The organism is Streptomyces sp. NPDC127092 (assembly GCF_042722475.1).
In the GTDB taxonomy this organism is placed as follows: Bacteria; Actinomycetota; Actinomycetes; order Streptomycetales; family Streptomycetaceae; genus Streptomyces.
On the sequence record NZ_JBHXFE010000015.1, the window covers coordinates 110,589 to 164,507 of the forward strand.

The window sequence follows — 53,919 nt, forward strand, 5'->3', positions numbered from 1 at the left end:
GAGTCGCTGACCGCCCGGCTGGTCCCCGAGGACGCCTACGCCCTGGGAGCGCTGGCCCGGCAGGCCGCGGACTCCGGCGGTCCCGCGGCGCGCCGGATCCGGCTGAAGGGCCCGGACGGCGGTCTGCACCTGCTGGAGGTGACCGCCCGGCCCCTCGCCGACGGCCGGAACGGTCACGTCCTGACCGGGTCCCTGGTCGACCTGGGGACCGGGCTCGTCGGCTCGGACGCCACGGACCGGCTGCCCCGGGCGATCCTGGCGATCGACCGGCTCGGGAGGATCACGTACGTCAACGAGCGCACCGAGGCCCTGCTGGGCGTGGCGCGCGGCGCCCTGGCCGGCCGGCCGCTGTGGGAGGCGGTGCCGTGGTTCGCGCATCCGTACCACGAGGAGCAGCTGCGCGGCTCCCTGCTGTCGGACCAGCCGATCCATTTCCTGGCGCATCCGGGGCACGGGTCATGGCTGTCGGTCTCGCTCTATCCGGGGCGGGACGGGGTCACCCTGGTGCTGGTCCCGGAGGGCGACCTGGCCGCGGGCGACCCGGCCGAGGGCGGGCCACGGAGCGCTCCGGCCGGTGCCGACGAGGGTGACGGTCTCTCCCCGCCCGAGGGGCGGGCGGCGGCCCTGTACCGTCCGGTGGCCCTCGCCATCGCGCTCTCCGAGGCGGTGACGGCCCGTCAGGTGTCGGCGGTGGTCACCGAGGAGCTCCTGCCGGCCTTCGGCGGACGGCAGCTGGCGATCTATCTGCTGAGCGAGCGGCATCTCTATCTCGCGTGGGAGACCGGCTTCCCGACGGGCTTCCTCGAGCCCTTCGACGGGGTCGGTCTCGACGCCCGGGTGCCGGGCGTCGAGACGCTGACGACGGGACGGCCGCTGTTCTTCGAGTCGATGGACCAGCTGGGCGCGGCCTATCCGGGGATGCCGCTGGACGCGCACACGGGTGCGCGGGCCTTCCTGCCGCTGATCGCCTCGGGCCGGCCGGTGGGCTCGTGCATCCTCGGCTTCGACAAGCCGCGCGGCTTCACCGCCGAGGAGCGGACGGTGCTCACGGCGCTCGCCGGCCTGATCGCCCAGGCCCTCGAGCGGGCGCAGCGCTACGACTCCGAGTCGGCGCTGGCCCGGGGGCTGCAGGACGCGCTGCTGCCGCACCGGCTGCCGGTGTACGAGGGCGTGGACACGGTCGGCCGGTACCTGCCGGGCACGCAGGGCATGGACGTGGGCGGCGACTGGTACGACGTGGTGGCGACGGGTCCGGGCCGGCTGGCCCTGGTCATCGGCGACGTGCAGGGCCACGGGGTGGCCGCGGCGGCCACGATGGGTCAGCTGCGCAGCGCGGTAAGGGCGTTCGCGCTCAGCGGGCACCCGCCGCAGGAGGTGGTGCGGGCCACCAACCGGCTGCTCATCGACCTGGATCCGGGCCAGTTCGCGAGCTGCTGCTACGTCGTCCTCGACCCGCGCACCGGCGAGGCGGAGGCGGCGCGGGCCGGGCATCCGCAGCCGCTGCTGCGCCGGGCGGGCGGCGGCACGGAGGTGGTGGAACTCGCGGGCGGCGTGGTGCTCGGCGTGGACGGCGCGGCCGGCTATCCGGTGACGCGGCTGCGGCTCGAACCCGGCGACGTGCTGGCGCTGTTCACGGACGGTCTGGTGGAGCGGCCCGGCACGGACATCGACGAGGGCGTGGAGCGGCTGCGCCGCACCCTCGCGGCCACCGGCACGGCTCCGCTCGCCGACACCGCCGACCGGCTGATCCGGGAGGCTCGGCAGGCCCCCGACCGGCCCGACGACATCGCCCTGCTCCTGGCGGCCCGCTGGGGTTCCCACCCGTCCGGGTGACGCCCGGTCGGTCGTACGGCGCTGGTTGTCCGGGCGCTGCCCGGAGACGCTGGGCGGAGCGGGGGACGTGCGGTGCCGGCCCCCTTCACCACGTCCGAGGAGGACATGTGCAGCAGGACAAGCAGCCGGAGTACCGGCCCGTGGTGTTCCGCGACCGGGCGGCCGGGTTCGCCTTCCTGACCCGGTCCACGGCGAGCAGCGACCAGACCATCGAGTGGGACGACGGCGAGACGTATCCGGTGGTCGACGTCGAGATCTCGTCCGAGAGCCACCCGTTCTACACGGGCAAGGCGCGGACCGTGGACACGGAGGGACGGGTCGCCAGGTTCCAGCGCCGCTACGGCGAGGACGAGGCCTGATCCGCCGTGCCGGCGAGGGCCGCGGTCGTGCGACCGCCCCCGGCCGGACCCGGCGCGGGGGCGGTGGTCGACGGCCGGGGCGGCCGTGCGGTCGGGCCGGTGTCGTGCGAGGCCGGCCTCCGGATGATCAGGCCTCGACGACGCCGGACTTGGCGACGCGGACCTCGGCCTTGGTGCGGCCGGAGGGAGTGCCCAGGGCCTCGACCTTCTTGACGACGTCCTGGCCCTCGACGACCTCGCCGAAGACGACGTGCTTGCCGTCGAGCCAGTCGGTGACGATGGTGGTGATGAAGAACTGCGAGCCGTTGGTGTTCTTGCCCGCGTTCGCCATCGAGAGCAGGAACGGGCGGTCGTGCTTGAGGTCGAAGTTCTCGTCGGCGAACTTCTCGCCGTAGATGCTCTTGCCGCCGGTGCCGTTCTCGTTGGTGAAGTCACCGCCCTGGAGCATGAACTGCGGGATGACGCGGTGGAACGGGGAGCCGGCGTAGCCGAAGCCGTGCTCGCCGGTGGCCAGCTCACGGAAGTTGCGGGCGGTCTTCGGGACGACGTCGTCGAAGAGCTTGAAGACGATGCGGCCGGCCGGCTCGTCGTTGATGGTGATGTCGAAGAAAACGTTGTTGCTCATGGGGACATCCTGTCATTCCTCAGCCACCGCGCGCGCACGGGCCTGCCCCTCTCGGGTGTCGGCGGGGGATGAGGACAGGCGGGAGCGGCGCACACGCGGGTGCCCCGTACCCCCTTCACGGGTGGTACGGGGCACGGGAACGTCGGACGGTCCACGAGGTACGTGGCGTACGCGTGCGCGCAGCGCGTGGAGCACGTCAGCCGGTGAGCCGCGGGGACTCCATGGTCAGAGGAGACCGCCGGTCGTGGGTGCCTCCGGCACCTGCGGGGCCTGGACGTCGCCGGCGCCCTCGACGGTGTCGCCCAGGAGGGAACCGACACCCTGGTCCTCCTGGAGCAGGCCGGTGACGCCGCCGACCGCACCGCCGGAGTCCGCGGCGGAGGCGTTCGGGGGCGGGGTGACGAGGGCCGTGACGACGCCTGCGGCGAGGGAGGCGATGGCGAGCATGCTGCGCTTCTTCATGCCCGGGTCAACTGCGCACGGCCGTCGAGGTTACGGGTGCCGCCCGCACCGATTCCGTACGCCGTCATCCGGCCGGCCCGATGCGGCGCATAATGCATGACAGTAGGAAATTTCACCATTCCGGCGGAACCATCCTTTCGTGATGGATGTCTTCCCCAGTGACACCACTGTCCCCATCGCACGAGGAACCCGGGGGACGCCATGCTTCACCGTCAGAGCCTCGCGGCCGCTGCCGCGGGCATCCTCCTCACCGCCGGGATCGGCGCCACGATCCCCGCAGGTGCCACGGCCGCCCCGACCCGCACCACGGCCCCGCCGGCCATGGCCCAGGTCGTGAACGTCCGCTGGGGCGGCCACCCCACCTTCGACCGGCTGGTCATCGACGTCCGGGGCACGATGCCCCCGGTGAGCGTCACTCCGGTGAAGGTGCTGCGCTACGACGGCTCGGGCCAGAAGGTGCCGCTCGCCGGGAAGTACTTCCTGGAGATCAAGCTCTCGCCCGCCGCCGCCCACAACGATGCCGGCCAGTCCGTCTACAAGGGACCCCGGCTGCTGAAGATCCATCTTCCCGCCCTCAAGGGTGTCGCCCTGACCGGCGACTTCGAGGGCGTGGTCACCGTCGGAGCCGCCTTCCACGTCAAGCCCTTCTACAAGACCTTCGTCCTGCACTCCCCCGAGCGCTTCGTGCTGGACGTCGCCCATCCCGCACCCGTGTGCCGCGGCTGAGCCGCGACCGCCACGGGCGGTGGCCGGTCCGGGGCCGGCCACCGCCCCCTCTCCGGAACGGGACCGGGTCAGGAAGGGTCCGTGGTCTCCAGGTAGACGGTCTCGCCGGTCCGGCGGGCCCGGTCGATCGCGGCCAGCCGCCGGAAGGTCGGCGGGGTCATCTCCCGCTCCCACTCGGCGAGCGAGCGGACCTGGTAGGCACTGTGCTCCTCCGGGTCGAGGACGACGGCGTCGATCTGCTCGTCGGTCAGCTCCCCGCCGTCGAAGATGAAGCCGATGTGGTTGGCCGGCCAGTCCTCGCCTCGGTCGCAGGTGAAGTGGGTGCCGAGGAGCCGTGGTTCGCCGGCGAAGACCAGGCCGGTCTCCTCGCGGCACTCCCTCAGGGCCGTCTCCCACGGGGTCTCGCCCGGATCCATGTTCCCGCCGGGCCACTGCCAGTGCTCGGACGCCTGGGTGGCGAGGAGCTGGAACGGGCGCCCGCGCGTGTCCGTGAAGTAGAGGCAGGCGTACGCGGTCGCTCTCGGCAGCGTCGCGATGTACTCGGCGGGCGGCAGCCAGGCGTGGGTCATGGGGCGGCTCTCTCTCGTCGAGGGCGGCAGAACGATCACCACCATCCAAGCGGTCGGACCGGCCCCGTCGGGCCCCCCGCACGGGCGTCACCGGATCGTGTGATCACCTCGGCCCAGGACGCCGGCAGCCGGCCGGCGCCGGGACCTGTGCCGGTCAGCGGTCGCCGGGGTCCGGGAGTTCGCGGAGCAGCCGGCGCTCCACCAGCCGTTCGTGCACGAGCCGTCCGACGAGGGCGCCTCCGTACACGACGAAGCCGACGCCGACGAGCCATGACTGCAGGACGAGGACCGTGCCGAACTGGCCGTAGGTCACGGCGTTGGAGGCGATGAGGGGCGAGAAGACCAGCTGGGAGAAGACGCGCAGGCCGAGCAGGCCGAGGGCGGTGAGGACGGCTCCCGGGACGAGGGCGCGCCAGCGGATGCGGCCGCACAGCAGGAAGCGCTGCGACCACCAGAAGAAGAGGAAGGTGCCGACGACGTCGCCGACGGCGACGAGGATGGTGACGGCTGCCGACGCGTGTTCGGGTACCGGGCCGGCGACGAAGAGGAGGAGTGCCGCGACGAGGACGGCGAGCCAGACCACGTGGCGCCACATGGTGTGCCAGCGGGCGGTGGGCAGGTCCCAGACCCGTTCGTATCCGGTCTGCACGGCCGATCCGAAGGTGACGCCGAACGCGGCGAGGGCGGCGAGACCGAAGGCGGTGGTGCGCTGCAGGGCCTGTCCCGGCTGGCCGAAGAGCCGCTCGACCTCCTCCTGGGAGACCTCGGAGACGCCGAGTCCCTGGACGAGCCAGCGGGCGAAGCCCTGGCCGCTGGCGAGGTCGGCGGCGGCGACCACGATGAGGAGGGGCACGAGGGTGAGGAGGCTGAGCGCGGCGAACCCCATGGCGCGGTGCATCAGTTCCACCTCGCGGCCGCGGTTCCAGACGAGGCCGACCGGTGACGCGAGGACGCGGACGTGGAGCCGGTGGAACCAGTGGCCGTGCTCGGCGGGGGCACCGTCGCGCGGCGCACCGGAAGTGGGGGGCATGCCTCGTCGAGTACCCCGCCGGCCGGCGGAACCCGTCCGGCATGCGGCCGAACGGGTGCACCCGCCGCCGGAGGCTCAGTGCCGGACGGGGCGGGCGGCGGGGCCGGGGCGGACGGTGACCTCGAAGGGAGTGAGCGGCTTGTGCTCCTCGCCGGTGCAGACGACCTCGACGCGGACGGGCGCGCCGCAGTCGGAGTGGCGGATGTCCAGCGGGGTGCCGGCCGGGTCGGCGGCGTGGGTGTCGCCCCACTGCTTGAGGGCGAGCAGGACGGGCCACAGGTCGCGGCCCCTGGAGGTGAGGCGGTACTGGGAGCGGGTGCGGGCGCCGGGTTCGCGATAGGGCTCGACGCGCAGGATGCCGGCGGCGACGAGTTTGCGCAGCCGGTCGGCGAGGACCGCCTCGGAGAGTCCGAGGTGGCGGCGGAAGTCGTCGTAGCGGCGCACTCCGTTGAAGGCGTCCCGCAGGATCAGCAGGGACCACTTCTCTCCCACCAGGTCCAGCGCGCGGCGGACCGGGCAGTTCTCGGTGTCGATCTCCAGCCACTCCATCGTCCCACTCTAACGAGCTGACTGCGGCGTTGACAGTCAGCCGGCCGAACATCTAGCTTCGATCTTCGAAGTCAGATGGCGGGCGCGCGCCCCCCGGCGGAGGGAAGAGTGATGGAGCGGACACGAACGGTGCGCTGGGAGGACGCGGCGGCCACCGCCGCGGCCGCCGGCACGATGGCGGGTCTGGACTTCCTCCGTGCGATCGCCGAGGGCCGCCTTCCCGCCGCGCCGCTCGGCGCGCTGCTCGGCTTCGCCCTGGACGAGGTCGAGGACGGCCGGGCGGTCTTCTCCTTCGAGCCGGGCGAGGAGCACTACAACCCGATCGGGAGCGTGCACGGAGGCGTCTACGCGACCCTGCTCGACTCGGCGGCGGGCTGCGCCGTGCACTCCACGCTGCCGCAGGGCATGGGGTACACCTCGCTCGACCTGTCGACCCGCTTCCTGCGCCCGATCACGCGGGACACCGGCAAGGTGCGGGCGATCGGCACGGTGCTGAGCCGGGGCCGCCGAACGGCGCTGGCCGAGGCGGGGCTTTACGACGGACAGGACCGGCTGCTCGGGCACGCGACCAGCACGTGCATGCTGTTCCCCATGGCCTGAGCCGGACCGGTCCGGCCCGGGTCAGGAGCAGACGAACGGGCGTCCGGTGCGGGTGCAGTGGTCGGGAGCGAGGTCGTCGGCGGGATAGGGGGCGCCGGTGGCCTGGAGCGCGGCACTGACCAGGGTGGCGAGCAGGTCGATGTCCGAGCCCGCGTCCAGACGGACCGTCACCCAGCCGGAACCGGCGCGCAGTCGCAGCGCGCTCGATCCGAGGAGGGCCGGCCGCAGCCGGGCGATCATGGCGCGGGTGAGGTGGACGTCGGCTTCGTGCTCGCCGTGGAAGTGCACGATCTCCTGCGTGGCGGTGCGCAGTCCGAGCTCGGCGCCGCACGGCGCGCGGTCGGCGATCAGCGAGGGCCAGCTCATCAGGCGTTCACTGGCGTGCCTGGCTGTGTTCATACGAGGAGCGTGCCGCGCCGGACGGGGCGGCACAAGCGTCCGGCGGAAATAATCCGGCCCGTGCGTGAAACCCGTCGACTCGCGTCACACCGTGGTGCGTTCACGTCACGCCCTGGTGCTTCCGCGTCACTCCTGAGGGCGTTCGCGGCGTCGCGCGGCGAGCACCGCGACGTCGTCCTCGGCCGTGTGCGCGTCGAGTCGGCGCAGCACCTCGTCGACCACTTGCTCCGGCCCTGAGCCCGGCGGCAGCCGCAGCGCGGCGAGCCGGTCGAGCGAGACGTCGATGTCCTCGCCGCGCCGTTCGACGAGGCCGTCGGTGAACAGCAGCAGGGTGTCGGCCGGGGCGAGCGCGCGCACAGCCGGCTCGTAACCGCCGAGTCCGGTGCCGAGCGGCGGCCCGACGGGCAGCTCGACGAGTTCGGCCGAGCCGTCGGCGGCGAAGACGACCGGCGGGAGGTGCCCCGCGCTGGCGAAGGTCGCGGTGGAGCGCGCCGGGTCGACCTGGATCAGCAGACAGGTCGCCGGCCGCCGCCCCTCGTCCTCGGCCACGACGGCGTCCAGCTGGCGCAGGACCCGGTGCGGCGGCAGGTCGGACGCGGCGACCTCGCGCAGTGCGCTCCGGTAGGCGTTCATGTCCACGGCGGCGTCGAGGCCGTGGCCCATGACGTCGCCGACGACCAGGAGGCTGCGGCCGAAGTGGAGCCGTACCGTCTCGAACCAGTCGCCGCCGACGAGGGTGCGCGGGCCGGCGGGGAGATAGCGGCCCGCGATCTCCAGGTTGGGGTGCGGCCGGCCCGGCTCCGCGACCAGGGCGCGCTGCAGGTGCAGCGCGGTGGCCTCGGTGGCGGTCAGCCGGCGCGCGTGCCCGAGGTGGACGGCGGCGAGCCGTGCCGCGTGGGCGACCACGGCCGTCTCGTGCGCGGAGAAGCCGCCGGCGGCCCGGGCCACGCGGACCTGGCCCATGTCCTCGCCCTGCGGCGTGCGCAGCGGCAGCACCAGGACGGCGCCGGTGCGCTCCTCGTCGTCCCCGGGGCCGGCGGGGGGCCGGTCGAGCAGGGCGCCCTTCCCGGCGGTGACGGCGAGGCCGGTGGCGGACCCGCCCTCCTCCTGCGGCTGCGGCTGGAAATCGACGGCGGCGGCGTCGGCGACCCGGCGCACCAGGAACTCGGCGAGTTCGGCGCAGATGGCCCCTTCCTCGGGCCTGGTGCCTATCTCGGCAGCGGCGTGCTCCAGTGCGTCGAGCCGGGCCAGGACGGCCTCGTACTCCCCCGCCGGCAAGGACCGCTCCCCCGCTCGTCCGGACACCGCACCTCCACACCCGTTCACGTCCCTCCATTCCATCAGCGGCCCGTCCACCCCGCGCGCGGCACCCCCCGGATCAGCGCCGGGTCACCCTCGGTGAGGCCGTGGCCCGGTCCGTGCGGGCCCTTGCTGTTCCTCGTGCCGGGTGGACGTTCCGAGCGCTAGGCTGCGGCTACCAGCGAGTAACCCAGGGCACACCGGGGGGAACAGTCATGACGACCGGGTACTTCAGCTCCGTCGACGACGTCGCCGAGCGCCTCGCCGCGACCGGCTATCTGGCCTCGCCCGCCGTCGCCACCACCGTCTTCCTCGCGGACCGGCTGGGAAAGCCGCTGCTCGTCGAGGGGCCCGCCGGTGTGGGCAAGACGGAGCTGGCGAAGGCGGTCGCCGCGGTCGCGGGGGCGCGCCTGGTCAGGCTCCAGTGCTACGAGGGCGTGGACGAGGCGCGCGCCCTGTACGAGTGGAACCACGCCAAGCAGCTGCTGCGGATCACCGCGGGCCGTGACGAGAGCTGGGACGAGACCCGCACGGACATCTTCGGCGAGGAGTTCCTGCTGTCCCGGCCGCTGCTCACCGCCATCCGCTCCGACGGGCCGACCGTGCTGCTCGTCGACGAGACCGACAAGGCCGACGTCGAGGTCGAGGGACTGCTCCTGGAGGTCCTCAGCGACTTCCAGGTGACCGTGCCGGAACTCGGCACCATCACCGCCACCCGCCGGCCCTTCGTCGTCCTCACCTCCAACGCCAGCCGGGAGCTTTCCGAGGCACTGCGCCGTCGCTGCCTGTTCCTGCACATCGACTTCCCCGAGGAGGAGCTGGAGCGGCGGATCGTCCGGAGCAAGGTGCCCGGCATAAACGAGGCGCTCACGGCGTCCGTCGTGCGGGTCGTCGGCGCCCTGCGCGCGATGGACCTGCGCAAGGCCCCGTCGGTGGCCGAGACCGTCGACTGGGCCCGCACCCTGCTCGCGCTGGGCGCGGACACGCTCTCCGAGGACGTCGTGCGGGACAGCCTGGGGGTGATCCTCAAGCACCAGGAGGACATCCGGAAGGCGGCCGCGAAGCTGGACCTGGACACGATGTGAACGCCGTTCTCCCGAACGACCGGCCGGACCCGGCGGACGCACCGGCTTCCCGTGGCCCGGGCGACCGGGTCACCGGCCTGGTGCGGGCGCTGCGGGCGCACGGCCTCGGCATCGGAACGGGCGAGACGGTCGACGCGGGGCTCGCCCTCGCGGCGGTGGGCTTCGACGACCGGGAACGGATGCGGGAGGCGCTCGCCGCGACGCTGCTCCACGGAGCGGCACAGCGAAGGCTTTTCGACCACGTCTTCGACCTGTACTTCCCGGCGGTCGAGGGACGGGCCGAGGAGGACGAGCCGGGAGCGCCGGCCGGCGACGGCTCCGCGGGCGAGCCGACCTCCGGACCGGCACGGCTGCGCGACCGGCTGGCCGCCGCCCTCGCGGCAGGCGACGACACGGCGCTGAACGCACTGGCCGCAGAGGCCGTCGGGGCGCTCGGCGGGTACGGCACGGCACCCGGCTCGGACGGCTGGTCCTCGTACCAGACGCTCTCCCGGCTCCGCCCCGAGACGCTGCTGGCCCGGATCCGGGCGATGCTCGCGAGCGGGGAGGGCGGCGGGAGCCCCGGGGACGTGCCGGAGTTCGCCGACCGGCTGACCGACGACGAGATCCGGCGGCGCATCGAGGACTTCCGGGAGCGGGTGCGGACGGAAGCCCGCCGCCGGGTGGCGCTGCGACAGGGCCGGGACCGGGTGGCCCGGCGGGCGGTGGCGGCCACGGCGGACCGGGTCGACTTCCTGCTCGCCGGCCGGGACCAGCTGGACGAGCTCCGGCGGACCGTACGGCCGCTCGCCCGGAAGCTCGCCACCCGGCTCGCCGCGCGCCGGCGCCGGGCCGCGCGCGGCGAGATCGATCTGCGGCGCACCCTGCGGCGTTCCCTGTCGACCGGCGGGGTGCCGGTGCGGCCGGTGCTGCGGCGACGGCGGCCGGGGCGGCCGGAGCTGGTGCTGCTGTGTGACATGTCGGGCTCAGTGGCGGGCTTCGCGCACTTCACGATGCTGCTGGTCCAGGCGCTGCACGACCAGTTCAGCCGGGTCCGGGTGTTCGCGTTCGTCAACCGGGTCGACGAGGTGACGGACCTGGTGGCGAGGGGCCGCGCGGACCCGGCCGGGCTGGGCGAGCGGATCCTCGCCGAGGCGACGCTGACCGGCTGGCACGGCCAGAGCGACTACGGGACGGCGCTCGGCGAGTTCGCCGAGCGCTACCTCGACGCCCTGGGGCCGCGCACCGTGGTCTTCGTGCTCGGCGACGCCCGCACCAACCGCAGCGACCCGAATCTCGCGGCCCTGAAGCTCGTCGCGGACCGGGCCCGCCGGATGTACTGGCTCAACCCGGAGCAGCCCGCCCTCTGGTCCACCGGCGACTCCGTCGCGCACGCCTACGCGGAGCTGGTCGAGATGCGCCCCTGCCGCAACGCCGGGCAGCTCGCCGAGCTGATCGGACGGCTGCTCCCGGTCTGACCGAGGAGCAGGGCGGGCGGCCCGAGCAGGGCGGGCGGCCCGAGCAGGGCGGGCGGCCCGAGCAGGGCGGATCGTGGCGTGCGCGGTAGCGTGGCCCGCATGGAACTCATCGGTGAGATCACGGCCGGCCGTCCCCTGCTCGTCCTCGCGGTCAAGGAGGAGGCCCAGCACCTCGACACCGACCTGCCGGTGCTGCTGACGGGCATGGGCAAGGTCAACGCGGCGACGGCGCTCGCCACGGTCCTGGCGCGCGGGCCGCGTCCCTCCGAGGTCGTCAACCTCGGCACGGCGGGCGCGCTGCGCGCGGGCTTCACCGGTACCCATGTCGTCGGCACGGTCATCCAGCACGACCTCGACGGCGAACTGCTCGCGACGCTCACCGGCGAGACCTACGGGGCGCCGATCACCCTGCCCGCCGGCGGTGACGTGGTGCTGGCGACCGGCGACGCCTTCATCTCCGACGAGGCGGCGCGGGAGCGGCTCGCGCTGCGCGCCGCGCTGGTGGACATGGAGGGCTACGCGCTCGCGACGGCCGCCGTCGGCGCCGGGGTGCCGCTGCGGCTGGTGAAGCACGTGAGCGACGAGGCGGGCGAGGGCGCGGCCCGCAGCTGGCGCGAGTCGGTCGCCGAGTGCGCGAGGGCGCTGGCCGACTGGGCGGAGGCCAACACCCCGTACCGCGTCTGAGGCACCGTCCCCAGAGGCACGGCGACGGCCGGCACGGCGGCCCGAAAGCCCTGACCGCCGGCCGGTCCGGCGCTGCCTGACACGGCGCACGAGGGGCCGGGCGGTCCGCCCCGGCCCCTCGCCGCGCCGCCGCTCAGCCCAGCGGCAGTTCGAGCACCGCCGGGGCGCCCTCGGTCGCGGAGACCGTGGTCTGCGTCCAGACCGCCGCCACCTCTTCCGAGACGTCCGCGTACAGCGGGTCCTTGCTGTCGATCACCAGCATCAGCCGGTGTCCTTCGGGGATGTCGTACGCGGCGGCCTGCAGCTTCCAGCGGACCTCACGGCCCTGTCCGGGCGTCAGGTCCTCGACGTTCAGCGGTTCGTGGGTGATGATCCGGGCCGTCCCGTCCTCGGCCAGGTCGAAGAGGTGCGCGACCAGGGTCGCCGCGCCGACCGTGGACCGGACGGTCAGCCGCAGTTCGGGAACGCCGCGCACCCGGCGGCCCGCGTTGCCGCCGGCCGGTCCCGTCAGCGGCTCCGTCGTCCACACCAGGGCGTGGGTGCGGTCGATCTTCCGCGTGTCGTAGATCTTCGGGTTGCCGGACCACTCCGCCCTGCCGGTCTCCATGATCTTGTCCATCGCGGTGGCCTCGGTGTCCACGCCCGCGATGAACGACCGCTCCCAGACGGTCTCCGCGTCGGCGCCGGGCGGCGCGTCGGCCGGGACGAGTCCGCCGTCCGTACCGCCCGCGCCGCCGCCCGTCAGGGCGAGCAGCTCGGTGCGGGTGGTGACCTCGGACCAGTCGGCGTGGGTCTCGCGTTGGGCCTCTTCGACGATCTCGTTCTCCCCCGTCGGCTGCCCGGTCTCGGGGTCGCGCACCGGCACGGTGGTGTACGTGAACATGACCTGGTTCCTGACGGCCGGCCAGTCCTCCACGCCGTTGCGCTCGCCCTTGAGGTGGTGGTCGAGCCACTGGTACGCCTCGAGCATCGGGACGTTGACGTCGCCGGGCGTGGCGGGCGGCGCGACCAGGCCGCGCCCCTCGGGCACGGCGTGGTCGCCGATCCACATGTTGAGCCGCTTGGGCACGGTCAGGGCGTTGAAGGTCTCCAGGACCTGGTTGACCGCGAACAGGCCCTCGTGCCAGGTGTTGGAGAAGAAGGTCGGCGTGCCCTTCTCGTTGGTCTCGGCGAGGTACGACTGGGGCGCGCGCCGGGTGCCCCACGCGACCACCTCCGCCATGTCGCGGCCGGCCAGGAACTTCTCCAGGATCGCGCGGGTGGGCTCGTCGAACTTGTCCTCGACCTTGCCGCCGGTGACCCTGAGCAGCGTCCTGACGGCCTCGACGTGGCGCACGCCGTTGTCGTACAGGCTCGTGGCGAGGTTGCCCCAGGTGCTGAGGGCCACGACCGCCTGGACCCGGTCGTCGTGGGCGGCGACCAGCTGGCTGATGCCGGAGCCGTAGGACTCGCCGAGGAAGCCGATCGCGCTGGGGCCGAAGTTCTCGACCGCGTAGTCGACGACGGCCGAGCCGTCCGCCCAGTCGCGTGGCCCGGCGACGTCGATGTGGCCCGGCGAGGTGGAGGGCAGACCCTCGATGCCGAGGCCGCGGGGCGTGTAGGCGACGACGTGGTAGCCCTTGGCGGCCAGGGTCAGATACGCGTAGATGAACAGCGCCCAGCCCAGGGGCTGCCAGCCGGCCGGCATGACGACCAGCGGGTGGGGGCCGGGCGCGAGCTGGCGGAGGGTGAAGGCGGAGAGCCGGATGCCGTCCTCGGTCTCGATGCGCGGGAAGCCGGGCAGGGCGAGCCCGCGCACCCGGTCGACCAGTTCGGCGAGTTCGGCGGGCAGCAGGTCCGTCCTGGTCCCGTCCTCCAGCGCGGCGGCCAGCGTCTGGCCGAGCCTGGCGGCGTCGGGGTCGAGGGTGCCGTCGGCGGCCCACGGGCCGCGGGCGGCGATCCGTGCGACATCGGCCTCGGTCACGGCTTCGCTGATGATCGAGCTGAAGGTGTTGTCCTCGGGCACGTGCACCCGTTCCTCTCGTCCGGTCCGGAGGTTCCGTGCGCCGGTCCACGGCCACCGGTCACCCGGACGCGGTGTGTCCGCAATGCGGACGGCGGCGCACGGTCAGCAAGCCTGGCCCATTGCGGACAGAGCCACCAGAGAGCGCATGAAGGGCGCGTGAGACATCCAACCGGGGCAGGGACGACACCAGCTGCCCGGTTTCGTACGTTTGGAACGGGCCCGGCCCGCTACCGCACGGCTCCGGGGGCGGCGGGCGCGGGCGCCGCGGCCGGTTCCGGCGGTCGTACGACGAGCAGCGCGGCCACGTCGTCGTCGAGCCCCGCGGCGCCGTACGCGGCGAGGTCGCGGTGGAGGAGCGACAGGACCCGCTCCGCGGGCTCCCCCGCCCAGGTGGCGAGGCGTTCCTGGAGCGGATAGAAGTCGCCGTCCCGGTCGCGGGTCTCGCTCACGCCGTCGGTGAAGAGCAGCAGCCGGTCCCCCGGCCCGAACGGCACCTCCTCGACGCGGTGCCGGGAGGCGTACAGGCCGGCCAGGTTGACCGGCAGGGAGGGGTCGGCGAGGGTGACCGGCCGCACCCGGTCGCCGTGCTGGAGCAGCGGGGCGGGATGCCCGCAGCTGAGGAGGCGCACGACGTCCTCGTCGTCGGGCAGTTCGAGCAGCAGCACGGTGGCGAAGCGTTCGGCGGCGTCGGAGTCGGGGTCCCAGGCCCCGTACTGCTGCAGGCCCTCTTCGAGCCGGTCGGCGAGGCCGGCCAGGTCGCGCGCCTCGGTCACCGAGGCGCGGTAGGACCCGAGCAGCACCGAGGCGGTCTCGACCGCGCCGAGGCCCTTGCCCTGGACGTCGCCGAGCATGACGCGGACGGCGCCGGGGACCCGTACCGCCTCGTAGAAGTCGCCGCCGATCCGGGCCTTGGCGGCGGCGGAGACGTACAGCAGGTGCAGTTCGACCCGGCCGAGCCGGGGTGCCAGCGGGCGCAGCAGCACCCGCTGGACGACCTCGGCGACGGCGGTCACCTCGCTCAGGTCGCGCTCGTAGCGCGTGCGGACCTGGCTCACCCAGACGGCGGCGGCGATGACGGCGCCGAGGACCAGTTCGGCGCCGATGACGTCGGTGGCGGCGTCGCCCTGCACGAGGCCGAGGACCAGCCGCAGCACCATGGCGAGCACGCCGATGACGAGGGTGCCGCGCACGCCCCAGGTGATGGCGGCGAGTGCGGGGCCGATGACGAGGAGGCGGTCGAAGTGCTGGCCCTGCGAGGTGATGAGGTCGGCGAGGACCACGAGGGCGAGGGCCAGCAGGGGCAGCGCGAGACCCAGGGTGAACTGGGTGCGCGTTCCCGTCGTGGCGGGAACGCGGTGACCAGCGGAGGGCATTTCAGGATCGTACGTTCGGGGCCGGGGCGGACCCCGGCGTTACGGCCTCACGGGCGTGTCCGGCCTTCCGGTCCGCGCGGGGCAGGGACAGCGTGGCCGGGATCGCGAGCGCCGCGACGGCGGCGAGGGCGGGCAGTGCGGTGCCGGAGGCGAGGAGCAGGCTCGCCAGGGCCACGCCGAGGACGGGGCCGGTGTTCATCGCGGTCTGCTGGAGGCCGCCCGCGACTCCCGCGTGCTCCTCGGGGGCGCGGTGGACGACGACGGAGGTCGCCGTGACCATGACGGCCCCGAAGCCGGCGCCGATCAGCGCGGCGGCGGAGCCCGTCGCGAACCCGGAGCCGGTGACCTCCGGCCGGGCGAGCAGCAGCACGCCGGCGGCCAGCAGCACGGCTCCGCCGGTGGCGGTGGTCCGCGCGCCGACACGTTTGGCGAGGACGGCGCTGAGGGGCGCGCAGACGATCATCAGCAGTGCGAGCGGCACCATCCGCAGGGCGGTCGGCAGCGGGTCCAGTCCGAGGGAGTCCTGGAAGAGGAACGTGGCCGTGAACACCGTGCCGGAGAGGGCGGCGGAGACGGCGAGCAGGGCGCCGAGACCGGCGGCGACCGGACCGGGGCGCAGCATCTCCGGCGGCAGCAGGGGCTGCGGGGCGCGCCGCTCGTGCCGCAGGAAGGCGGTGGCGGCGACCGTGGCGACGGCGAGGGCGGGCAGGGTTCCGGCGGCCGGCCCGTGGGCGAGCCCCTGGACGAGGGCGGCGAGCGCGAGGGCGAGCAGAGCGGCGCCGGACAGGTCGAGCGAGCGCAGCGCGGCCCGGACGGACGGGACACGTGCGGTTTCCCCGCGCGCCGTACGTGCGCCTCCGCGCTCGTCCCTCCGCACGCCGTCCGACACGCCGCTGTCCGGCATCCGGTCCTGCGTCCCCTTGCCCGCGGTCCGCGTCCCCGCCGTCCGGCCGGGCTCGGGGACGGCGAGGCAGAGCAGGGCGACGGCCAGGGTGGGCACGACGCCGATGAGGAAGACCGCGCGCCAGCCGTACGCGTCGACGAGCACGCCGCCCGCCAGCGGCCCGGCCGCGGCGGCGAGCCCGATGGCGCTCGTGCGCACGGCGACGGGCATGCCGAGCCGCTCCGGCGGATAGGCGCCGCGCAGCATCCCCAGCGTGGCGGGCTGGAGCAGCGCGCCGCTCACGCCCTGGACCACGCGCAGGGCGACGACCCAGCCGATCCCGGGCGCGGCGGCGATGCCGGCGGACGCGAGCGCGAATCCGAGGCAGCCGAGGGCGAAGACCCGCCGGTGGCCGTAGCGGTCGCCGAGCCGTCCGGCGAAGACCAGCAGGCCGGCGACCGCCACGAGGTATCCCGTGCTGGTCCACTGCACCTGGCCGGTGTCCGCCCCGAGGTCCCGCTGGAGCACGGGCTGGGCGATGGTCAGCACGGTGCCGTCGAGGGCGACGACGGAGGCGCCGACGACGCTGCAGGTGAGGGCCACGCGGCGGCCGAGGCGGCCGGTCACCGGCGGACCTCCGCGGTTCCGAGGTGGGCGTCGAGCGTGGCGGCGAGGACCGGCGTGACGTCGTCCGTGCCGGTCGCGAGCCGGAGGCTGCCCCAGCGCCGGAGCTGGGCGATGCCGTGGAGGTTGGCCCAGAGGGCGCCGGCGGTGACGGCGGGCTCGGCGGTGCCGGGACGGGCCCGGGCGACCAGCTCGGCGAGGTGGCCGAAGAGCGGGAGGCTCGTGTCGCGCAGGCCGAGCCGGCCGCTCTCCAGGAGGTCGTGGCGGAACATCAGCTCGTACATCCCACCGCGGCCGTCCGCGAAGTCGAGGTAGACGCGGGCCAGCGCCTCGATCCGGGCGCGGGGTTCGTCCTCGGTCACCGCGGCCACCCGCGCGCCGAGCTCGCGGAAGCCCTCACGGGCGATGGCGGAGAGCAGGTCGAGGTGGGTGGGGAAGTGGCGGCGGGGCGCGCCGTGGGACACACCGGCGCGGCGGGCGATCTCGCGGAGCGAGAGGGCCTGGACGCCTTCGGCGTCGACGAGCTCGACGCCGGTGCGGACGAGCCGTTCGCGCAGGCCTTCCTCGGGTGCGCGCCCGGGTTCTTCGGAGCGGGTCTCTTCAGGCATGGATTCTGTCTACATGATCTTCGTAGACACTGTCTACCAACTGTGACCAGCCCCGTAGACATCGTCTACGAAGTTCGCCCCCACCGTCCGCTACACTGGGCGGCAGCGAAGGGGAGTAGCCCTGCGAACCGGTCGTCGACACACTGGAGCCCTCGGGTTCCCGGTGACCGGGTCCGCGTGAAGCGCGGGCGGGCGAGACCTTCGGCCAGGCAGTACCGCCACGTCCGCGTTCCGTGGGCGTGGTCCGTCATGCCGGGCCGAGTGGTCCTCCCGTCGCCCACCGAGGCGCCGTGTCGGTCCCGGGCCCGGTCCGAGCAGAGAGCCTCCCGGTTATGCATCTCGACCCCTTGGCGATCGTCACCGCCTTCGGGCTGATCTTCCTCGCCGAGCTTCCCGACAAGACGATGTTCGCGTCCCTGGCCATGGGCACGCGCATGCGTCCGCTGTACGTGTGGTTCGGCACCGCGACGGCCTTCGTCGTGCACGTGGCCATCGCGGTCGGCGCCGGCAGCCTGCTCGGCCTGCTGCCCGGCTGGACCGTCAAGCTCGTCTCGGCCCTCATGTTCGGCTTCGGCGCCTTCGTGCTGCTGCGCGGCGGCGGGGACGACGAGAACGAGGAGGACGCCGGCGGCAGGACCGTGACCGGCTTCTGGCCCGTCTGGTCCACCGCCTTCATGGCCGTGTTCATCAGCGAGTGGGGCGACCTGACCCAGATCACCACGGCCAACCTGGCCGCCACCAACGGCACCTGGTCGACCGCCGTCGGCTCCGCCGCCGCCCTGATGACCGTCTCGGCCCTCGCGCTGGTCGCGGGCCGGTTCATCGCGAAGAAGGTGCCGCTGAAGACGGTGCAGCGGATCGGCGGCGTGTGCATGGCCGCGCTCGCCGTGTGGTCGCTCGCCGAGATCTTCACCGGCTGACTCGCGGCCGGCCCCGCGCGGCCCTTCGTGCTTCCGCCGCGGCGGAAGCCGGCCGTCACCTCCCGGGGAAGCGGTGGGCGATCCCTTGCTGAAGGTGTGAATCACTGCTTCACTCCTTCCATGCCCTACCGACGCACGCCCGCGGTCCAGGCCCGTCTCGACGCACAGCGCAGCGCTGTCGTCGAGGCGGGCCTCGGCCTGCTGGCCGAGCACGGCTACGCCGGCTGCACCGTGGCCGCCGTCGCCGCGCGGGCGGGAATCGCCACCGGAAGCGTCTACCGCCACTTCCCCAGCAAGGCGGAGCTCTCCGTCGAGCTGTTCCGGACGGTCGTCCGGCGTGAGGTGGCCGCCGTCTCCGAGGCCGCCGCGCTCGACACGCACCGGACGGCCGCCGACCGGGTCGTGGCGGTCATCGAGACCTTCGCCGGCCGCGCCCTCAAGGCGCCGCGCCTCGCCTACGCGCTGCTCGCCGAGCCGGTCGACCCGGCCGTCGACGCCGAACGGCTCGTCTTCCGCCGCGCGTTCCGCGACGTCTTCGCCGAGCGGATCGCGGCCGGCGTGCGGGACGGCGAACTGCCTCCCCAGGACGCCGTCCTGACCGCCTCCGCACTCGTCGGCGCGGGCGCGGAGGCGCTGATCGGCCCTCTGACGGTCGGGTCCCCGGGGCCCGGCACCGTCCCCGCACTGGTCACCTTCACCCTGCGAGCTCTGGGAGTTCCCGATGCCGACCACGCATGAGGTCACCAACCAGGTTCCGCCGCTCACCGGCTACGACGTCTCGGCCGACCCGGCGCTCCTCGAGGCGCTGCGCCGCGAGGGCGCCGGCTGGGCGGAGGACGACGTCCGCGAGCTGGGGGTGCGGGCCGGGAACGCCGAGGCCCAGGAGTGGGGGCGGCTCGCCGAGCGCCACTCCCCCGTGCTGCACACCCACGACCGGTACGGCCACCGGATCGACGAGGTCGAGTTCCACCCGTACTGGCACGAGCTGATGGGCGTCGCCGTCCGGCACGGCCTGCATGCGGCGCCGTGGGCCGACGGGCGGCCGGGTGCCCATGTGGCGCGCGCCGCGAAGGTGTTCGTGTGGGGTCAGGCCGACGCGGGCCACCTGTGCCCGGTCTCGATGACGTACGCGGCCGTTCCGGCGCTGCGCGCCGAGCCGGAGCTGGCCGCCGTGTACGAGCCGCTGCTGACCTCTCCCGACTACGACTTCGGACTGCGGGTCCCGACGGAGAAGCGCGGGATCATCGCCGGGATGTCGATGACCGAGAAGCAGGGCGGTTCGGACGTCCGGGCCAACACGACGCGCGCGGTTCCCACGGGCGAGCCCGGCACGTACGCGCTGACCGGGCACAAGTGGTTCACCTCGGCACCCATGTCGGACGTCTTCCTGACCCTCGCGCAGGCACCCGGCGGGCTCTCCTGCTTCCTGGTGCCGCGCGTGCTGCCCGACGGCTCGCGCAACGCCATCCGGCTCCAGCGCCTGAAGGACAAGCTGGGGAACAGGTCCAACGCCTCCAGCGAGATCGAGTACGAGGGCGCCCTCGGCCGGCTCGTCGGCGAGGAGGGCCGGGGCGTCGCCACCATCATCCGCATGGTGAACATGACCCGGCTGGACTGCGCGATCAGCTCCGCGTCCGGGATGCGCCTCGGCCTGGTGCAGGCCGTCCACCACGCGACCCACCGCAGCGCCTTCGGCGCCCGGCTCGTCGACCAGCCGCTGATGACCAACGTCCTCGCCGACCTGGCCGTCGAGGCGGAGGCCGCGACGGTCGCCGCGATGCGCCTCGCCGGCGCCGTGGACCGGGCGGCCGCCGGTGACCCCGAGGAGGAGCAGCTGCGCCGCCTGGGCCTTGCCGTCACCAAGTACTGGGTGTGCAAGCGGGCTCCCGCCCACGCCGCCGAGGCCCTGGAGTGCCTGGGCGGCAACGGCTACGTCGAGGACTCGGGGCTGCCCCGGCTCTACCGGGAGTCGCCGCTGCCGTCCATCTGGGAGGGCTCGGGAAACGTGGCCGCGCTCGACGTGCTGCGCGCGATGGCGAAGCAGCCCGCCGCCGTGGAGGCCTTCTTCGCCGAGGTGGACCGGGCGGCCGGCGCCGACCGCAGGCTGGACGCGGCCGTCGCCCGGCTGCGCAAGGAACTCGCCGGCCTGGGCGACCCGACGGCCCTTCAGTACCGGGCCCGCCGGCTGGTCGAGCACCTCGCGCTGGTCCTCCAGGGCTCCCTGCTCGTCCGCCACGGCCACCCGGCGGTCGCCGACGCCTTCTGCGCCTCGCGGCTGGACGGCGACTGGGGCATCGCCTTCGGCACCCTGCCGGCCGGCGTGGACACGGCGTCGATCATCGAGCGCGGCGCGCCCCTGACGACCGGCGCGTAGTCACGACGGTCCGACCGTTCGTCCGGCGAGGAACCGCCTCGTCGTGCGAGCCTGGAGCCTGACGCATCGCTCGAAGCAGGACCGAGACGGAGGCCCGGGTGAACGCGGAAGCCACGCACGACGAGGTCCGGGAGGCGCTGGAGCGGGGCGCGGAGAAGGTCGCGCCGCAGGTGATCGCCTGGCGGCGGCACCTGCACCGGCACCCGGAGCTGTCCAACCGGGAGGAACGGACGGCGGCCTTCGTCGCGGAGCACCTGCGCTCCCTCGGTCTCGACGAGGTCCGCACGGGCATCGCCGGCCACGGAGTGGTGGGCGTGCTCAGGGGCGGACGGCCGGGGCCGCGGACGGTCGCCCTGCGGGCGGACACCGACGCCCTCCCGGTCAAGGACCTCTGCGGGACCGACTTCGCGTCGGAGACGGTGGACGCCGGCTACCCGGGCGGGCCGTTCCCCGTCTCCCACGCGTGCGGGCACGACTGCCACACCGCGATGCTGATGGGCGCGGCGACCGTGCTCGCCGGGGCGCGCGAACGGCTGCCCGGAAGCGTCCTGTTCGTGTTCCAGCCGGCCGAGGAGGGCCCGCCGGTCGGCGAGACCGGCGGGGCGCGGGCCATGGTCGAGGCGGGCGCCTTCGCCGATCCGGTGCCGAGCATGGTGTTCGGCATGCACGTGACGCCGTTCCCGAAGGGATGCGTCGGCTACCGGGCCGGCAACCAGTACGCGGCCTCCACGCTGGTCCGCATCGTCGTCACGGGCCGGCAGGTGCACGGCTCCACGCCCTGGCAGGGCGTCGACCCGATGCCGGCGGCGGGCGCCGTCCTCACGGGAATCGGCCAGATCTACCGCCAGGTGTCCGCCTTCGATCCGGTCACCGTCACCATCGGGCACGTCGAGGACGTCGGCCGGTTCAACATCATCGGCCAGACCGTCACCCTGTGGGGCACGATCCGCTGCGCCGTCGAGTCCGGCATGGCGGACGTGCAGCGGCGTCTGAGGGCGCTCGCCGAGCACACGGCGGCCGCCTACGGCGCCACGGCCGCCGTGGACTTCCTCCAGCCGGTGCCGCCGGTGCACAACACCGCGGAGTGGGTGGAGGCGGGACTGCCGACGCTGCGGCGGGTGGTGGGCGCGGACCGGGTCGTCGAGACCGGCGCGACGCTCGGGTACGACGACGTGTCGGAGTTCGTGAACCGCTTCGGCGGTCTCTACGTGACGCTGGGCGTCCAGGACGCGAGCCTGGACGAGGAAGGGCGGCCGGTCCCGGTGCCCGGCGGCCGGGGTCTGGTCACCAACCACAACCCGCACTTCTACGCGGACGACGACACCCTGGTGACCGGTGTGCGGCTGCACGCGCACGTGGCGTACGACCATCTGACGGGGGCGCTCACCACGGACTGACCGAAAAGCACCGGGCCCCGCCCGCCCGCGCTTCACTCGTTCGTGAATTCTCCCCGTGCCGCCCGTCGTCCGTGATCACGCTGAGGGTCATGACATCGGAGAACGGGCAGACGAACGGACACCGGGGCCGGGACGACCAGGCGGTGCTGCTGGTCGCGGGGCTCGCGGACCTGGCGGTGAGCACCCTGGGTTCGGCACTGGGGACGGTACGGGGGCTGTTACGCCGCTCGGACGCCGTGCAGCTGGTCGAGGAGGCCGAGCGGGACCTGGTGGCGCGCGGGCGGCTCGCGCTCGACCGCCATGCGACGCTGCCGCCGGCCCATCTGGAGGTGCTCGCCCGGCACGTCCTCGCCACCCGGTCCCGTGCCGATGGCTGAGGCCTGGGAGCCCGGCGCGTTCAAGGCCCGGGTCGACGAGGTGCTGCGCGGGTTCGTGGCCGAGGAGGCCGACCGGCTCGTGGACGTCGACCCGGCGCTCGGGCCGGTGGCCGAGCAGCTGGAGGCGGCCGTGGCGCGCGGCAAGCGGCTTCGGGCGGCGTTCTGTTACTGGGGCTGGCGGGGCGGCGGGCAGCCGGACAGTGACGCCCTGCTGCGCGCGGCGGCGTCCATGGAGCTGGTCCACGCGGCCGCGGTGGTGCACGACGACCTCATCGACGACAGTCCGCTGCGGCACGGACGGCCCACCGCGCACCGGGCGCTGCGCTCCGCCGTGCCGCACCACCCGCGGTCCGGCGCCGCGGCCCGGTCCCTCGCGATGCTCGTCGGGGACCTGCTGATGTCGCTCGCCGGGCAGCTGTTCGTGACCAGCGGACTGCCCGCGGCCTATCTCGCCCGGGCGCGCCCGCTGTGGGCGGCGCTCGCGCGGGAGCTGGTGGCGGGCGAGTGCCTGGAGATCCTGCGCACGGGCGCGGCCCCGGACACGGCGGCCTCGCTCAAGGTGATCCGCTACAAGACCGCCAAGTACACCGTGGAGCAGCCCCTCCTGATCGGCGGCACGCTGGCCGGGGCCGCGTCACGCCTCGGCGCGGGCTACTCGGCGTACGGACTGCCCCTCGGCGAGGCCTTCCAGCTGCGGGACGACCTGCTCGGCCTGTTCGGCGACCCGGCGCGTACCGGCAAGGCCACCTGCGACGACTTGCGGGGGCACCGGCCGACCGCGCTCCTCGCGGAGACCTGGCGGGTCGCGGACGCCGCCCAGCGCGAGCGGCTGGGCTCGCTCCTGGGCCGGGACGGCACCGATCCCGAAGAGGTGCGCGCGCTGATGCGGAGCCTGCGGACTCCGGAACGCGTGGAACACATGATCGCCGCCCGGGTCGAGGAGGCACTGGACGCGCTCGACGGTCTCGACGCGCCGCCCGCCGCCGTCGCCGCCCTCACCTCCCTGGCCCACTCCGCTTCGGCCCGCCAGTCCTGACCCCTGTACGAGGAGCCCGCATGATCCCCACGGAGGCGTCGATGGACGCCCTGCGCCAGGCCGGCGACGAACTCGCCGACGCCACGGTCGCCACCCTCTTCGAACGCGGGGAGGTCGGCACATTCAACACCCTGATGCGTTACGTCTCCACGTCCGGCGCACCGCTGCCGGACGGACTGCCCGACGTGGCCCGGGAGTACCTGCGGGTCACCGCCGCCCCGCCGAGCTGGGTCGACTGGGGCGAGATGGAGAAGGCCCGGCTGTTCTTCGCCGACAACGACGTCCACATCACCACGGCGCTGTCCTTCGCCGCCATGCCCGCCTGTTACCTCGTGCCGCACGTGGCGAAGCTGCTGGCGACGACGCACGGGCTGAAGTACCCCGCCAAGCGGATGGCGGAGACCGGCCAGTTCACGCTGTACCTGATGCGGCCGGACGCCTTCGAGGCGGGCGGGCGGTTCGTGCCAGCCGCGCAGAAGGTGCGGCTGCTGCACGCCTCCATCCGCCACCACCTGAAGCGGGAGGACCGCTGGGACGCTGCCGCGCTGGGAGTGCCGATCTGTCAGGAGGACATGATCGGCGGGCAGATGTTCTTCTCGATGCTGGTCCTGGACAGTCTGCACCGCCTGGGCATCCACATGTCGGTGGAGGGCGCGGAGGCCTACCTCTACGCGTGGCGGGTGGTCGGCGCGATGCTCGGCGTCGACCAGAAGGCAGTGCCGAAGGACCTCGACGAGGCGCGCCGGTTCCTGGACCTGTACATGATCCGGCACATGGGCCCCTCCGAGGACGGGGCCCTCCTCACCCGGCAGCTGGTCGAGCTGTACGAGGAGGTCGTGCCCGGCACCTTCTTCGACCCGATCGTGTCCGCGCTGATCCGTCATCTGGTGGGCGACACGTGCGCGGACTGGCTGGAGGTCGCCCGCACGCCGTGGGACACCGTCGTCAAGGCGGTGCCGCACCTGCTCGGCGTCCTGGAGACCGTCGAGGACCGCTCGCCGCTCGGTGGCTGGCTCCTGGACCGGCTCGGCCATCTCACCACGGTGTTCGAACTGTCCTCCCTCACACGAGGCCGGGTCATGCACTACGCGATCCCGGAGCACCTCAAGAAGGACTACGGCGTGTCCTCGACGGTGTCGCCCAAGCGCCGGTGGAGCCCGCCGCCGGCCGTCCTGACTCCTTAGGTCCCGTCCCGGGGCCCGCCCCCGGGCTCGTCCTCCCGGGTCTCGTCCCGGGCCGGTCCGGGCCGGTGCCGGAGGGCTCCGACGTACACGCCCGCGAGGATCAGCGGTGTGCCCAGGAGCAGGGAGGCGGTGAGGGGTTCGTCGTCCAGCCAGGCCGACACGACGATGGTGACGACGGGGGTGACCACGAAGACGTACGCGGCCCTGGACGCGTCCCAGCGGTGCACGACGAACAGGAAGAGCACGAAGGTGAGGACGGAGCCGGCGATCACCAGGTAGGCCAGGGCCCACCAGGTGGCGGCCCGGTCGGGAAGGCGCCAGGTGTCGCCGACGGCGGCGGAGCCGGCGAAGAGGAGGACGGACGCGGCGGTCATGCCGACGGCGTTCATGGTGACGGGGTGGACCTTCGGGAGCCGCCGGACGAGGACCGTCGCCTGGGCGAAGGAGAACACGGCGCCGAGGACCGCCAGGAGGGAGAGCACGGGCACCGACTCGCTGAGCGGGGCGCGGGAGATGACCGCCACGCCCGCCGTGGCGAGGACGGTGCCCACGGCGGCCGCGAGCCGGAACCGTTCGAGGCCCTGGGCGACGGCGAGCAGGAGGGTGGCGAGCGGGGTCAGGGAGAGGATCGTCTGGCCGAATCCGGCGTGGATGCGGACGAGCGCGTAGTAGGCCAGGGCGAACGTGACACCGAAGTTGAGGACGCCGAACAGGACGGCGCCCGCCAGGGCCCGGCCGCGCGGAAGGGACATCCGGCGCACGGCCATGAGGGCGAGCAGGACGAGGGAGGCGGCGCCGAAGCGGAGGGCGGCGCCCCAGAGGGGGTCGAGTTCTCGGTTGCTGAAGCGGACGCCGACCGCGTTGCCGCCCGCGAGCACCGCGACGGCGACGAACGCGGCGAGCGTCAGCCGGTCTTCGGCGCGCTGCACCGCCTCACCGTAGCCGCGAAGCCTCCGCGGGTCCGGCCGGGACACGCGCCGCCGTCTCGGCGAACGCCCTGACGAGGGCGGTCTCGGCCGCGGTGGCCCAGACGAGTCCGTACTCCAGGGGCGGGGCGTCGTGGAAGGGCACGTAGACGATGCCGGGGCGCGGGTGGTAGCGGGCGCCGCTCGCGGCGCCCGGGGAGACGCCACGGCCGGCGCCGACGAGGGAGAGCACCTCCTCCCAGGTGACGGCGGCCGGGCCGTGGGCGACGGCCGCGCCGGAGGGGGTGCGGGTCGGGTAGTGGGCCTCGCGCCAGGCGCGGGAGTGGGCGCTGCCGGTGGTGACCAGGGTGAGTCCCGCGAGGTCCTCCACACCGACGGAGGCGCGGCGGGCCAGCGGATGGCCGGCGGGGACGAGCAGCACCCGGTCCTCGCGGGTGAGGACCGGGCTGGCGGTGAGGCCGGGTACGCCCACGGGGAAGGCGGCGTACTGGAGGTCGATCTCGCCTTCCTCGACGGGACGGGTGCCGGCGTCGACGGGGACCTCGCGGAGGGTGACCTCACAGCCGGGATGGCGGGTGAGGAAGGCGTCGACGGCGGCGGCGAGCAGTTCGCCGCCCCAGGGGGAGCCGAAGCCGACCCGGAGGGTGCCGAGCATGCCGCGGCCGGCGGCGGTGGCGCGCTCGAGGGCGGCGAGGATGAGGGCGTGGGCGGGGCGCAGTTCGTCGTGGAGGCGGCGGCCGACCGGCGTGAGGGCGACGCTGCGGCTGGTGCGGGCGAAGAGCGGCGTGCCGACGCGGCGCTCCAGCTTCTTGACGGTCTGGCTGATCCGGCCGGTCGAGACGCCGAGGAGCTCGGCGGTGCGGCCGAAGTGCAGCTCGTCGCCGAGGGCCAGGAACGTTTCGAGTTCGTGCCGCTCCAGCACCAGGACGCCTCCGGTCGTTGAGTCTCGCTAAACGCCGCTTGCATTGAAGCACCTTGATGGGGTGCGGCGGAGGGCGGGAGCCTGAAGCACGTGCCTCCTCTCCTCACTCCCGCCCGTTTCCGACGGCCCCTGCCGGCGGCCGTCACCACGCCCGCGGCGCCCGCGCACGCACCCTGGCCCGCTCCTGCGCCCGCGCCCGCGCCCGGCGTGAACGTCCTCGTCCTCGCCGTGGCCGGGGCCGTGACGGTGGCGAACATCTACTTCCCCCAGCCGCTGCTCGCCGCCGTCGCCCGCGGTCTCGCGGTCTCCGACCGCACGGCCGGCCTGGTGGCGACGGCCGCGCAGCTCGGGTACGCGCTCGGCATCCTGCTGCTCGTGCCGCTCGCCGACTCGGCGCGGCTGCGCCGGCTGACCAGGGCGCTGCTGGGCCTGACCGCCGCCGCCCTGCTGGTGGCGGCGGCCGCGCCGAACGTGCTGACGCTGGTGCTCGCGACCCTCGCCCTGTCGACGACCACCGTGCTGCCGCAGATCCTCACCCCGGTCGCGGCAGCCCTCGCGGGGCCCGAGCGGCGTGGCCGGGTGGTCGGTGTCATCGGCCTCGGCCTCACGCTGGGCTCCACCCTGTCCCGTACGGTCTCGGGCGCGGTGTCCGACGCGAGCGGAAGCTGGCGCACCGCCTACGTGGTGGCCGCGGTGGCGACGGCGGCCCTCATGGGGGTGCTGCCGCGGGCACTGCCGGAGCGGCTCGGCGAGCCGGGCGCGCGCACCGTCCCGTACGGGCGGATGCTGGCCGGGCTGCCCCGGCTGCTCGGTGCCCACCGCGCCCTGCGGGTCTCGGCGCTGCGCGGCGCCTGCGTGTTCGGCGCGTACAGCGTGTTCTGGGCGGCGCTGGTGTTCCATCTGGCCGCGCCCCCACTGGGGTACGGAGCGGGGGCGGCGGGACTTTTCGGGCTGCTCACCGTGCCGGCGGCGCTCGCGTCGGCGTACGCGGGGCGGCTCACCGACCGGTTCGGTGCGGGGCCGGTGGGCCGCTGGGCGCTGGGCTGCGTGGGGCTCGGCCTCGCGGTCGCGGGGCTGGCGCCGGGCTCGCCGGTCGCCCTGGTGGCGGGCGCCGGGCTGGTGGTCCTGGGCACGAGCTCGTGTCAGGTGGCGAACCAGGCACGCGTGCTGGGTCTCGGGCGGGACGTGGCCGCCCGGGTGAACACGGTGTTCATGCTGGCCACGTTCGGCGGGGGCGCGCTCGGTTCGCTGACCGCGGCCTGGCTGTACGGGGCGTACGGCTGGACGGCGGCAGTGCTCGCTGCGGCGGGGTTCGCCGTGGCCGGTCTGACGGCCGGGGCGGGGCGGGCCCGAGTTGCGTGACGCCCGGCACGCGCAAGGCTGGGTGTATCCGTCCGCGCACCCCGCAGGGAGACACGATGCAGGAGCCCGCACCTCACGACCTCGGCGCCCTCGTCGACGAGCACCTGGCGAACGCCCGTACCGACGCGCACGGCCGCAGCGCCCACATCCTGGTGCACGACGGGGTGCTGCGGCAGAGCGTGATCGCCCTGATCGCGGGCATGTCGCTCGACGAGCACAACGCCCCGCCGGCGGCGAGCCTGCAGGTCCTGCGCGGCCGGGTGGAACTGACGGCTTCCGGGCGGACCCAGGAGCTGGCGGCCGGCCAGCTCCAGATGATCCCGAAGGAACGTCACGGCCTCACCGCGCTCGAGGACGCCGTCGTCCTGCTGACGGCCGTCAACGACTGAGCCGGCCGTCCGTCAGGCGGCGCCACGATCCGCCGGGCAGGCCCCTGGCCGTTCAGCGCTCCGAGGTGACGAGCACCAGTGGCGTGCCCTGGCACGGCATCAGACGCAGGGCGCCGTGCCGGTGGACGGCCGGTGGCGCGGCCAGGACCGCCGCGAAGTCGGGGCCCTTGGTGAGGGAGCCCGCGAGGCGGGCCGGGTCGGTGGAGGCGGCGACGCGGCCCCGGGCGTTCACCAGCCGGGCGGGGACGGGCAGTTCCTGGAGCACCGGCAGCACGGCCGCCTCGAAGTGGCGCAGGTAGACGTCGGCGGCGGCGACCCCGACGAAGACGCCGTCGACGTGGACGGGAGCGGAGAGCGTCAGGCCGTACTCGTCGGAGCACAGGTAGTCGACGTAGGGCCCGGCGACGGCCCGCCGGCCGGTCTCGCGGGGCAGTTGGTACCAGTCCCAGTGGGTGTAGTCGGCGTACGCGGAGTGCTCCGGGTCGAGGTCGACGAGCAGCGGCCGGACGGCGCCGTCGGGGCCTCGCTGCCACCACTCCAGCCAGGCCGGGACGTCCGCGAGGAGTCCGGGCGCGGCGACGAAGCCGATGCCGGAGACGAGACCGGCGAGGCATCCCGGGGCGCCGGGACCGCCGGGGCCGGCCGGGGCGCCGTCCCCCAGGCGGTGGTGAAGCGCGGGGCGGAGCGCGGCGAGGTCGGCGCGGACCGGGCTCCGGCCGTCGGCGGCCACCCGGCTGAGCAGCGCCGCGGTGTCCGCCGCGGTGGCGGCGACGGCGGCGAAGACGCCTTCGAGGGTGGCGCGGACGCGCTCCGAGACGGCGTCGGTCGCGGCCTCCGGCGCGGGGTCCGGCGTGTCAGCCGGCGCTCCGGCGGGGCGGGCGAGCCCGGTGGTCCTGGCCATCGGTGTCCTCCTCGGGACGCGGCTCGGGTGCGCGCGTGGGGGGCGCGAGCCGCAGGGCGACCAGTCGGCCCACGGACTCGCGTACGCACTGCTCGGCCAGCATTCTGGCCCGCTCGTCGGCCTCATCCTGCACGGCGGAGATTACGGAGCGGTGACGATCCGCCACGCTTTCCCGATACGCGGGCTCGTCGAGCACGAGGACGAGCAGGGCGCCCAACTCGGTCTGAAGGGCGACCTCCTCGCGGGTGAGCCGGGCGGACTGGGCCGCGGCGGCGAGTTCGACGTGGAAGCGGCCGTAGAGCCTGCTGCGCGCGGCGGGGTCCTCGGCGCGGGCGAACTCGTCGACCGTGCGGGTGAGCTGGCGCAGGTCGCCGGGCTGGGTGCGCTGGGCGGCGAGCAGCGCCGCGGCCCCGGAGACGGCGGCCCAGTGGTCGCCGAGGTCGCGCAGTTCCTCGGTGGACCAGTCGGCGAGCCGGGCCCGCAGCCGGTCCTCCGCCGGCCCTTCGGGGGCGGTCACGAAGCTGCCGCCGCCGCGGCCGCGGCGGGTGGTGACGAGCCCCTGCTGGCGCAGGGCCATAAGAGCCTCCCGCAGGGTGACGGTGGAGACCCCGAGCTGTCCGGCGAGTTCGGTCTCGCCGGGCAGCTGCTCGCCGTCGGCGAGGAGGCCGAGCTCGATGGCGTCGCCGAGCCGGCGCACCACGGTGTCGACCCGGGCCCGGGTGTCGACAGGAGTGAACACGGCGCTGCGGGCGCTCCCCTGCACGCCCGAGCCCTGTCTGCCGTCTGGCCTCACGCTGCACCACCTCACGCGTTGACTCAGCCTTTACCTTACGGGGGTCTTGAGATTTGAACTATGACTTCATATGTTTACGCGCACTCGCAGAACGCTCCCCCGCACCAGAAAGGTTCCCGCCCATGGAGGGAATGGCGATCCGGCTCTCAGGACTGCGCAAGAGCTACGGCCGGACCGAGGCGGTGGCCGGGGTGGACCTGGAGATAGCCGACGGCGAGTTCTTCTCGATGCTCGGCCCGTCCGGCTCGGGGAAGACCACCGTGCTGCGGATGATCGCCGGGTTCGAGACCCCGACCGCCGGCACGGTCGAACTGGCCGGCGAGGACGTCACCCGGCTGGCGCCCTTCGAGCGCGACGTGCACACCGTGTTCCAGGACTACGCCCTCTTCCCCCACATGACGGTCGAACAGAACGTGGCCTACGGACTGAAGGTGCGCGGGGTGCCCAAGGCCGAGCGCCTGGTGCGGGCCCGCGCGGCCCTCGCCCAGGTGCGCCTGGAGGGCTACGGCCGGCGCCGCCCGGCCGAGCTGTCCGGCGGTCAGCGTCAGCGCGTCGCCCTGGCCCGCGCCCTAGTCGGCCGGCCGCGGGTGCTGCTCCTGGACGAACCGCTCGGCGCGCTCGACCTGAAGCTGCGCGAGCAGATGCAGGTCGAGCTCAAGGCGATCCAGCGCCAGGTCGGCATCACCTTCGTGTTCGTCACCCACGACCAGGAGGAGGCGCTGACGATGAGCGACCGGATCGCCGTCTTCCACCAGGGCCGGATCGAGCAGGTCGGCTCGCCCGCCGAGATCTACGAGCGCCCGGCCACCCCCTTCGTCGCCGGGTTCGTCGGCACCTCCAACCTGCTGAGCGGCGACACCGCGCGGGCCGTGGTCGGCGCCTCCGGCACGTACAGCATCCGGCCGGAGAAGATCCGCGTCGTCACGGACCCCGCGGCGCCGGCCGAGGCGGGGCACATGAGCGCCGCCGGCACCGTCGCCGAGGTGGTCTACCTGGGCGACGCCACGCGCTTCCTGGTGGACCTCGACACCGGCGGCCGGCTCACCGCCGTGCAGCAGAACCTCGACACCTCCTCGGCCGATCTCGCCGCCTTCCGGGGCGCGCGGGTGGGGCTCCGCTGGCACCCGTCGCACGCGGTGGCCGTCCCCACGGGCCCGTGACCTCTCCCGCACCGCCCGTTCCGCACGATTCCCCGACGCCCCGGCTCCCCGACTCCCCGCACCACGAACGTCCGCATCGCTCCCCCGTTCCGCTCACCCTCACCGCTCCCTCACGCAAACGGAGATCACCCGTGCGCCTGCACCGCTCGCTCCTGACGGCCGCCGCCGTCTCCGGTCTGCTGCTCGTCACGGCCTGCGGCTCGGCCGACCAGGCCGGGTCCGGAAAGTCCGGCGGGCTCAACCCGCCCGCCCTCAAGGCGCCGACGTCCCTCGGCGCCCCCGAGGGACAGGTCAACCTGATCGCCTGGGCCGGCTACGTCGAGGACGGCTCCAACGACCCCAAGGTCGACTGGGTGTCCGGCTTCGAGAAGCAGACCGGCTGCCAGGTCAACTCGAAGACCGCCGCCACCTCCGACGAGATGGTGGCACTGATGAAGACCGGTGAGTACGACGCCGTCTCCGCCTCCGGGGACGCCTCGCTGCGGCTGATCGCCTCCGGTGACGCCGCCCCGGTCAACACCGCCCTCGTCCCCAGCTACGCGGACGTGTTCTCCGGCCTGAAGAACCAGGAGTGGAACTCCGTCAAGGGCGTCTCCTACGGCATCCCGCACGGCCGCGGCGCCAACCTCCTCATGTACGACACCGCCAAGGTCACGCCCGCGCCCGACTCGTGGTCGGCCGTCTTCGACGGCGCCTCCGCCCACAGCGGCAAGGTCACCGCCTACGACTCCCCGATCTACATCGCCGACGCCGCGCTCTACCTCGGCGCGACCAGGCCCGAGCTCGGCATCAAGAACCCGTACGCGCTCGACCAGAAGCAGTTCGACGCCTCCGTCGCGCTCCTCAAGGCGCAGAACGCGCACGTGGGCGAGTACTGGAGCGACTACCTGAAGGAGATCTCCGCCTTCAAGAGCGGTGACTCCGTCGTCGGCACCAGCTGGCAGGTCATCGCGAACCTCGCCAAGGCCGAGGGCGCCAAGGTCGAGGCGGTGCTCCCGAAGGAGGGCGCCACCGGCTGGTCCGACACCTGGATGGTGTCCGCCAAGGCCAAGCACCCCACCTGCGCCTACAAGTGGCTGGACTGGATCGTCTCGCCGAAGACCAACGCCCAGGTCGCCGAGTACTTCGGCGAGGCCCCCGCCAACGCCAAGTCCTGCGCCGAGACCGCCGCGAAGGACCACTGCGCGACCTTCCACGCGAGCGACGAGTCCTACTGGAAGCAGGTCCGCTTCTGGACCACGCCCATCGAGCAGTGCCTCGACGGCCGCAAGGACGTCACCTGCGTCCCGTACGCGAAGTGGGTGCAGGCCTGGAACGAGATCAAGGGCTGACCCGTCGCATGACCTCGCTCTCCCCCGTCACGCGGGCCGCCGACACCGACCGGGTCGCCGGTCCGGTCCGGCGGCTCGCCGGGGCCCTGCACCAGCGGCCCCGCGTCCGGCTCGCGGCGCTTCTCACCGCGCCGCTGCTGTGGCTCGTGCTGGCCTATCTGGGCTCGCTGGCCGCCCTGTTCCTGTCCGCCTTCTGGACCACCGACTCCTTCACCTCCGAGGTCGTCCGGGTCTGGTCGGGCCGGAACTTCCAGGAGCTCGTGAGCTCCCCGGTCTACCGGACGGTCGCCCTGCGCACGGTCGGCGTCGCGCTCGCCGTCACCGTCCTGTGCGCCGTCATCGCCTTCCCGCTCGCCTTCTACACCGCCCGGGTCGCGAGCCCGCGCCGCCGGCCGCTGCTCGTGGTCGCGATCCTCACCCCGCTGTGGGCCAGCTACCTCGTCAAGGTGTACGCGTGGCGGCTCATCCTCTCCGAGGGCGGGCCGCTCGACTGGGCCCTGAAGCCGCTGGGCCTGAGCGGTCCGGGCTACGGGCTCACCGCCACCGTTCTGGTGCTGACGTACCTGTGGCTGCCGTACATGATCCTCCCGATCCACACGGCGCTCGAACAGCTCCCGGACAACCTTCTGCACGCCTCGGCCGACCTCGGGGCGCGGGCCGGGCGGACGTTCTTCGCGGTGGTGCTCCCGCTGGTGTGGCCGGCGGTCGCGGCCGGGTCGGTGTTCACCTTCTCGCTCAGCCTGGGCGACTACATCACCGTGCAGATCGTCGGCGGCAAGACCCAGCTGATCGGCAACCTCGTCTACTCCAACGTCACCCTCAACCTGCCGCTCGCCGCCGCGCTCGGCACGGTGCCGGTGGCCGTCATCGTGCTCTATCTGCTCGCGGTGCGCCGCACCGGGGCACTGCGCAGCCTGTGACCGGCCCCACCCGCCCGTGGAAAGGACACCGGATGAACCTCTCCCGCCCCGCGCGGATCGCGCTGCGCACCGCGGCCGGGCTCGGCTTCGCCGTCATCTACCTGCCACTGCTGCTCGTCCTCGTCGGCTCCCTCAACCCGGACCGCTCGGCGAGCTGGCCGCCGCCCGGACTCACCCTGAAGTGGTGGTCGGCGGCCTGGGCGAACGAGGGCGCGCGCGAGGCCCTGTGGACCTCGGTCCGGGCGGGTCTCGCGGCGACGGCGGTCGCCCTGGTGCTCGGCACGCTGATCGCCTTCGCCGTGCAGCGGCACGCGTTCTTCGGGCGGGAGGCGGTGTCGTTCGCGGTGGTGCTGCCGATCGCGCTGCCGGGCATCGTCACCGGCATCGCGCTCAACTCCGCCTTCGGCACCGTCCTCGAACCCCTGGGGGTGGGACTCGGCCTGTTCACGGTGATCGTCGGGCACGCGACCTTCTGCATCGTGGTGGTCTTCAACAACGTGGTCGCCCGGCTGCGCCGGCTGCCGGGTTCGTACGAGGAAGCGGCGATGGACCTGGGCGCGCACACCTTCCGCACCTTCTGGGACGTCACCTTCCCGCAGCTGCGCTCGGCGCTGCTCGCCGGCGGCCTGCTCGCCTTCGCCCTCTCGTTCGACGAGGTCGTGGTGACCACCTTCACCGCGGGCCCGGGAGTGCAGACCCTGCCGCTGTGGATCTTCGACAACATGACGCGTCCTCAGCAGGCGCCCGTGGTGAACGTCGTGGCGGCGCTGCTCGTGCTGCTCTCGGTGATCCCGATCTACGCGGCGCAGCGGCTGTCCTCGGACACGACGGGCGGCGGGCGGGTCTGACCCGGTGACGTGCCCGTGCCGGGTACGGGCCGGCTCAGCCGCCCGTCCTCGCGCCCCTGTCCCGGCTCCATTCCAGGGTGACGCGGAGGCTGGCGCTCGTGCTGCCCTGCACGACGAGGGCGGTCAGCCCGCCGCTGTCCAGGCCGAGCTGGCAGCCGAACTCGACGGTGGCACGGTCGGGCGCGGCCCGGTGCAGGGCCTCGCCGAGCTGTCCGGCGAAGGACGACAACGCGTCGGTGACCGCGGACAGATCGGGCAGCCGGCGGCCGACGCCCTCCAGTTCCCCGTCCCCCGTCTCGCCGGCCGCCGCGGCGGTGAGCGGTTCCACCTCCACGTAGAGCACGCCGTCGGCGAGTTCGACCCTGGTGATCTCCGTCATCGTGACTCCTCGGTGTGGTCAGAGGGCGGGCCGGAGCGCGCTGCCGTCCGGCCCCGCCCCGGAGGCGCCGGTCCCCGCGGCCCCGGACTCTGCGGCGCCGGAGCCGAAGGCGCTGCCGCGGCGCCATTCGGGCCAGCTCAGGTTCCAGTCGCCGTAGCCGTTGTCGAAGGGCGTCATCGGTTTGCCGTACCCGTTGATCACGCGCACGACGTCGCCCTCGCGGACGGTGCGGAACAGCCAGGCGGCGTCCTCCGTGCTCATGCCGGTGCAGCCGTGGCTGACGTCCTCGCTGCCCTGGGCGTCCAGCGACCAGGGGGCGGCGTGCAGGTACTCGCCGCTCCACGTCACCCGGGTGGCCCAGCGGACCTTCAGGTCGAAGAAGTCGCCGCTGCCGCGGGCGATGCCGATGGAGTCGCCGCGCATGCGGACCGTGGCCTCCTTGCCGAGGACGACCTTGACTCCGCCTCGGGTCCGGTAGCCGGCCTTGCCGGTGGTGACGGGGATGGTGCGGACGACCTCGCCGTCGCGCAGCACGGTGAGGGTGTGCGCGGCGACGTCGGTGACGGCCTCGATCCGGTCACCGGTGGTCAGGGTGAGGGAGGCGGAGGGCCCGCCGTAGAGGCGGCCGGTGACCCGGACCCCGTCGAGCGCGCTGCGGACGCTGACGGTCGCGCGGGCCGGCCAGAAGTCGCGCGGGCGGTAGTGGAGGGTGGTGGGTCCGACCCAGTGCCACGCTCCTTCGACGCGTGGCTCCGAGCTGACGTGCAGAGCACGTTCGACGGCTCGGCGGGCGTCGGGGTCGGTGGCGGGCACGGGGTGGCTGAGTTCGGCGGTGAGCGGCTGTCCCACGCCGTACGTGCCGCCGCCGGGCCCGAATTCGGCGGTGAGCCGCTCGCCCTCGGGCGCGGCCGGAGTGCTCAGGGAGAGCCGGGCGTGGTGCAGTCGCTGCCGTCCGCCGTCGGTGCGTTCGACGACGAGGCGTGCGGTGTAGCGGCCGTCGGCGGGGAGCGGTGCGGCGCCGGTCCATCGGCGGCCGTCGGAGCTCACCTGGCCGGCGACGCGGCGGCCTTTGTGGTCGGTGACGTTCACGTCGGCGAGCCGCCCGGCGGTGCGCAGGGTGAGTTCGACGGGTCCGGCGGCGGCACGGTCGTCGAAGGCGAGGGGTCGGCCGTCGAGGTCGACGTTGCGCCGGGGCGTGGTGCACAGGGCGCCGGTGGTGGGGCAGCTGGCGACGGCCAGCTGCACGGCACCGTCGGGCGGGCCTCCGGCCGGCGCGCCCACGGCGGTCTGCTGGGCCGCCTGGAGCGCGAGCACGGCTCCTACGGCGGCGGACAGCGCGGTCCGGCCCTTGACCTTCCTGATGCTGCTCGCGCGTGACGACACGTCGGACGTCCACCCCTTTCGCGCCGGCGCCGGCCTGCTCTGTCCGGTGCATCAAAACGGATCAGGGGCGGAAAAGATGATCAGCTGACCGGGCGTGGCGCGTGAGAGGCCCGCGAGACGACTCGAAAGGACCAACGGCTGCGGCTCAACGCGGCACCTCGGGCAGTTCCTCGCCCGTCTCCAGGAGCGACTTCAGGCTGGCGACGATCGCCGGCCAGCCCTCGCCGACCAGGCTCCGGATGGTGCCGCCGGGTTTGAGGTCGTCATGGACGACGGACAGCTTCACCATGTCCCCGGCCGGTTCGATGGTGTACGTGACCTTGGAGCGCCCCTCGTCCACGAGCCGGGCGAGGAGCTCGTCGCCGATGCCGACGGCCTGTGCCCATTCGGGTGTGAAGGTGTGCCAGGTGTACGAGAGCACCCGGCCGGGCTCGGCGACGAGCACGACCTGTTCCGGGTCGGCGGTGGTGCGCCCGCCCTCCTCCCAGACCATCGGCGACCCGACGGCCCAGTCGGTCTCGAAGGCCACGCCCCAGTAGCGGCGGGTGAGGCCGGGGTCGGTCAGCGCCTTCCACAGCTCGTCGGGCGTGGTGCGGATGTACGTCGTGTACACGTACGCCTTGCTGTCGCTGCCGCGACGGCCGGCGCCGGTGCCACTGCTGTCACTGCTGTCCATCGGAGCTGCTCCATTGCTGACGTCGGATCGACGGCCGTGCGGGCTGCCGCGGTCGCGTTCAGGACCGCAGGGCCGCCGCGACGAGCCCCTCGATCGCCTCGGTCCCCCCGCTCACCGCCTCCTCTCCGGCGACCACGCGGTCCAGGACCAGTCCGTCCACGCAGGCGAGCAGGCTCAGTGTGCGGGCCTCGGGGTCCGCGACGCCCCGCGCGGCGAGGAAGGCCCGTACCGCGTCGCGCCCCGGGTTCTCCCTCGGCACCAGGATGTCGCGCAGTTCGGGGTCTCGCACGCTCTCCAGCACGCAGGCGTAGCGGGCGAGCGAGCGGCGCCGCCCCTCGCCCCGGGTCCGGGCGGCGACGAGCGCGGCGAGCCCCTGGACCAGGTCCTCGGCCGTCCGGAGTACGGGGGCGCGCTCGGCGGCCGCCACCAGTTCCGCCTGGTCGAGTTCGACGAGCCGCCGCACGAGGGCGGTGAGCAGGGCGGACCGGGTACGGAAGTACGCGGAGGTCGTCCCGGCCGGCAGGTCCGCCGCGGCGTCCACCGCCCGGTGGGTGAGGCCGCGCATCCCGGCGTCGGCGAGGACGCCGAGCGCGGCGTCGGCGAGCAGGGTGCGGCGGGGAGTCTGGGAAGTCACCCCCTCTTTCTACACCTGTAGAGGTGGCGCGTTACGCTTCTACAGATGTAGAAGCCTCCGGGGCGGCCCGGGAGCGGCACCACTGGAAGGGGTACGGACCATGGGACACACCGCCGTCGTCGTGGGCGCCGGGATCGGCGGCCTCGCCGCCGCCGTCGGACTCCAGCGCATCGGCTGGGAGGTGACGGTCGTCGACCGCGCACCCGTCCTCGCCGACGCCGGTGCGGGGATCTCGCTCGCCGCCAACGGCATCCGGGCCCTGGACGTGCTCGGCGTCGGCGCCGCCGTACGGGCCGCCGGGCACGGCCAGTACACCGGCGGCACCCGGACACCGCGCGGCTCCTGGCTGGCCCGGATGGACGGCGCCGCCCTCGAACGCGCCCTCGGCTCCCCCATCGTGGGCATCCCGCGCACGGAGCTCCACCGGCTGCTGCGCGAGGCCCTGGCCCCCGGCACGTTGCGCACGGGCGTGACGGCGACGGCCGCGGACCCGCTGCGCGGCGGGCGGGCGCGGGTGCGGTTCGACGGGGCGCGGCCCGTGACCGCCGCCGACAAGGGACCGCGGCCCGACGAAGTGCCGGACACCCTGGAGGCGGACCTGGTCGTGGCCGCCGACGGGATCGGCAGCCGCCTGCGCACGGCCCTCTTCCCCGCCCATCCCGGCCCCGTGCACAGCGGCTCGACCGTCCTGCGGGCGATCACGGACCGCCCCGTGGACCTCCGCACCGACTTCGAGATCACCTGGGGCCGCGGGGCCGAGTTCGGTCACATCGCGTTCGCCGACGGACGTGCCGAGTGGCACGCGGTACTGAACGCGCCCGCGGGCGTGCGCCATGCCGATCCCCTCGCCGTGCTGCGCCGGCGCTTCGCCCGCTGGCACGAGCCGGTACCCGAGCTGCTGGCCGCGACGCGCCCGGAGGCCGTCCTCCACCACGACATCGCCGAACTCGCCACTCCCCTGCCCTCCTTCGTCTCCGGCCGGGTGGTGCTGCTCGGAGACGCCGCCCACGCCATGACCCCGAACCTCGGCCAGGGCGCCTGCCAGGCCCTGGAGGACGCCGTCGTGCTTGCCACCGAACTCGACGGGGCGGCGGACGTCGACGCCGCGCTCGCCCGCTACGACGCCGGACGGCGGCCGCGGACCACGGCCGTAGCCATGGCGGCCCGCCGGGCCGGACGGATGGGCCAGCAACTCGACCACCCGCTCGCCGTGCCGCTGCGCAACGCGCTGCTGCGGCTCGCCCCCAGCGGCGTGGCGGTGCGCGCGATCCTGCGGCACGCCGCCTGGAACCCGCCCCTCACCAGGTCTTTCTCGGGTGAATAGGTGTGGAGGAACATATTCAACGGACTGCTACTTTGTCCGGATGTCTCTCAAGCACGCGGTCCTGGCGGCTCTCCTGGAGGGAGAGGCGTCGGGGTACGACCTGGCCAAGCTCTTCGACGTGTCCGTGGCCAACTTCTGGGCGGCCACGCCGCAACAGCTCTACCGGGAGCTCGACCGGCTCTCCGAGGCCGGTCTCATCGCGGCCCGGGTGGTGCTGCAGGAACGCCGCCCGAACAAGCGCATGTTCACCCTCACCGACGCCGGTCTGGCGGACCTCGTCGCGTACACCGCGCACCCGCCGAAGCCGACGGCGGTCCGCGACGAGCTGCTGGTCCAGGTCCAGGCGTGCGACGCGGGAGACACGGCGGCGGTACGCGCGCACGTACGGGAGCGGATGGAGGCGGCGCGCGGGAAGCTGGCGCGCTACGAGCGGCTTCGCGAGCGGATGCTCGACGGGCGGGACGAGGACACGTACCTCCGGGAGGCGGACCGGGTCGGACCGTTCCTGACCCTGCTGCGCGGCATGGCGTTCGAGGCGGAGAACGTCCGCTGGGGCGAACGGGCCCTGGCGGTCCTCGCCGAACGCGAGATCCGGCGAACGGCGGGGCGGACGGCCTGACGTGGGCGGGGGCGGGGCGGCCTGACAGGCGGCGGGGTGAGACGCCGCCTGGAGGCCGGGGCCGGACGGGAGGCACGGGGTCGGGGGCCAGCAGCAGCCCGGGCCGGAGGGCTGATCCATCGGCTTGCCTATGCTGACTGCCGTGAGCGATAGGAAGCAGCATGGCCCGGCCGAAGACTCCGGATCCAGGCCTGAACGCGGGCCCGGAACCAAGGCCGGTCGCCGGTCACGCCCCCGGCCGGCGCCTGGACCCGAGGGTCCGCCGGGCCCGTCCGCGCCCCGGCCGGACGCCGGAACGTCGCCGCAGCCGCGCGGGCCGCTCGACCTCTCGTTGCTCCGCACCTTCCTGGCCGTGCACCGCACGGGTTCGTTCACCGCCGGCGCACGGCTGCTGGGCCTGTCGCAGCCCACCGTCACCACCCAGATCCGGGCGCTCGAACGGCGCCTCGACCGCGAGCTGTTCGAGCGCGGCCCGCGCGGTGTGGCGCCGACGCCGTACGCGGACGATCTCGCCGCCCAGGTCGCGGGCCCGATCGACGCACTCGCCAGGGTCGCGGACCGCGGTACCGACGGCACGGCGCCGGTGCCGCAGCCGGTCCATCTCGCGGGGCCCGCCGAGTTCCTGTCGCTCTGCGCGCTGCCCGCGCTGGCGCCGCTGGTGGGCGAAGGGATCCGGCTCCAGGTCACGCTGGGGCTCACCGACGAACTGCTCGACGGGCTGCGGGCCGGGCACCACGACCTGGTGGTGGCGACGCAGCGGCCGCGAGGCCGGGCCCTGGCCTCGGTGCCGCTCGTCGATGAGGAGTTCGTCCTGGTCGCCTCGCCCGAATGGGCACGGCGGATCGGCCCCGGCGCGGTGGCGGCGGACGGTCCCGCCGCGCTGCACGACGTCCCCATGGTGATGTACGCCGCCGACCTGCCGATCGCCCGGCGCTACTGGCGGCACGTCTTCGGGCGCCGCCTCACCGGCGAGGCCGCGGTGACGGTGCCCGACCTGCGAGGTGTGCTGGCGGCCGTGTCGGCGGGGGCCGGCTTCGGGGTGCTGCCGCGCTATCTGTGCCGTGCGGAGCTCGCCGCGGGCCGGCTGACGGCCTTGCTCGACCCGGAGGATCCGCCGATCAACACGTCGTTTCTGGTCCAGCGGCCGGGCACGCCGGAGAACCCTCATGTAGCGCTCGTACGGGACCGGCTGCTGCGGGCCGCACGGTCCTGGTGACGGCCGCCCCTACCCTCAGCTCCCTACCGTGGGGTAACGTCCGCTCGTATGAACGTCGGTGACATCGTCGAGGACTTCACCCTTCCGGATGAAACGGGGCAGCCCCGTTCCCTTTCCGGGCTGCTGGCCGACGGTCCCGTCGTCCTCTTCTTCTACCCGGCGGCGCTCACGCCGGGCTGCACCGCCGAGGCCTGCCACTTCCGGGACCTCGCGGGCGAGTTCCGGGCGGCCGGCGCACGGCCGGTCGGCATCAGTTCGGACGAGGTGGCGCGCCAGCAGGAGTTCGCCGACCGCCACTCGCTCGGCTATCCGCTGCTCTCGGACGCGTCCGGCGAGATACGGGACCGGTTCGGGGTGAAGCGCGGCTTCTCGCTCGCGCCGACGAAGCGGGTCACTTTCGTCATCGACCAGGACCGCAGGGTCCTGGAGGTGGTCAGAAGCGAGCTGCGGATGAGCGCGCACGCGGACAAGGCGCTCGCGGCGCTGCGCACGCGGAAGGCCTGAGCGCGCGGGATCGGGGCCTTGTGCCACGGAGGTCACCCCCATCGGAACACGGCGGCCGCGCGGCCGCACCCGGAGCGGATCACGACATGCGGGCCCAGGAGGGTTCGGTGAGACTCGCTGTACGCGAGGCCGACCAGGCCGCGCCGGGAACGGAGTTTCGGCATGGACGACTATCCCCTGCTCAACCTCTTCTGGACCATGCTCTGGTTCTTCCTGTGGATCATGTGGCTGTTCCTGCTCTTCAAGGTCATCACGGACATCTTCCGCGACCACGAGCTGAGCGGCTGGGGCAAGGCGGGCTGGCTGATCTTCTGCATCGTGCTGCCGTACCTGGGCGTACTCGTGTACGTGATCGCCCGCGGCAAGGGCATGAGCCGGCGTGACGTCAAGCAGGCCAGGGACGCAGAGGCGGCGTTCCAGGACTACATCCGCAAGACGGCGGGCACGCCCGCGGCGGCCGGCGGTACCGGGCAGGGCAGCGGCGTGGACGAGCTGGCCCGGCTCGCGGACCTCAGGGACAGGGGCGCCATCACGGACGAGGAGTTCGAGAGGGCGAAGGCCAAGGTCCTGTCCTGACCCGTCCACAGGACGGCGAGGAGGAACCGTCCCGGCTGTCCCGGTCGCTGCTGCGCGACGTGATGGCCGCGCCGGGCCGGCTTCCGGAATCGCTCGCCGTGTTCGCGCAGCGCCGCCTCGGTCCGGCAGCGGACCGGGCGGTGCGGCGGCTGCACGCCGCCAGACCGGACGCGAGCTCCGACGAGCTGCGCACGCGTGTGGTGGCGCGCGGCGTCCGCACGGCCTCCGCCGAGGGCGCGTTCGTGGGCGGGCCCTTCATGCTGTTCGTGCCGTTCGCGTTCTGTGCGGCGCTGCTGTCGCAGGCGCGGACGGTGCTCGAACTGGCGGCACTGGAAGGCAAGGACCCGACGGATCCCGCGCGGACCGCCGAACTGCTCGTTCTCCAGGGGGTGTACGAGGACACGGACGCCGCCCGCATCGCACTTGCCGAGCCGGTCGCCCCGGTTGCGCCGGAAGGCGGGGCCGGGAAGCGGCCGGGCCGGCTCGCCGCCCTGTGGGAGCTGGTCATGCGCATGGCACGGCTGCTGGGGCTGGTCACGCCGACGGAGAACCAGGCCGGTCGGCTGATGCGGATCGGCCAGTGGGCGCTGGTGGGAGCGGTGTTCCTGGTGGGTCTCGTCGCGCCGCTGGTGTGGCTGCCGTATCTGGCCTTCAGCTATCGGCGTTCGACGCTTGCCCTGCTGGACCGGGCGGCGATCTTCTACGCGGGGGCGCCCGCCCCGCGCCGTCCCAACCGTTTCGACCCGGCGGTGATCGGTGCTGTGGCGCGGGCGGTCTTCTCGCTGCTCGTGTCCCTGATCGGGGTGGCGGTCGTCGTGGGCGCGGACCTGCACATCGCGGGCGGGCGCTGGCCGGTGCTGGGCATCGTCCTGGTCAGCAGCTCGGTCCTGGTCGGCGGCTGGTGGGTCTGGCGCCGGCGGAGGCGCGGGCGCCGCTGACCGAGGGAGAGCCGAGGCCCTCCGCCTCTCCCCCTCCACCCTCCCCCTCCACCCCCCTAATACGAATCTAAAATACGCCTTTGATACGGTCGGGGCGTGCGGTTGACGAAATTCACCGACCTGGCACTGCGGGCCGTGATGCGCCTCGCGGTCACCGGGCAGGACACCTACCCCACCACCCGCGAGGTGGCGGAGTCCATGGTCGTCCCCTACGCCCACATGGCGAAGGTGGTCACCAGGCTGCAGCACCTCGGGGTCGTCGAGGCGCGCCGGGGGCGCGGCGGAGGCCTGGCCCTCACGGAGCTCGGCCGCCGGTCGTCGGTGGGCTGGCTGACGCGGACGCTGGAGGGCGACGACGAGGTCGTGGCGTGCGAGGGCGATCCGCCGTGCCCGCTGCGGACGGCCTGCCGGCTGCGCGGCGCGCTGCGCGAGGCACAGGAGGCGTTCTACCGCACGCTGGATCCGCTGACCGTCGCCGATCTGGTGGAGTCTCCCACCGGGCCGGTGCTCGTCACCCTGTCCGGGCGCCGCCCGGGCGACTGATCCCCCACTCCTCCGTTGCCGAGTCCCGCCCTGTCCGGGCGGTCTCGTCACCTCGTTAAATACGTAGATCATCTACCAGTTATGGAGGCGTCATGCTGTCCGAGCAGGCCACACCGGTCGTCCGTGCCACCCTTCCCGCCGTCGGCGGCGCGCTCGACGAGATCACCGAGCGCTTCTACGCGGGAATGTTCGCCGCCCGTCCCGAGCTGCTGCGGGACCTGTTCAACCGCGGCAACCAGGCCACCGGCGACCAGCGCAGGGCACTGGCCGGCTCCATAGCCGCCTTCGCCGGAGCCCTGCTGGACAGCCCCGACACCCGGCCCGACGTGTTGCTGTCGCGGATCGCCCACAAGCACGCCTCGCTCGGCGTCACGTCGGGGCAGTACAAGGTGGTCCACGAGCACCTCTTCGCCGCGATCGTCGACGTCCTCGGCGAGGCCGTGACGCCCGAGGTCGCGCAGGCCTGGGACGAGGTGTACTGGCTCATGGCCAACGCGCTCATCGCCCTGGAGGCGCGTCTGTACCAGGAGCGGGGCGTCACCGAGGGCCAGGTCTGGGACTCGATGGAGATCACCGGGCGGCACGAGGAGACCGCCGACACCGTCTCCTTCACGCTCCGCCGCCCCGACGGGCGTCCGGCAGCCCCGTTCCGGCCGGGCCAGTACGTCAGCGTCCAGGTCACACTGCCCGACGGCGCCCGGCAGATCCGCCAGTACAGCCTCTCCGCCGCGCCGGGCCGCCCCGACCGGCGCATCACCGTCAAGCGCGTCGACGGCGACCCGGCCGGCGAGGTCTCCTCGTGGCTGCACGCCAACGGACGGGTGGGTGACCTCGTCACCGTGTCGGCGCCGTTCGGCGACCTGGTGCTCCCCGAGGGCGACGGACCGCTGCTGCTCGCCTCCGCGGGCATCGGCTCCACGCCCATGCTGGCGATGCTGGACCACCTCGTCGCGACCGGTTCGACCCGCCCGGTGACCGTCGTCCACGCCGACCGCTCCCCGGCCGGCCACGCCCACCGCGAGGAGCTGCGGGCCCTGGTCGACGCGCTGCCGCAGGGTTCCCTGCACCTCTGGTACGAGGAGCCCGGCGCGACCGACGCCCACAGCGGCCGGGCGGACCTCACCTCGCTCGACCTGCCGGAGGGCCTGATCGCCTACCTCTGCGGCCCGCTCCCCTTCATGCGCGCGGTACGCGGCGACCTCCTCGCCCGGGGCGTCGCGGCGGCGGACGTCCACTACGAGGTCTTCGGCCCCGACCTGTGGCAGGGCACGACGGCCTGATCCGGTCGGACTAGGGCGCGGTGCGGGGCGTGCGCGATGTGCCTAAGGTCGCGCCCATGGACGACTCGCCCACGACCGGCGGCGAGGAAGGAGACGGGACGGCCGGGGAGCGCTTCAGCGCCTTCGCCAAACGGAACGTCCTGCTGGTCGCCGTCTTCTTCCTCTCCAACCTCGTGACGGCGGTGAGCACACTGGTCACCGCCGTCACCGTCCTCCGGGACTCCCGCACGGACTGGCACGCCGCGGAGTACCGCAAGCTCAGGGAACTGCGCGCGGGTTACACGCTGGAGAAGTTCCAGAAGGAACTCGGCCCGCCCGTGTTCCGTACGCCGCTCGAGTCGGGAGGCGGCTTCGTCCGAAACGTATACCGGCCCCGGCAGGAGTACTGGGTCGAGGTGATCTCGAACAAGATCGACGCCGCCGTGACCTACGCCGTGACGTCCTGCGAACCGAGCTTCCGCCCCGCGTTCTCCTACGGCGGCACCAGGGTGGATCGAAACGTGGTCCTCAACCAGAACACTCTGGCGGACGTCCTGCCGGCGGACGAGCTGCGAGGGCAGTCGCTCAAGGTCTTCTTCGGCGGAACGGGCAGCAGCGACAGCCTCGTCTTCCAGGTGTACGGGGGCAGCGGCGGGAGCGACTACCGCGAGTTCGCCTGGGGGCTCAACGACGTCTGCCCCCAGTGGCAGGGGAAGAGCACCGGCCGCGACCTGCGGGTCTCTTGGGAACAGTGGTACGCGGACCATCGCCCCGCGGAGGACCCACCGGCCTATACCTACGTCGACGAGCAGGTGGTTGCTTCCGCGAGGGCGCTCATGGCCGAGTCGGTGGTCAACACCTATGCGGAGACCGCCGTCACCGAGCAGATGCTCACCTACTACCCGAGTCAGATCGGCGTGAGCCGCCTCACCGTGCAGTGAGGCGGCTCGGGGTGGCGGGGTTCAGCAGCCGGTGGACCAGATGTGGGAGTCGCCTCGGTCGTTGGCGGCGCCGTTGTAACCGGCCTCCTGGCCGGGGGCGAGACAGATCGTCATGGAGCCGCCCTGCCAGGCCGACTCGTAGACCTGGACGTAGTCCTTGACGCCCGGGCCGGAGATGCCGTGGTTGGCCCAGGAGGAGTCGTTGTCGGCGATCCAGCTCTCCCACCAGCCGTCGTCGCCGCTCCAGTTGGCTCGCTGACCACCGAAGTTGGCGTGCTCCCAGGCGCAGAAGTGGCCGGAGGGGCAGTCCGCGGCGGTGGCGGGTGTGGTCAGGGCGAGGCCGCCGGCGAGGGCGAGGAGGGCTGCGGTGGTCGGGCCGAGGAGTCGCTTCATGAAGCGTCGGTGCCTTTCTTCCGGGTGGGGTTCGCGGACAGCTCGGCTGCCCGCCGCAGTGCGCGGGCGCGCAGCTGCTCGTAGGTGGCGACCTGGTCGCGGTGGAGGGTGCGTACGGTGGCCAGCTCGGCGGGTTCGAGCCGGGCGCGTACGTCGGCGAGTCCGCTCTCGCGGGTGCAGCGTTCGGCGACGGCCGGGTCGGGGCGGCCGGTGCGGGGCCCTCCGGAGGGTGCGGCGCAGCGGGTCCAGCGGTCGAGGGCGGCCCGGTGCGCGGGATCGTCCTTCATCCGGGCCTGCGCCATGGCGCGCAGGTTGTCGACGGTGACCTGGGCGCGGAACCAGCGGGTCTGGTCGCCGTACAGCTCGGTGCGGGCCGAGGCCACGCAGCCGTCGCTGTTGGCGGTGACGGTGAGACCGGTGGCGAGGGTGAGGGAGAGCTCGCGGGGGTCGCTGCCGAAGAGCGCGGTCCGCAGGCGGCTGTCGGCGCCGGGCCCGGGCCCGGGGGCGGGGGCGCGCGCCTGGGAGGCCGGAGGCAGGGCGAGGCCCTGGGCGTCGAGGCACTCGGCGACGAGCCGTTGTTCGGCGGCCTTCAGGATCCGGTCCTGTTCCTGCCGGGTGGCGGGAGTGACGGGCGCTGCGGCCGATCCGGAGGGCGCGGCCGGGCCGGCGGGGCCGGGCTGCACGGTGGCGCAGCCGGCGAGGACGAGGGCGGCGGAGGCCGTGACGATCGCTCGGCGGGTCGCGTGGCGCATGGTTCCCCCTGGTGGCGAGCCTGGGCGGGCGGTGGCCGGCGGTGTGATCACCGCCGTTTCGTGGCGATCAATGCCCGGTGCCGGACCGGCCATGCGGAGGGCCGCGGCGACTCACCCGAAGGGGTCCAACGCGCCGGAGTGCGCGCCGCCAACAGGGTGTTCGCGGAGCTCTCGGTCCGCGGCCGGAGACACCGTCCGGAGCCTGCGGGCGGCGGCTACGACAAAGCCCCGGTTGGACGGGGGGTTCCAACCGGGGCCGACTGCCGTGACGGGTGAAGGGCGGTCACCTCTGGGGGGGGACCTGGGGACCGGGCCCCTTCGGCGTCACATAAGGATGAACGGTAAACCTTCACCCATTGTTCCGCCTTGTGCCGGGTGCCGTATGTGAGTCACCTCACCCCGATTGGTCCGTTCAGTCGTCCTTCTCCGGGCGGTAGACGGACCCGGGCTCCGCCTTGCCCGGCGCGAGCAGCTGCGGCACCGTGACGAAGGTGTAGCCACGGCGCTTGAGCTCGTCGATGATCCCCGGCACGGCCGGGACCGTTCCGTCGTAGATGTCGTGGAGCAGGATGATGCCGTCACCGTGGGCCTGGTCGAGCACCCGCTGACGGATGAGAGCGGTGTCCTCGGTGGAGTAGTCCTTGGCGGTGATGCTCCACAGGACCTGGGCGAGGCCGAGTTCCCGGCTCACGTCGGAGACGGTGTCGTCGGTGCGACCCTGCGGCGGGCGCATGAGGGTGGGCTTGCGGCCGGTGATCGCGGCGATGGCGTCCTGGGTGCGCGCGAGCTCGTCACGGACCTCGGCGGCGTCGAGATCCGTGAGGATGCGGTGGGTCCAGGTGTGGTTGGCGACCTCGTGGCCCTCGTCCGCGATGCGCCTGACGACCTGGGGGTAGCGGTCGACGTGCTTCTTGCCGAGCAGGAAGAAGGTCGCCGGGACCTGCTTCTCCTTGAGTATGTCGAGCAGACGGGGAGTGTCCTTGCCCGGTCCCGCGTCGAAGGTGAGGGCGATGCACTTGGCCTTGGCGCAGTCCACGGCGCCCGCCGTCGTCGCGGCCGTGCCGTCCGTACCCGCCTTGCCGCGCGCTTCCTCCGGGGTGACGGTGTCGGCGGAGCAGCCGGTGAGGGCGACGACCAGCGACGCGGCGGCGAGCATGGCGAGGGCTGGCGCCCTGCGCCGGCCCGGCTTGGTTCGGAACATGTACGACCCGCTTTCCCCGGAAGTGTGGTGCGAATGACTCGTGCGAAGCCAAGGGCCCACACCTGGTCATGGCGGGGCCCTGCGGCTCGCCGAGAACTCTACACACGGTGTATAGCCGGGAAGGGACAGGGGTCGGGGCAGGCGGAAGCGGCGGAAGCGGCATACGGAACACCGCTCGACGCGGCGCGCCCACAGATCCGGTGCAGCGGGCCGGTGCAGCGGGCATGGCGGCCCCGGGCGGCGCCCGTCCGCTCCGCCCGGGGGGTCGGGGGCCCGGGAGGTCCCGCCCGTCAGCGGGACGCGAGGAGGAGGCGCGCCTCGGTCTCCTGGTCACCGGAGACGGACTGCAGGGACTGGATGTCGAAGGAACGGGCCAGCACCTTCTCCACCTGGTCCACGGCGTGGTAGCCGCCGGTGAGCAGCGCGCCGACCATGCCGGTGAGCGGAACGGGCGGGGATTCCTCGTGCCGGCCGCCGGCCGTGTCGAAGGTGGCCATCCAGACGGTGGCGGCGGGTGCGGTCGCCGCCTGCGGACCCGGCGTCGTCATGTCCTCGAGCTGGTAGGCGCGGTCGAGGACCTCGAAGACGGCCTGCGCGTCCTCCCGGCAGCATTCGCTCAGCTGCACGGTCACGTCGGTGTCGATGTGCAAGTCGTACACGGCGCTCATCTCCTCCGTTAGCCCGCTTCCAGCATCCCTCGCGACGCGACGGTGCGCGAGATCCGCCCCGGAGCGGCCGCTCCCGGCCGCAGGGTGGCGGATCCGGGGTGCGGGCAGCACGGTGGAGGTGAGAGCGCGACACGGGAGGCGACGTGGCGAAGGCGGGACACGAAGGAAAGGGCTCCGAGGAACCGGGTACCGACGGCATGATCAAGGGCCGTCACGAGACGCCGGAGGAACGGGCCGACCGGCGCTGGAACGAGCTGATGCAGGAGATCAGGGTTGCCCAGACGGGCGTACAGATCCTCTTCGGCTTCCTCCTCACCGTCGTCTTCACCCAGCGCTATCCGGAGCTGCCGGACACCGACCGGACGATCTACATCATCACGATCTGCCTGGGCTCCGCCGCGACCGGCGCCCTCATCGGCCCCGTCTCGTTCCACCGGCTGGTCGCCGGCCGCCGGATCAAGCCCCGCGCCGTGACCTGGGCCTCCCGCCTCACCTTCCTCGGCCTCGTGCTGCTCCTCGCCACCCTCGCCTGCGCGCTGCTGCTCGTCCTGCGCGTGGCCACCGGGGCGACGTTCGTGCCCTGGCTGGTCACCGGACTCGTCGCCTGGTACCTGCTGTGCTGGTTCGCCCTCCCGCTCTGGGTCCGCAGCCGCCACACCTCCGGCCCGCCGGAGTGACGACCGACCCGCCCGACCGCTGACAAGGCCGCGTCACGCCGTCGCCAGCACCGCTTCCACCGTGTCCGCCTCCGCGGCGGGCTTGTCCGGGCGGTGACGGATGACCCGGGCGAAGCGGAGGGTGACCCCGGCCGGGTAACGCGTGGAGCGCTGGAGGCCGTCGAAGGCGATTTCGACGACGAGTTCCGGGCGGACGCGGACGGTGTAGCCGTCGTCCGAAACGGCGAGCTCGGTGAGGCGCTCCGTCTGCCAGCGCAGCATCTCGTCGGTGAGCCCCTTGAAGGTCTTGCCCAGCATGACGAAGGTGCCGTCGGCCGCGCGGGCGCCCAGGTGGAGGTTGGAGAGGAAGCCGGTGCGGCGGCCGTGCCCGCGCTCGGCGGCGAGGATGACGAGGTCGAGGGTGTGGACGGGCTTCACCTTCAGCCAGGTGCGGCCCCTGCGGCCCGCGACGTACGGCGCGTCGACGGCCTTCACGAGCACGCCCTCGTGGCCGCGGGCGAGGGTGTCGCGGAAGAAGCGCTCGGCCGCGTCGACCGCCGCCGGGTCCTCCGGGTCCTCGACCACGGTCCGGCGCACCCGCAGCGGATCGGGCAGCAGCCGGGCCAGGACGGCATTCCGCTCACGGCCCGGTCGGTCGACCAGGACCTCGCCGTCCGCCGCCAGCACGTCGAAGAAGACGGGCGACACGGGCAGCGCGGCCCGCGCCGTGGACACGTCGACCCGGGAGCCGACACGGGAGGCGATGTCCTGGAAGGCCAGCGGCCGGTCCGTCGCGGGATCGAGCGCGATGACCTCGCCGTCCAGCACCAGTCCGTCGCCCGCTGCCTCCAGGGCGGTGGCGACCACCTCGGGCAGCCGGTCGGTGATGTCGTCGAGGGACCGGGTGTAGACCCGGACCTCATCCCCACGGCGGTGCACCTGGATGCGGATGCCGTCGAGCTTCTCCTCCACCGCGCACGGCCCGAGCGCGGCCACCGCCTCGCTCACACTGCGCGCGGTGTGGGCGAGCATCGGCTGCACGGGACTGCCGACCCTCAGGGTGAAGGCTTCCAGCGCGCCGGCACCCTCGGCGAGCACCGCACGCGCCACCCGCGGCAGCGACCCTTCGAGCATGACGGCCCTCCGCAGGTCCTCGGCCGACACCCCGGCCGCCCGGGCCACGCCTTCGAGTGCCACGGCGTCGAGCGCGCCCTGCCGTACCTCCCCGGACAGCAGCCGCAGCAGGAACTCCTGTTCCGGCAGCGTCGCCGCCGCCAGCAGATCCCGCACCAGGCCGAGCCGGCGGGCCTGCGCCCCGCTTCCCGCGACGGCCGCCAGCTCGGTCATCGCCGCGTCCGTACCGGACAGGGTGAGCACCGGCTGCCGCGCCGGCGGAACGGCCGGCGGCAGGACGTTCTTCAGCACGCTCCAGCCGACGCCGATCCGTCCCTGCGGGAGGCTCCCGGACAGGTAGGCGATCACGAGCGGACTCTCCTCGGGCTCGGCCTCCGCGAACAGTTCGGCAAGCAGTCCGATCTTCCGCGACCGCGCCGACGTTGCGGCGACCTCCCCCGACACCTCCGCGACTCGGGCAAGGAGCATGCGCCCATCGTGCCCGCGCGCACGCCGCCCCGCACCCCGGCCGGACCGTCACCCACCGGCCCGCGGCATGACCTCCTTCCGCCGGCGCAGCCGGTCGAGCAGACTCCGCCGGACCCGCCTGCCGGGCGGACGCGTGACTCCCGCCGGACGGCCGGCCGGGAACGGCGGAGCAGCCGCGAACAGCACGGGTGCCGGAGGAGCTGAAGGACTTGGAGGGGCCGGAGGGGCCGGCGGACCTGAAGCAGCTGAAGAACCCGAAGGAGCTGGTGAAGTCGGCGGAGCCGGTGTCGCCACCACTGGGCGTGGAGTCCAACGGCCGGCACGCACGTCCATCGGGCCGAAGTCACCGGGCGACGGCGCACTCGTCATGGAACGGGAGGCCATCGGTGACCCGGCACCCGACGGCATGCCCGGTCGTGGCGCCTCGCGCTCCGCGCGGGCCTCGTCCAGGGCGAGGCCCAGGCTCATCCGGTGCCAGAGGATCTCATCGGGATCGTCGGCGAGCATCAGCCGGTCGGCGATCTCCCGGGCCGCGGGGGTGTTCGGCCGCCAGATCGGCGGCGCCGGCCTGAGCCGGTGCAGGTAGACCCGTTCGTAGGGATCGTCGACGACCTCGGCCACATGGGCCGGGTCGAGCAGTGAGGCGATGGCTGCCGTTCGGTCCCACGGGTCACTGCTGGCTCTCAGCAGTGCGCCGAGCCGCCGGGCCCGCCAGTTCCTGGGCCGCCAGTCCTGGCGTTCCTCATCGGCCCTGGTCCGGACATCGAGTGGCAGCCGTCCGGTGAGGAGTCGCGGATGGTTCAGCGCGAACTCCGCCAGCTCCGCGGCGGGGTAGAGCCAGACCACTGCCCGGTAGCGGTTGATGTAGAAGCGCACCGGGCTGAAGTGGCCCGTCCTCGCGAGGCGCGCGAACCGGTCCCGGGTGACCGCGAGCAGCTCGGCGCCCTCCGCCGTACCGACCGCCCTCACGCGCTCGCGCAGTCCTTCGGGAAAGTCCGGAGCGGCCTTGAGCCGCTCGATCTCCCCCCGGGGCACGCGACGCCTGGCCGGGTCGCCGTGGACGTCCGCGGTGCCGGGCGGCGCCCCCCGCACCGTACGGACGAATCCCAGGTCGACCGCGAGCCGGAACTCGTCGCGCCGCAGCCCCAGTTCCCGCGCGGCCCGCACCTGCGGCACCGGCAGGTCCGGCACATCCGGCGGCTCCACCCGCTGCGGCGCGTCGAGCCGCCCCTCAGGCGGCACATCCGGCGGCCACTCAGGCGGTCCCTCAGGCGGCTCCGCCAGGTCCGACGGCGACATCGACGGCATCGGTGGCGCCGGCGGCGTCGGTGGCGTCGGTGGCCACGTCGGCGTAGGCGTCGGCGTCATCCGTACGGCCTGCTGCATCCGTACGGCCTTCCTCGTCCGTACCGTCTCCGTCGAATGTGCCGGCAGCGTCGCCGCCGCCGCTCGTGTCGTCTCTTCCGTGGTCATGGGTCGGTCCTCCCCGCGTGTCGTCGGACGCCTGCCGCCCGACTCGAACACTTTCGGTGATGACCGTAACGCACAGTGACGACACCGTGCTCGCCCTGTGGATAACTTCGCGGAGCGACCGTCAGAACTCGTCCGCGCCGCCCAGACCGCCCGCGCCGCCGGGCTGCCGCGCCGCCACGCCCAGGTGCTCGCCGACCCGGTTCACCAGCAGCGTCATCTCGTAGGCGACCTGACCGACATCGGCCTCCGCCGCGCTCAGCACGCACAGGCAGCTGCCCTCGCCCGCCGCCGTGACGAACAGCAGCGCCTCGTCGAACTCCACCATCGTCTGCCGCGCGCGGCCCGCCTTGAAGTGCCGGCCCGAGCCGCGCGCCAGGCTGTGGAGACCCGAGGAAACCGCGGCCAGATGCTCGGCGTCCTCACGCACCAGCCCGCTGCTCGCGCCCGTCACCAGACCGTCGTTCGACAGCACGAGCGCGTGCTGTATCGAGTCGACCCGTCGCGTCAGGTCGTCCAGGAGCCAGTCGAGTTCCTTGTCCAGCGCCATGCGTGATCCTCCCCCTGTGTGGTGCGTCCCCGTCGCCCCGTGGTCCCCGCGGTCCGGGGGGCGCGTGCTTCCGGCCGGCCGCACATGCTCTACCGGTCGACCGTCTTCCGGTCAGCCTTACGCACTGTCGTGAGCAGGGCAAGCACCCGTCCCCATCCGCGTGGCGATCGAACGTTCCGTCAGCCGGCCCCCAGCGGCCGTTCGCTCAGGCAGTCGGGTGCCGGCTCAGCCCACCGTGTCCAGGAGCCGTGCCGTGTGCATGCGTCCCGCGTACTCGACGAGCCGAATCAGCACTTCCTTTCCGGAGTCGCGATCGCGCGCGTCGCACAGGACGACCGGCGTGCCGCGGTCCAGGTCGAGCGCGCGCGACACGTCGTGCGCGCCGTAGGCACGGGCGCCCGCGAAGCAGTTGACGGCCACGACGAACGGGATCTTGCGGTGCTCGAAGTAGTCCACGGCGGGGAAGCAGTCCTCGAGGCGACGGGTGTCGGCGAGGACGACGGCGCCGAGTGCGCCCTGGGAGAGGTCGTCCCAGAGGAACCAGAAGCGGTCCTGCCCGGGAGTTCCGAACAGGTAGAGGGAGAGCCCCGCGCGGATGGTGATGCGACCGAAGTCCATGGCCACCGTCGTGGTGGTCTTCTGGTCGACTCCCCCGGTGTCGTCCACGGACTCGCCGGCGCGGCTGAGCTGTTCCTCGGTGCGCAGCGGCCGGATCTCGCTGACCGCGCCGACCAGGGTGGTCTTGCCGACCCCGAAGCCGCCGGCGACCAGGATCTTCAGGGCGAGGGCCGTGGTGTCCAGGTCGCCCGCCGGTGTGCTCTCAGAGCGCTCGTAGGCCATCGATTACTTCCCTCAGGATCCGTTCGTCAGGGAGCTGTGCGGGCGGGACGGGTCTGCTGACCTTCACGAAGCCCGCTTCTAGGAGGTCGCCGAGGAGGACGCGCACCACTCCGACGGGCAGGTCGGCGTCGGCGGCGAGTTCGGCCACCGACTGGGTCTCGGCGCGGCACTGCCCGAGCAGGGCGCGGTGTTCGGGACCGAGGAAGCACTCCTCGGCCGGGCCCGGCGGGTCGTCGTCGACGACCACGAGGGCGATGAGGTCGAACCGTACGTTGCTGGGTCCGGGTCTGGTCCGTCCGCCGGTCATGGCGTACGGCCGGACGAGCGGCCCGGCGTCGGCGTCGTACCACCGGCTGCTGTCGAGGCCGTTCCGGCCGGTGCCGACGTCGCAGGCGCTGTCGTGGCGAGTGCTGTCGCCGCAAGTGCTGTCGTCGCCGGTGCCACCGCCGGTGGTGTCGTAGCCGGTGCCGCCGCCGGTGGTGTCGTGGCCGGTGCCGCCGGTGCTGTCGTTGTCCATGGTGTTCTCCGGGATCTCCGGGGTCTCCGGTCAGCCCGCGGCCGGCGGGGTCACCGTGAGTCGCGGCGGGGTGTGCAGGTGCTCGCCGACGCGCTTCACCAGGCGGGCCATCTCGTAGGCGATGAGGCCGATGTCGGCGTGGACGCCGCTGAGGACGGCCAGGCAGGAGCCGTCCCCGGCCGCGGCCACGAAGAGGAAGCCGTCGTCCATCTCGACCATCGTCTGGCGCACGCCCCCGGTGTGGAACTGCCGGCCTGCGCCCTTGGCA

At 73.6% G+C, this 53,919-nt stretch carries 58 protein-coding genes and 1 pseudogene (2 of these 59 running past the window's edge); 30 read left to right on the forward strand and 29 right to left on the reverse strand.

Annotated elements, in window-relative coordinates; all coding sequences use genetic code 11:
- Together ACFWJO_RS15240 and ACFWJO_RS15245 are read left to right on the forward strand one after the other, a co-directional pair.
- Positions 1-1,833: the 3' portion of a SpoIIE family protein phosphatase gene (locus ACFWJO_RS15240; RefSeq protein ID WP_386865173.1), read on the forward strand. It extends 741 nt beyond the left edge of the window; 1,833 of the gene's 2,574 nt are visible here — the last part of the coding sequence; its start codon lies beyond the left edge, outside the window; its stop codon occupies positions 1,831-1,833.
- Between the two features lie 107 nt (positions 1,834-1,940).
- Complete coding sequence (locus ACFWJO_RS15245) at positions 1,941-2,192, forward strand: type B 50S ribosomal protein L31 (protein WP_386865174.1); 252 nt, start codon at positions 1,941-1,943, stop codon at positions 2,190-2,192.
- 127 nt (positions 2,193-2,319) lie between these two features.
- Here ACFWJO_RS15245 and ACFWJO_RS15250 read toward each other — a convergent pair whose 3' ends face one another.
- Both ACFWJO_RS15250 and ACFWJO_RS15255 read right to left on the reverse strand, forming a co-directional pair.
- Positions 2,320-2,817 (reverse strand): peptidylprolyl isomerase, encoded by a 498-nt coding sequence (locus tag ACFWJO_RS15250; RefSeq protein WP_386865175.1) that lies wholly within the window; start codon positions 2,815-2,817, stop codon positions 2,320-2,322.
- 225 nt (positions 2,818-3,042) lie between these two features.
- A complete protein-coding gene (locus ACFWJO_RS15255; RefSeq protein ID WP_386865176.1) occupies positions 3,043-3,279 on the reverse strand; it encodes a hypothetical protein in 237 nt (78 codons plus the stop codon).
- 201 nt (positions 3,280-3,480) lie between these two features.
- Between ACFWJO_RS15255 and ACFWJO_RS15260 the strand changes: the two genes are divergently transcribed.
- Complete coding sequence (locus ACFWJO_RS15260; RefSeq protein WP_386865177.1) at positions 3,481-4,005, forward strand: hypothetical protein; 525 nt, start codon at positions 3,481-3,483, stop codon at positions 4,003-4,005.
- Positions 4,006-4,073: 68 nt separating this feature from the next.
- Here the strand turns inward: ACFWJO_RS15260 and ACFWJO_RS15265 are convergent, their stop codons facing one another.
- From ACFWJO_RS15265 to ACFWJO_RS15275, 3 genes are all read right to left on the reverse strand, one after another.
- A complete protein-coding gene (locus ACFWJO_RS15265) occupies positions 4,074-4,574 on the reverse strand; it encodes an NUDIX domain-containing protein (RefSeq protein WP_386865178.1) in 501 nt (166 codons plus the stop codon).
- 154 nt (positions 4,575-4,728) lie between these two features.
- Positions 4,729-5,604 (reverse strand): YhjD/YihY/BrkB family envelope integrity protein, encoded by an 876-nt coding sequence (locus tag ACFWJO_RS15270; protein WP_386865179.1) that lies wholly within the window; start codon positions 5,602-5,604, stop codon positions 4,729-4,731.
- 75 nt (positions 5,605-5,679) lie between these two features.
- The gene (locus ACFWJO_RS15275; RefSeq protein WP_386865181.1) at positions 5,680-6,153 is read right to left on the reverse strand and encodes a winged helix-turn-helix transcriptional regulator; all 474 of its coding nucleotides are present in this window, start codon (positions 6,151-6,153) and stop codon (positions 5,680-5,682) included.
- Between the two features lie 111 nt (positions 6,154-6,264).
- Between ACFWJO_RS15275 and ACFWJO_RS15280 the strand changes: the two genes are divergently transcribed.
- Positions 6,265-6,753, forward strand: a complete 489-nt coding sequence (locus tag ACFWJO_RS15280) for a PaaI family thioesterase (RefSeq protein WP_384406752.1) — start codon at positions 6,265-6,267, stop codon at positions 6,751-6,753.
- Between the two features lie 21 nt (positions 6,754-6,774).
- On the opposite strand, the gene ACFWJO_RS15285 is transcribed toward ACFWJO_RS15280, so the two are convergent.
- The gene (locus ACFWJO_RS15285) at positions 6,775-7,152 is read right to left on the reverse strand and encodes a luciferase family protein (RefSeq protein ID WP_384406754.1); all 378 of its coding nucleotides are present in this window, start codon (positions 7,150-7,152) and stop codon (positions 6,775-6,777) included.
- 126 nt (positions 7,153-7,278) lie between these two features.
- On the reverse strand, positions 7,279-8,430 hold the full coding sequence (locus ACFWJO_RS15290; RefSeq protein WP_386865184.1) for a PP2C family protein-serine/threonine phosphatase: 1,152 nt from the start codon (positions 8,428-8,430) through the stop codon (positions 7,279-7,281).
- Positions 8,431-8,666: 236 nt separating this feature from the next.
- Here ACFWJO_RS15290 and ACFWJO_RS15295 point away from each other — a divergent pair, with 236 nt between their 5' ends.
- The 3 genes from ACFWJO_RS15295 (at position 8,667) to ACFWJO_RS15305 (ending at position 11,677) form a co-directional block, all read left to right on the forward strand.
- Positions 8,667-9,536 carry an AAA family ATPase gene (locus tag ACFWJO_RS15295; protein ID WP_386865186.1) on the forward strand — a complete coding sequence of 290 codons (870 nt, stop codon included), beginning with the start codon at positions 8,667-8,669 and terminating at the stop codon, positions 9,534-9,536.
- Between the two features lie 77 nt (positions 9,537-9,613).
- A complete protein-coding gene (locus ACFWJO_RS15300; RefSeq protein ID WP_386865270.1) occupies positions 9,614-10,993 on the forward strand; it encodes a VWA domain-containing protein in 1,380 nt (459 codons plus the stop codon).
- 99 nt (positions 10,994-11,092) lie between these two features.
- Positions 11,093-11,677, forward strand: a complete 585-nt coding sequence (locus tag ACFWJO_RS15305) for a nucleosidase (RefSeq protein WP_386865187.1) — start codon at positions 11,093-11,095, stop codon at positions 11,675-11,677.
- Between the two features lie 133 nt (positions 11,678-11,810).
- Here the strand turns inward: ACFWJO_RS15305 and ACFWJO_RS15310 are convergent, their stop codons facing one another.
- The 4 genes from ACFWJO_RS15310 to ACFWJO_RS15325 form a co-directional block, all read right to left on the reverse strand.
- On the reverse strand, positions 11,811-13,682 hold the full coding sequence (locus ACFWJO_RS15310) for an alpha/beta fold hydrolase (RefSeq protein ID WP_386865189.1): 1,872 nt from the start codon (positions 13,680-13,682) through the stop codon (positions 11,811-11,813).
- 227 nt (positions 13,683-13,909) lie between these two features.
- Complete coding sequence (locus ACFWJO_RS15315; RefSeq protein ID WP_386865191.1) at positions 13,910-15,055, reverse strand: PP2C family protein-serine/threonine phosphatase; 1,146 nt, start codon at positions 15,053-15,055, stop codon at positions 13,910-13,912.
- 1 nt (position 15,056) lies between these two features.
- Positions 15,057-16,565: an MFS transporter gene (locus tag ACFWJO_RS15320; RefSeq protein WP_386865193.1), complete on the reverse strand. Its 1,509-nt coding sequence runs from the start codon at positions 16,563-16,565 to the stop codon at positions 15,057-15,059.
- The gene (locus ACFWJO_RS15325) at positions 16,562-17,170 is read right to left on the reverse strand and encodes a TetR/AcrR family transcriptional regulator (RefSeq protein ID WP_386865195.1); all 609 of its coding nucleotides are present in this window, start codon (positions 17,168-17,170) and stop codon (positions 16,562-16,564) included. The genes ACFWJO_RS15320 and ACFWJO_RS15325 overlap by 4 nt, the downstream gene beginning before the upstream one ends.
- Before the next feature lie 332 nt (positions 17,171-17,502).
- On the opposite strand from ACFWJO_RS15325, the gene ACFWJO_RS15330 reads away from it, so the two are divergent.
- From ACFWJO_RS15330 to ACFWJO_RS15360, 7 genes are all read left to right on the forward strand, one after another.
- Complete coding sequence (locus ACFWJO_RS15330; RefSeq protein WP_386865197.1) at positions 17,503-18,090, forward strand: TMEM165/GDT1 family protein; 588 nt, start codon at positions 17,503-17,505, stop codon at positions 18,088-18,090.
- Between the two features lie 120 nt (positions 18,091-18,210).
- Complete coding sequence (locus ACFWJO_RS15335) at positions 18,211-18,828, forward strand: TetR/AcrR family transcriptional regulator (RefSeq protein ID WP_386865199.1); 618 nt, start codon at positions 18,211-18,213, stop codon at positions 18,826-18,828.
- Positions 18,812-20,464 carry an acyl-CoA dehydrogenase family protein gene (locus tag ACFWJO_RS15340; protein ID WP_386865201.1) on the forward strand — a complete coding sequence of 551 codons (1,653 nt, stop codon included), beginning with the start codon at positions 18,812-18,814 and terminating at the stop codon, positions 20,462-20,464. The genes ACFWJO_RS15335 and ACFWJO_RS15340 overlap by 17 nt, the downstream gene beginning before the upstream one ends.
- Positions 20,465-20,562: 98 nt before the next feature.
- The gene (locus tag ACFWJO_RS15345) at positions 20,563-21,861 is read left to right on the forward strand and encodes an amidohydrolase (RefSeq protein ID WP_386865203.1); all 1,299 of its coding nucleotides are present in this window, start codon (positions 20,563-20,565) and stop codon (positions 21,859-21,861) included.
- A gap of 89 nt (positions 21,862-21,950) precedes the next feature.
- Entirely contained in the window at positions 21,951-22,238 is a 288-nt protein-coding gene (locus tag ACFWJO_RS15350) for a polyprenyl synthetase (RefSeq protein ID WP_386865205.1), read from the forward strand.
- Complete coding sequence (locus ACFWJO_RS15355) at positions 22,231-23,274, forward strand: polyprenyl synthetase family protein (RefSeq protein ID WP_386865207.1); 1,044 nt, start codon at positions 22,231-22,233, stop codon at positions 23,272-23,274. The genes ACFWJO_RS15350 and ACFWJO_RS15355 overlap by 8 nt, the downstream gene beginning before the upstream one ends.
- A 20-nt stretch (positions 23,275-23,294) precedes the next feature.
- A complete protein-coding gene (locus ACFWJO_RS15360; RefSeq protein ID WP_386865209.1) occupies positions 23,295-24,458 on the forward strand; it encodes an oxygenase MpaB family protein in 1,164 nt (387 codons plus the stop codon).
- On the opposite strand, the gene ACFWJO_RS15365 is transcribed toward ACFWJO_RS15360, so the two are convergent.
- Entirely contained in the window at positions 24,455-25,387 is a 933-nt protein-coding gene (locus ACFWJO_RS15365) for a DMT family transporter (protein ID WP_386865211.1), read from the reverse strand. The two genes, ACFWJO_RS15360 and ACFWJO_RS15365, sit on opposite strands and share 4 nt — an antisense overlap.
- Before the next feature lie 4 nt (positions 25,388-25,391).
- Positions 25,392-26,306, reverse strand: coding sequence for a LysR family transcriptional regulator (locus ACFWJO_RS15370; protein ID WP_386865213.1), 915 nt, complete (start codon positions 26,304-26,306; stop codon positions 25,392-25,394).
- Positions 26,307-26,396: 90 nt separating this feature from the next.
- Here ACFWJO_RS15370 and ACFWJO_RS15375 point away from each other — a divergent pair, with 90 nt between their 5' ends.
- Both ACFWJO_RS15375 and ACFWJO_RS15380 read left to right on the forward strand, forming a co-directional pair.
- Entirely contained in the window at positions 26,397-27,668 is a 1,272-nt protein-coding gene (locus ACFWJO_RS15375) for an MFS transporter (RefSeq protein WP_386865215.1), read from the forward strand.
- Positions 27,669-27,724: 56 nt separating this feature from the next.
- Entirely contained in the window at positions 27,725-28,057 is a 333-nt protein-coding gene (locus tag ACFWJO_RS15380; RefSeq protein ID WP_386865217.1) for a cupin, read from the forward strand.
- A gap of 52 nt (positions 28,058-28,109) precedes the next feature.
- Here the strand turns inward: ACFWJO_RS15380 and ACFWJO_RS15385 are convergent, their stop codons facing one another.
- Together ACFWJO_RS15385 and ACFWJO_RS15390 are read right to left on the reverse strand one after the other, a co-directional pair.
- Positions 28,110-28,958: a cache domain-containing protein gene (locus ACFWJO_RS15385; RefSeq protein WP_386865219.1), complete on the reverse strand. Its 849-nt coding sequence runs from the start codon at positions 28,956-28,958 to the stop codon at positions 28,110-28,112.
- Positions 28,912-29,697 carry a FadR/GntR family transcriptional regulator gene (locus ACFWJO_RS15390; RefSeq protein WP_386865221.1) on the reverse strand — a complete coding sequence of 262 codons (786 nt, stop codon included), beginning with the start codon at positions 29,695-29,697 and terminating at the stop codon, positions 28,912-28,914. The genes ACFWJO_RS15385 and ACFWJO_RS15390 overlap by 47 nt, the downstream gene beginning before the upstream one ends.
- Before the next feature lie 176 nt (positions 29,698-29,873).
- On the opposite strand from ACFWJO_RS15390, the gene ACFWJO_RS15395 reads away from it, so the two are divergent.
- From ACFWJO_RS15395 to ACFWJO_RS15410, 4 genes are all read left to right on the forward strand, one after another.
- The gene (locus tag ACFWJO_RS15395; protein WP_386865223.1) at positions 29,874-30,911 is read left to right on the forward strand and encodes an ABC transporter ATP-binding protein; all 1,038 of its coding nucleotides are present in this window, start codon (positions 29,874-29,876) and stop codon (positions 30,909-30,911) included.
- 131 nt (positions 30,912-31,042) lie between these two features.
- Entirely contained in the window at positions 31,043-32,242 is a 1,200-nt protein-coding gene (locus ACFWJO_RS15400) for an ABC transporter substrate-binding protein (RefSeq protein WP_386865225.1), read from the forward strand.
- Between the two features lie 8 nt (positions 32,243-32,250).
- Positions 32,251-33,162, forward strand: a complete 912-nt coding sequence (locus ACFWJO_RS15405; protein ID WP_386865227.1) for an ABC transporter permease — start codon at positions 32,251-32,253, stop codon at positions 33,160-33,162.
- A 32-nt stretch (positions 33,163-33,194) separates the two neighbouring features.
- On the forward strand, positions 33,195-34,010 hold the full coding sequence (locus ACFWJO_RS15410) for an ABC transporter permease (RefSeq protein WP_386865230.1): 816 nt from the start codon (positions 33,195-33,197) through the stop codon (positions 34,008-34,010).
- Between the two features lie 34 nt (positions 34,011-34,044).
- Here ACFWJO_RS15410 and ACFWJO_RS15415 read toward each other — a convergent pair whose 3' ends face one another.
- From ACFWJO_RS15415 to ACFWJO_RS15430, 4 genes are all read right to left on the reverse strand, one after another.
- Positions 34,045-34,389, reverse strand: a complete 345-nt coding sequence (locus tag ACFWJO_RS15415; protein ID WP_386865232.1) for a CU044_2847 family protein — start codon at positions 34,387-34,389, stop codon at positions 34,045-34,047.
- A gap of 18 nt (positions 34,390-34,407) precedes the next feature.
- Positions 34,408-35,703, reverse strand: coding sequence for an Ig-like domain-containing protein (locus tag ACFWJO_RS15420; RefSeq protein ID WP_386865272.1), 1,296 nt, complete (start codon positions 35,701-35,703; stop codon positions 34,408-34,410).
- 214 nt (positions 35,704-35,917) lie between these two features.
- A complete protein-coding gene (locus ACFWJO_RS15425) occupies positions 35,918-36,448 on the reverse strand; it encodes an SRPBCC family protein (RefSeq protein ID WP_386865233.1) in 531 nt (176 codons plus the stop codon).
- Positions 36,449-36,506: 58 nt separating this feature from the next.
- A complete protein-coding gene (locus ACFWJO_RS15430; RefSeq protein ID WP_386865274.1) occupies positions 36,507-37,013 on the reverse strand; it encodes a TetR/AcrR family transcriptional regulator in 507 nt (168 codons plus the stop codon).
- A 169-nt stretch (positions 37,014-37,182) separates the two neighbouring features.
- On the opposite strand from ACFWJO_RS15430, the gene ACFWJO_RS15435 reads away from it, so the two are divergent.
- The 9 genes from ACFWJO_RS15435 to ACFWJO_RS15475 all read left to right on the forward strand — a co-directional run bounded on the left by ACFWJO_RS15435 (position 37,183) and on the right by ACFWJO_RS15475 (position 45,002).
- Positions 37,183-38,406: an FAD-dependent monooxygenase gene (locus ACFWJO_RS15435; RefSeq protein ID WP_386865235.1), complete on the forward strand. Its 1,224-nt coding sequence runs from the start codon at positions 37,183-37,185 to the stop codon at positions 38,404-38,406.
- Positions 38,407-38,446: 40 nt separating this feature from the next.
- Positions 38,447-39,025 (forward strand): PadR family transcriptional regulator, encoded by a 579-nt coding sequence (locus tag ACFWJO_RS15440; protein ID WP_386865237.1) that lies wholly within the window; start codon positions 38,447-38,449, stop codon positions 39,023-39,025.
- A gap of 142 nt (positions 39,026-39,167) precedes the next feature.
- Positions 39,168-40,241 carry a LysR family transcriptional regulator gene (locus tag ACFWJO_RS15445; RefSeq protein ID WP_386865239.1) on the forward strand — a complete coding sequence of 358 codons (1,074 nt, stop codon included), beginning with the start codon at positions 39,168-39,170 and terminating at the stop codon, positions 40,239-40,241.
- A 48-nt stretch (positions 40,242-40,289) separates the two neighbouring features.
- Positions 40,290-40,745, forward strand: coding sequence for a peroxiredoxin (locus ACFWJO_RS15450; protein WP_386865240.1), 456 nt, complete (start codon positions 40,290-40,292; stop codon positions 40,743-40,745).
- A gap of 162 nt (positions 40,746-40,907) precedes the next feature.
- Complete coding sequence (locus ACFWJO_RS15455; protein ID WP_386865242.1) at positions 40,908-41,321, forward strand: SHOCT domain-containing protein; 414 nt, start codon at positions 40,908-40,910, stop codon at positions 41,319-41,321.
- A gap of 62 nt (positions 41,322-41,383) precedes the next feature.
- Positions 41,384-42,259, forward strand: coding sequence for a hypothetical protein (locus ACFWJO_RS15460; RefSeq protein ID WP_386865276.1), 876 nt, complete (start codon positions 41,384-41,386; stop codon positions 42,257-42,259).
- A 96-nt stretch (positions 42,260-42,355) separates the two neighbouring features.
- Positions 42,356-42,802 carry an RrF2 family transcriptional regulator gene (locus tag ACFWJO_RS15465; RefSeq protein WP_386865244.1) on the forward strand — a complete coding sequence of 149 codons (447 nt, stop codon included), beginning with the start codon at positions 42,356-42,358 and terminating at the stop codon, positions 42,800-42,802.
- A gap of 92 nt (positions 42,803-42,894) precedes the next feature.
- A complete protein-coding gene (locus tag ACFWJO_RS15470; protein WP_386865246.1) occupies positions 42,895-44,082 on the forward strand; it encodes a globin domain-containing protein in 1,188 nt (395 codons plus the stop codon).
- A 56-nt stretch (positions 44,083-44,138) separates the two neighbouring features.
- Positions 44,139-45,002 (forward strand): ETEC_3214 domain-containing protein, encoded by an 864-nt coding sequence (locus tag ACFWJO_RS15475; protein WP_386865248.1) that lies wholly within the window; start codon positions 44,139-44,141, stop codon positions 45,000-45,002.
- 21 nt (positions 45,003-45,023) lie between these two features.
- Here ACFWJO_RS15475 and ACFWJO_RS15480 read toward each other — a convergent pair whose 3' ends face one another.
- From ACFWJO_RS15480 to ACFWJO_RS15495, 4 genes are all read right to left on the reverse strand, one after another.
- The gene (locus ACFWJO_RS15480; protein WP_386865250.1) at positions 45,024-45,395 is read right to left on the reverse strand and encodes a peptidase inhibitor family I36 protein; all 372 of its coding nucleotides are present in this window, start codon (positions 45,393-45,395) and stop codon (positions 45,024-45,026) included.
- Complete coding sequence (locus tag ACFWJO_RS15485) at positions 45,392-46,147, reverse strand: hypothetical protein (protein ID WP_386865251.1); 756 nt, start codon at positions 46,145-46,147, stop codon at positions 45,392-45,394. The genes ACFWJO_RS15480 and ACFWJO_RS15485 overlap by 4 nt, the downstream gene beginning before the upstream one ends.
- 412 nt (positions 46,148-46,559) lie before the next feature.
- Positions 46,560-47,348: a polysaccharide deacetylase family protein gene (locus ACFWJO_RS15490; protein ID WP_386865253.1), complete on the reverse strand. Its 789-nt coding sequence runs from the start codon at positions 47,346-47,348 to the stop codon at positions 46,560-46,562.
- Positions 47,349-47,638: 290 nt separating this feature from the next.
- Positions 47,639-48,016 carry a hypothetical protein gene (locus ACFWJO_RS15495; protein ID WP_386865255.1) on the reverse strand — a complete coding sequence of 126 codons (378 nt, stop codon included), beginning with the start codon at positions 48,014-48,016 and terminating at the stop codon, positions 47,639-47,641.
- 197 nt (positions 48,017-48,213) lie between these two features.
- Between ACFWJO_RS15495 and ACFWJO_RS15500 the strand changes: the two genes are divergently transcribed.
- Positions 48,214-48,693: a DUF6328 family protein gene (locus ACFWJO_RS15500; protein WP_386865278.1), complete on the forward strand. Its 480-nt coding sequence runs from the start codon at positions 48,214-48,216 to the stop codon at positions 48,691-48,693.
- Positions 48,694-48,726: 33 nt separating this feature from the next.
- Here the strand turns inward: ACFWJO_RS15500 and ACFWJO_RS15505 are convergent, their stop codons facing one another.
- From ACFWJO_RS15505 to ACFWJO_RS15530, 6 genes and pseudogenes are all read right to left on the reverse strand, one after another.
- Positions 48,727-50,274 (reverse strand): ATP-dependent DNA ligase, encoded by a 1,548-nt coding sequence (locus ACFWJO_RS15505; RefSeq protein WP_386865257.1) that lies wholly within the window; start codon positions 50,272-50,274, stop codon positions 48,727-48,729.
- Positions 50,275-50,322: 48 nt separating this feature from the next.
- A complete protein-coding gene (locus ACFWJO_RS15510; protein ID WP_386865259.1) occupies positions 50,323-51,465 on the reverse strand; it encodes a DUF6397 family protein in 1,143 nt (380 codons plus the stop codon).
- 403 nt (positions 51,466-51,868) lie between these two features.
- Positions 51,869-52,294, reverse strand: a complete 426-nt coding sequence (locus ACFWJO_RS15515; protein WP_386865261.1) for a roadblock/LC7 domain-containing protein — start codon at positions 52,292-52,294, stop codon at positions 51,869-51,871.
- A 225-nt stretch (positions 52,295-52,519) separates the two neighbouring features.
- Complete coding sequence (locus ACFWJO_RS15520) at positions 52,520-53,134, reverse strand: ATP/GTP-binding protein (RefSeq protein ID WP_386865263.1); 615 nt, start codon at positions 53,132-53,134, stop codon at positions 52,520-52,522.
- Positions 53,115-53,489: pseudogene (locus tag ACFWJO_RS15525) on the reverse strand (DUF742 domain-containing protein); the annotation flags it as partial. The pseudogene ACFWJO_RS15525 and the gene ACFWJO_RS15520, both read right to left, overlap by 20 nt.
- Before the next feature lie 192 nt (positions 53,490-53,681).
- On the reverse strand, positions 53,682-53,919 hold the 3' portion of the coding sequence (locus ACFWJO_RS15530; protein ID WP_384406842.1) for a roadblock/LC7 domain-containing protein. 197 nt of this gene lie beyond the right edge of the window; the window shows 238 of its 435 coding nt (coding positions 198-435); the start codon falls outside the window, past its right edge; its stop codon occupies positions 53,682-53,684.

Excerpts from the sequence above, each read along its gene's own strand:
- ACFWJO_RS15250 (WP_386865175.1), bottom strand. The coding sequence starts at position 2,817 with ATGAGCAACAACGTTTTCTTCGACATCACCATCAACGACGAGCCGGCC.
- ACFWJO_RS15255 (WP_386865176.1), bottom strand. The coding sequence starts at position 3,279 with ATGAAGAAGCGCAGCATGCTCGCCATCGCCTCCCTCGCCGCAGGCGTC.
- ACFWJO_RS15260 (WP_386865177.1), top strand. The coding sequence starts at position 3,481 with ATGCTTCACCGTCAGAGCCTCGCGGCCGCTGCCGCGGGCATCCTCCTC.
- ACFWJO_RS15265 (WP_386865178.1), bottom strand. The coding sequence starts at position 4,574 with ATGACCCACGCCTGGCTGCCGCCCGCCGAGTACATCGCGACGCTGCCG.
- ACFWJO_RS15270 (WP_386865179.1), bottom strand. The coding sequence starts at position 5,604 with ATGCCCCCCACTTCCGGTGCGCCGCGCGACGGTGCCCCCGCCGAGCAC.
- ACFWJO_RS15275 (WP_386865181.1), bottom strand. The coding sequence starts at position 6,153 with ATGGAGTGGCTGGAGATCGACACCGAGAACTGCCCGGTCCGCCGCGCG.
- ACFWJO_RS15280 (WP_384406752.1), top strand. The coding sequence starts at position 6,265 with ATGGAGCGGACACGAACGGTGCGCTGGGAGGACGCGGCGGCCACCGCC.
- ACFWJO_RS15285 (WP_384406754.1), bottom strand. The coding sequence starts at position 7,152 with ATGAACACAGCCAGGCACGCCAGTGAACGCCTGATGAGCTGGCCCTCG.
- ACFWJO_RS15295 (WP_386865186.1), top strand. The coding sequence starts at position 8,667 with ATGACGACCGGGTACTTCAGCTCCGTCGACGACGTCGCCGAGCGCCTC.
- ACFWJO_RS15305 (WP_386865187.1), top strand. The coding sequence starts at position 11,093 with ATGGAACTCATCGGTGAGATCACGGCCGGCCGTCCCCTGCTCGTCCTC.
- ACFWJO_RS15315 (WP_386865191.1), bottom strand. The coding sequence starts at position 15,055 with ATGCCCTCCGCTGGTCACCGCGTTCCCGCCACGACGGGAACGCGCACC.
- ACFWJO_RS15325 (WP_386865195.1), bottom strand. The coding sequence starts at position 17,170 with ATGCCTGAAGAGACCCGCTCCGAAGAACCCGGGCGCGCACCCGAGGAA.
- ACFWJO_RS15330 (WP_386865197.1), top strand. The coding sequence starts at position 17,503 with ATGCATCTCGACCCCTTGGCGATCGTCACCGCCTTCGGGCTGATCTTC.
- ACFWJO_RS15335 (WP_386865199.1), top strand. The coding sequence starts at position 18,211 with ATGCCCTACCGACGCACGCCCGCGGTCCAGGCCCGTCTCGACGCACAG.
- ACFWJO_RS15340 (WP_386865201.1), top strand. The coding sequence starts at position 18,812 with ATGCCGACCACGCATGAGGTCACCAACCAGGTTCCGCCGCTCACCGGC.
- ACFWJO_RS15350 (WP_386865205.1), top strand. The coding sequence starts at position 21,951 with ATGACATCGGAGAACGGGCAGACGAACGGACACCGGGGCCGGGACGAC.
- ACFWJO_RS15355 (WP_386865207.1), top strand. The coding sequence starts at position 22,231 with ATGGCTGAGGCCTGGGAGCCCGGCGCGTTCAAGGCCCGGGTCGACGAG.
- ACFWJO_RS15360 (WP_386865209.1), top strand. The coding sequence starts at position 23,295 with ATGATCCCCACGGAGGCGTCGATGGACGCCCTGCGCCAGGCCGGCGAC.
- ACFWJO_RS15380 (WP_386865217.1), top strand. The coding sequence starts at position 27,725 with ATGCAGGAGCCCGCACCTCACGACCTCGGCGCCCTCGTCGACGAGCAC.
- ACFWJO_RS15385 (WP_386865219.1), bottom strand. The coding sequence starts at position 28,958 with ATGGCCAGGACCACCGGGCTCGCCCGCCCCGCCGGAGCGCCGGCTGAC.
- ACFWJO_RS15395 (WP_386865223.1), top strand. The coding sequence starts at position 29,874 with ATGGAGGGAATGGCGATCCGGCTCTCAGGACTGCGCAAGAGCTACGGC.
- ACFWJO_RS15405 (WP_386865227.1), top strand. The coding sequence starts at position 32,251 with ATGACCTCGCTCTCCCCCGTCACGCGGGCCGCCGACACCGACCGGGTC.
- ACFWJO_RS15410 (WP_386865230.1), top strand. The coding sequence starts at position 33,195 with ATGAACCTCTCCCGCCCCGCGCGGATCGCGCTGCGCACCGCGGCCGGG.
- ACFWJO_RS15415 (WP_386865232.1), bottom strand. The coding sequence starts at position 34,389 with ATGACGGAGATCACCAGGGTCGAACTCGCCGACGGCGTGCTCTACGTG.
- ACFWJO_RS15425 (WP_386865233.1), bottom strand. The coding sequence starts at position 36,448 with ATGGACAGCAGTGACAGCAGTGGCACCGGCGCCGGCCGTCGCGGCAGC.
- ACFWJO_RS15430 (WP_386865274.1), bottom strand. The coding sequence starts at position 37,013 with ATGCGCGGCCTCACCCACCGGGCGGTGGACGCCGCGGCGGACCTGCCG.
- ACFWJO_RS15435 (WP_386865235.1), top strand. The coding sequence starts at position 37,183 with ATGGGACACACCGCCGTCGTCGTGGGCGCCGGGATCGGCGGCCTCGCC.
- ACFWJO_RS15440 (WP_386865237.1), top strand. The coding sequence starts at position 38,447 with ATGTCTCTCAAGCACGCGGTCCTGGCGGCTCTCCTGGAGGGAGAGGCG.
- ACFWJO_RS15450 (WP_386865240.1), top strand. The coding sequence starts at position 40,290 with ATGAACGTCGGTGACATCGTCGAGGACTTCACCCTTCCGGATGAAACG.
- ACFWJO_RS15455 (WP_386865242.1), top strand. The coding sequence starts at position 40,908 with ATGGACGACTATCCCCTGCTCAACCTCTTCTGGACCATGCTCTGGTTC.
- ACFWJO_RS15460 (WP_386865276.1), top strand. The coding sequence starts at position 41,384 with ATGGCCGCGCCGGGCCGGCTTCCGGAATCGCTCGCCGTGTTCGCGCAG.
- ACFWJO_RS15470 (WP_386865246.1), top strand. The coding sequence starts at position 42,895 with ATGCTGTCCGAGCAGGCCACACCGGTCGTCCGTGCCACCCTTCCCGCC.
- ACFWJO_RS15475 (WP_386865248.1), top strand. The coding sequence starts at position 44,139 with ATGGACGACTCGCCCACGACCGGCGGCGAGGAAGGAGACGGGACGGCC.
- ACFWJO_RS15480 (WP_386865250.1), bottom strand. The coding sequence starts at position 45,395 with ATGAAGCGACTCCTCGGCCCGACCACCGCAGCCCTCCTCGCCCTCGCC.
- ACFWJO_RS15485 (WP_386865251.1), bottom strand. The coding sequence starts at position 46,147 with ATGCGCCACGCGACCCGCCGAGCGATCGTCACGGCCTCCGCCGCCCTC.
- ACFWJO_RS15490 (WP_386865253.1), bottom strand. The coding sequence starts at position 47,348 with ATGTTCCGAACCAAGCCGGGCCGGCGCAGGGCGCCAGCCCTCGCCATG.
- ACFWJO_RS15495 (WP_386865255.1), bottom strand. The coding sequence starts at position 48,016 with ATGAGCGCCGTGTACGACTTGCACATCGACACCGACGTGACCGTGCAG.
- ACFWJO_RS15500 (WP_386865278.1), top strand. The coding sequence starts at position 48,214 with ATGATCAAGGGCCGTCACGAGACGCCGGAGGAACGGGCCGACCGGCGC.
- ACFWJO_RS15505 (WP_386865257.1), bottom strand. The coding sequence starts at position 50,274 with ATGCTCCTTGCCCGAGTCGCGGAGGTGTCGGGGGAGGTCGCCGCAACG.
- ACFWJO_RS15515 (WP_386865261.1), bottom strand. The coding sequence starts at position 52,294 with ATGGCGCTGGACAAGGAACTCGACTGGCTCCTGGACGACCTGACGCGA.
- ACFWJO_RS15520 (WP_386865263.1), bottom strand. The coding sequence starts at position 53,134 with ATGGCCTACGAGCGCTCTGAGAGCACACCGGCGGGCGACCTGGACACC.